This is a genomic window from Brevibacillus sp. HB1.2 (genome assembly GCF_013332495.1).
In the GTDB taxonomy this organism is placed as follows: Bacteria; Bacillota; Bacilli; order Brevibacillales; family Brevibacillaceae; genus Brevibacillus; species Brevibacillus porteri.
Window position 1 is genome coordinate 1 of the sequence record NZ_JABMIU010000018.1, and the last position, 57,671, is coordinate 57,671.

Sequence of the window (57,671 nt, forward strand, 5' to 3'; positions counted from 1 at the left end):
CAACCGGGAGCCTTTGTCGTCTTTTTGATTTTTACATAAACCCAAAGTAAATAACTGCGGCCAGCACCAAACGATAAATCGCAAAAGGTGTCAGCTTGATGCGATTGATCAGCTTCAAGAAGAAACGGATCGACAGAAGCGCAAACACAAACGCACTAATAAAACCGACGACGAAAAATGGAATGCTGTCCATCGTAATCGCATCCCAACGCTTCAACAGCGACAAAAAGCTCGCGCCCGCCATGATCGGCACAGCCATAATAAACGTGAAGTCTGCCGCCGCACGATGGCTCATGCCCAACAGTACGCCCCCCGAGATCGTGGAACCCGAACGGGAAAAACCAGGCCACAGGGAGAAACATTGAATGAGTCCAACCAGCAACGCTTGCTTGTACGTAATTTGGTCAACCGATTCGATCTTGGGACGTCTTGGTCGGAACCAATCCGCAGCCAGCATGAGCAGAGCGCCCAGCACCAGACCAATTACCACGGTCTTAGTCGAGAACAAATACTCATCGATGTAGTCGTCAAACAGAACACCCAGAATCCCCGCAGGAATCAAACCGACAATGACCGTAGCCAAATTCAGTCGAGGTCCTGCCTGAATCTCACTCTTACCCGCCAGCTTTTTCAAGCCGAGCAAGCTCATGAACCGATCCCACATCAAAACGACAACAGCCAAAATCGAACCGAGCTGAATGACAATTTTGAAGGTGTTGGCCACTTCTGGTGAAAACATCTCCTTCGTTTGGAACAAAAAGTCATCCACGATGATCATGTGACCCGTAGAGGAAACCGGGGCAAACTCAGTCAAACCTTCTACTAGCCCCAGCACAATCGCGACAAAAGCTTCCCAGAGACCCAAAAATTCCACGCTCCTATGAATGATGTCCAAAATCAATAGGTAGTAGCCGCCCTGTAAAAGAGCAGACTACCGCTTCTAGCATTATAACGTTCATCTCCGGTACAAAGTTACATTGTGATAGAAAAACATTCTAGTAAATTATTGATGGGATTTCCCACAGTGAAAGCCCTCATGTTTTTCTTTATTCATTTAACTCTACAAGATGTGAATCGAAAAGCTGCGCAGGAAGAAGCGAATTTCCAGTCCAAGCGCCTCTGGAGCCCGCCCCAGCGTAGGAATAAATGGCGGGGAATTTCAGCTTCACTTATGAATGACATCCTCGAAACTTCTACCTTTGAAGCGCTCCCGCCATTTATTCCGAAGCGGACAGTCAATCACCCCTTGCGGGGCGTAGGCCGAAGCGTAGACTGGAAATTCGCTTCTTCCCTCCACGACAGCCCCTCATCGATTCACATATTGCAACGTCCCTTCCCCCATGTCACCTAGTCGCCAGAGCGCCATTTTCTCGATGCCCGCTTTCTTCGCAACTGCGCCCCATTGAGACAGTGTCTCTTCATCCGCATACCAAACCGTGTGCTTTTGTCCGTCTTCACCCATGTAGTCGAAGTACAAACTGCCACTCGCTTTATCCCGCTTTGGCGGCTCGATACTGGAGATAGCAAGGTCTGCTGCCTGTTTTTCCGTCACAGCCGTCACTTTTCCATCAGAAGCCCAATCAAATCCGCCTACAGAGAGGGCCATGACTTTGTCACCCGGTACTTTTTTCATTCGAGTGGCGAGTTGTTCAATAAATGCATGATCGGCTTTGGGACCTGGCTCTGTATTCGTTCCGTACAAATTATAAGCCATCATGACGTAAGTAGGGCCCTTTGGCAATGCCAAGTCTTCAATCGGCGCGCGCGGCTCCAATACGATGCGAAGTGACTTCCCCTCCTGCTCCATATGCTGATACAAGGTATGGATAAAAGTAAGGAAGTTGTCCCAGTCTTTCTCGTCAATTCTCTCATAATCGATTTCTAAACCATGAAAGCCATTCTGGATCACAGCATTCTTGATCTCCATAATGTGCTTGGTACGGCTTGCATCTGTCGCCATGAGCCGGCTGACAATCGACGGGTCCTTTTGAACCTGCGTACCATCACTGTTAAGACGATCATTCACAATGGTCAAATCGAGATCGACATAGCTGCCCTGCTTCGAGGCTTCCTTGATCTCAGGCATCGCCTTGGTCATGCGGTCAGTAAAGTGCAGCTTGTCGTTTTCATCAAAATACGCCGCGAAGACTTGCACACTGGACAGGCCATCCGTCATCCTGCGGAAATCCTCCAAACCGGATTCCCACTGCCAGTCTACCACCCAAGCAGACAATTCCGTCGTGTTGTTGGCTGCATCTACACTCTCCAAGCTTTCCGTATCATTCCATTTCATCATGTACCACACGAGGGTGATACACACTCCTATCAGAAGAACAGTCAAAATGATCGATCGTTTCTTGATGTTTGACACCTTACACTGATCCCCCTTGTTTCGGATTTAAAAGGTGTCGATGACCCAGTCCATTGTAGTAGAAATAGCTTTCTTGATCGAGCTGACGACTCCTGCTAACCCTGTCTGCACATTACTGAACAGCATCTGCTGCTCACTACTCGGTTGCGCCAAGGACTCTATTTTTACGTCCGCAAACACCCCGTCATAAATGTCGTCCTTTTTGTTCTCTTCACTATAGGCCGCTTCCAATGCAACGGCACCGCTGCTCATACTCGGGTCGATCTGTTGCTGATCCAAAAGCGGTATCTTGTCCACGGAAACACTGAGACGGTCGCCTTGAACAGTGATTTCGAGTGGACGCGTATTTTTAATGTTAATTGGGTATTTCTCCAGCTCCGGAGCACCAGACTCGCCTTGCTCCCTCGTATAGACCGAAGCACGGTCGAAGGTCAAATCCTCAGGATTCCAAATCACTTGGCTCAATTCCGTCTTGAAAAGCTCCTGAACTTCGCCTTTTTCCTTCTTCTGCTCGACGCGCAGCTCATTATCATGCAGGACGACCCGTACAAAGCTGTCTTTTTCCCGATCATAACGCAAATAAATGGACTGCTTGCCGATTACATTCCCTTCCAGCTTGGCAGAAAGCTTGATATCCTTCTGGCTGTCGCTGTTTTTTAAATATAACATGCCAGAGCCAGCAGCTGGAGAGGTCAGGACGATCTGATCCTCCATAAATTGCGCGGCACCACCGAGACGATCCCACTCATTGGCCTGCTCTTCATCGCCGCGAACAAAGCGAATCTTCTCGTCGGTGTCTTTTTGGATACGCATCAACAAATGATTCGTGTACCAGTAAGGCTCTGGCTGCACACGGGTCAGGTTGTACAGATCCCCCTCGCTGTCGTTGTAGGCGGTTCCTTCCCGGTTAACGTGCATCGTAAAATACTTTTTGATATTCGCGTCGTTCGCATCCGCTACCAAGCGATTCATGCCACCATACAGGGTGTTTGCATGCATGATCATATAGGCCCCTGGGACAAAGCCCAATTGATCCATATACGTATCATTCATCAGCTTGTAGTCTTCGTTTATTCTTGCTTCCATCTTGCTTCTGTCTTCAATCGGGATCATATTGCTGTCACGGATAAAGTCCATCAAGTAGTGGTTATAGTAACCCACCTTTGTTTTATTCGTTAATTCACCCTCATCCTTCACACCGATGAAATTGCCCTGATCATCAAACACATTGATATACGTCAACCGATAGCCGTTGGAACCAAGCTCCCAGAAGCCAGTTTCCATCATTTTTTTCATGTCTTCCGGTTGCAGGAATTTATTCTCGCTGTTCCCCATCTTGTTGCCGTATGACAATGCTGTTGCTTTGAAGTTGTACTTCTCCAAAAGCGGCTGGGCAAACAAGCTCGAATCGTTGCGGCCATCTTCAAAGGCTAAAAACAGTGCCTTGTCAGGAAGTGGCTTCTTTTTCTTGTAAAAGTCCAAGATATCTTGTTGCGAGATCGTTTGATAGCCCTGGTCATACAACGCTTGAAGCTGTTCATCCAATTGCTTCTTGGCTACCAGCTTCGGTGTACCCGAACGACCCACGCCAAAATAGGAGATGGCGATAAAGCCTTTTTCATTCGTCCAGCTCGCTCTATTCGGTTCCTCGTACTTCTTCCAATCAAATACAGCATTGAATAACATGACGCCCAAGACGACTAAGATAGCGATCTGGATCAGCGTCTTGATGAATTTATTGCGATCTTTTTTCCGATAGTCCAAGACATCGCTCATCGTTTTCCCCATAACTCCTGACACCCTCACTCCCTTTGTCTTTCCCACTTAAAATGGCAGCCCAAAGCCTTTTTTGTTCTTCTTTCGGGCTTCTTTTTTCAATCTCGCTTCGACGTCCTGCGGCGTTTCTCGCGTACCCCAAGTAGATTTCCAGAATGTCACCCATGCCACAGGCATCTGCCATAATAGCACCAGCTCATAAAACACACAAAAGACAATCCCGAAAACCCACAGCTTGCTTCTACGGAAAAACAGATGGGCCAAGCTCATTAAGAGCGCCATCAGCAGCAAGCCCATTAAAAACGTACCTGGGAAAATATGATGAACGAGCGGAACGTATACGAGGTTGTACAGTACGATGACGGGAGCAGCAATAGGAACAATCAGACCAATGTAAAAGAAGATCGCCATAAATGGCTCCTTGCGCCAAATAAAGCCGCTGGCACGCAAAGACTCCCTCAACCACGAACGCTTCCAGCGCATCTGCTGCTTCAAAAATATGTTCATATCTGACGGCACAATCGTCGAGCAAATCGCAGAATCCTGATAGCCTGTCCGATGTGTTCGCAAAATAAAGTTGGTCATGCTTCGGTCATCGCCAAAAGTGGCGGGCTGCCCGAGAAACTTCTGATTCAGCCATGCTTCCGAATGCTGCAAAATCAATTCCTTGCGATAGCAAGACAACGGTCCAGACAAGCAAGTGACACTGTCAAACCACGATTCAGCCGCCTTCATGATGCGAAAAGCAATGTAGTAACGAACCGTTTGCAGCTTGGTGATCGCGTTGGTGAACTTGTTTTCCACATCCGTACGCCCTGCGACACCCCCCATTTTCGGGTCTTGGAAAGGCTGTACGAGGTTGCGAATCGCAGTCGGTTCCAAAAAGCTGTCTGAATCAACGAAGACAACCAAATCGTGCTTGGCCATTTCCACACCTTTTACCAAAGCGACCCGTTTCCCGCCGTTTTCAGGAAGAATGTGCATCTTCACGCGTTCGCGGGTCATATAGCGCTCGGCCTCGTTATGAATCATATCAATGACCTTTTGAATCTCTTCTGCTGATCGGTCCGTCGAGCGGTCGTCTACCACGATGACCTCCAGCTTATCAATCGGGTAGTTCTGATTCACACAACTCAAAATCGTCCGGTGAATCCACTGCTCTTCGTTGAAGCACGGAATAATGATGCTCACGCCCGGTGTATAGTCCGGATTGACGGGAACCTCCCGATAAAGAGCACCGAATAAATACCGTGTCAGCAAAAAGGCAGCGGCAATCAAGCTGTACAAATACAAGTAAATGTTGTATTTGAAATAAATCACGCTCTCCGCGCGCATGAGCACGATAAACGCCGCAGCGAAAAACAGGGAAGCACTTGCGATATAAATAGCGTATCCCCAGCGCTTTTTGCGAAAATACTCGGTCAGCGGTTTGGAAAACTCGAAGGCGAGCATGAACTTCTGACACCCTTCCTCTTCCTCCGTAAACCGGCGAACGACAGTTGCATCCAGCTTCACCGTTGACTCATAGCCTTCTGGCATTGTGCCTGGCGGGATTGTGCAATGGATCATAAACACTTGTCCCACCTGGATGTCTTCTCTCTCCGAATCTAGTTCAACTAATAGGCCCGTCGAAGAAATGTCGACGGCTCTTGCCTTCATTCCATCCTTGACCCGCTGTTTCTTGGTTAATAGCGTCACCGGGAAATCTGCCATATAGCGCAGACTCAGCATCCGAATTCGATTCAGGTATTCCGGGTCCTCCAGCTTTCCTGGCTCATTCGTATCTTTCGTACCGCGGCGATCCACTTGGACACGAATTTTCTCCGGGTCTGGCACATTCGATAGCACGCGCCTCTCCGTTTTGGAAACCGTCAGTACTTCTTCAATTTTCTCTTTCTTTTTAGGCTTTACTTTCTCTATCAACTGTTTCATCACTGTCGCTCTCTCCCCTCCACTGCCTACAAGCTCCAGTAATGAAATCCACTGTTTTCAAAGTCAGCTTTGGAATAAGTCTCTTTTATATCAATCATGATTTTTGCTTCATTCTTGCCGTACATCGCGGCATAATCAGCGACTTCCATCTGGGCAAAGGGAGCATGGGGTACCGCTACAACCACAATGTCCAAGTCGTGGAGAGCCTTCATCTCTGACAGCTCGATGCCGTATTCCTCGTATGCCTCCCGAGGATTCACCATCGGGTCTACGACCAGTGGGTTGATCCCGTACTCCCTCAGTTCCTCAATGATATCCGTCACCTTGGTGTTTCTGATATCCGCACAATCCTCTTTGTAGGACATTCCGAGTATGCCAATCCGCACATCCGTGAGGTCGAGCTTCGAGCGAACAGCCATTTTAATGATTTGTTGGGCGACATATTTCCCCATGCCATCGTTAATGTGTCTGGCCGCCAAAATAATGCGGGAGCGATAGCCGCTGTCTTCTGCTTTGTACGTTAAATAGTAAGGATCGATACCGATGCAATGCCCGCCGACCAAGCCCGGTGAAAAAGGGAGGAAGTTCCACTTGGTTCCTGCCGCTTGCAATACTGCTTTTGTCGGAATATCCATCTGATTGAACAGCATCGCCAGCTCATTCATAAACGCAATATTGACATCCCGTTGCGCATTTTCAATGACTTTTGCGGCTTCTGCTACCTTGATGCTTTCTGCTCGATAAACGCCTGCCTGGATCACGAGCTCGTAGACGCTTGCTACGATTCCCAGTGTTTCTTCATCCATCCCCGATACGATCTTGACGATGTTTTCCAAGCGATTTACCTTGTCTCCCGGGTTGATGCGTTCAGGTGAATAGCCGATCTTGAAGTCTATGCCACAACGCAAGCCGGATTCCGCCTCCAGGATTGGCAAGCAAACATCTTCGGTTGCCCCAGGATAAACCGTCGATTCAAATACGACGATTGCCCCTTTTCTCAACTGTCTGCCCACCATGCGGGATGCGCTTTCTACATATTTCAGGTCGGGGACATTCCCGCTTTTGACCGGGGTAGGCACTGCCACGATAAAAAATCGCGCTTCCTGCAATCTATTTTCATCTAAAGTGAATTCAATAGTAGCGTCACTCGTCAGCTCCTGATCCACGTCAGCATCACGAAAGTTTCCCTTTTGATAGGCTGCTACTTTCTCTTGGTTTACATCGAATCCAATCACAGAAGTACGTTTGGACAGTGCCATCGCAATCGGTAAGCCTACGTACCCAAGACCGACGACAGCAATTTTTTCTTCCCTCTCCACAATCCCTTCGTACAAATTCATAAGCCGGCTCCCTCTCCCTGTTCTATTTTGGCTTTATTGGCCAAACATCTCTGTCATGGGTACAAGCGTGTATCCTTTGCTTCTAAGCTGGTCAATTACGGTTGGTAGCGCCTCAATTGTGTGAATGTCATCGAGCATGTGCAGCAGAATCACGCTTCCGCTCCGCGTCTGCTCCATAATTGCTTTGACGATCTCGTCCGCACTCCGTTTCTTGTCGTAATCGGACGGCGTCACATCATAAATCGTAATGTCCTCGTAGCCCGTCGCTGCAATCGCCTTGAGTGTCTGTTCGTCAAACGCCCCAGTTGGTGGTCTGAAATACATCGTCGGCTTCTGCTGAATCGCTTCGGTAATAATCTGATGGGCTTTGACAATTTCTTTTTGCAATTCTTCCGGCGCAATTTTGGTATTCACCGGATGAGAATAGGTGTGGTTGGCTACATCATGTCCCGCTTCCGCAATCGCTCTCGCCAAGTTTGGATTTCGTTCTACACCATCTGCGCGAAGGAAAAACGAAGCCTTTACTCCTTTTTTGTCCAGGATATCGAGAATCTTCGTAACTGTTTGATCCGTACCCCAATCATCGAAGGACAGGGCGACCATCTTCTTGTCCGTTTCTTTTCGATAGATGAGATTTGGCTTGGACTCATGATAGGCCGCATTCATTTTTGCTGCATCAAAACCCGGTATTTCTTGCAGCGGCTTTCGCTCCCCGCCTTGTGCAATCAACTCGTGCAATGGGACGAATCTGTAACCGACATCAGTCGCTGCCTCTGCCAGTAGCCGGATGTTTTCTACGACAGACTTGTTCTCCTCTGTGTCCATCGCGATGATGCCGCCGCGATTCATGTATTTTCTTAAGTAATGATTTTTTTGCTCCTCCGTCTCTTTTTGCCAATTGTGCAGAAACAAACTGGAGGACACGACCGCTTCTTGTCCATTGTGAGCAGCTACCAATCGAAGATCGTCGGAGTAATCGCCTGACTTCGTTCTGATATATCGCGGTGTCTTGTCGGTCTCTCTTTTGATGACCTCATTAGCCAATTTGATATCTTCGTACATTTTCTCGTAAGATTGACCCTGCAAATCTGACTGGTTCAACGTGTTGTTTTCAATATCGTGACCTCTGGCGACAATTTGTCGCGCAATGTCCGGCTCTTCCGCTACCCTCATGCCTGGCAAGAAAAAAGCTGCTTTGATGTGGTACTTATCCAGTTCATCCAGCAGTCTTTTCATCGTGTCTTTATCTGCCATCCCATTAAAAGTAAGAGCAAGCTGTCTTTGCGTCGTGTAGACCATGGACACGCCCTTGCTCTTCTCCCCTTGGTATCGCTCGATTTTTTCAGGTTTGACTGGCTGTAAGTTGTTATCTGTGCTGCTGTCACTCCCCTGAAACGGTGAACAGCCTGCCAACAATGCCAATATCGCGACAAGGGAGATCCAGTGAAAGAATCGGAACCCACTGACCCCTTTCTTATAACTAATCATGATTGTCCCCTTTTCGTGTAAGAAATGCCCTTTACGCATAAAAAAACGACTATTTCATCTGCGTAACAAGTAAGTGTAATCAAACACTTTTTGCACAGAAATGAACATAGTCTGCCTCTATACGCTAGACTAACATAACTACCTATGCCAAACAACTATATGAAACGGTTTCAATTATGACACTTTATGGAAAAAATTTGAATTTCCTACAGGACGCCATTAACGAAAAAAGACGAGCCTCATCAGGCCCGTCATTCGCTGTTACAGTTTGATCGCAATTAATTTTAGTTCCGTTAATTCCTCGACCGCATACTTGATCCCCTCGCGGCCAAAGCCACTGTCTTTTACCCCGCCATACGGCATGTTGTCCACGCGGAACGTCGGAATGTCGTTGATCATCACGCCCCCGACCTCCAGCTCTTCCGCTGCGCGCATAGCCGCGTGAATGTCACTCGTATAGATGCCAGCCTGCAAGCCGAATCGGGAGTCATTTACCGCCTCAATCGCTTCGTCCATCGTCTCAAACGGTGTAACGACTACGATTGGACCGAATACCTCTTGGCAGGAGACGGCAACATGTGCGCCTACATTGGTCAGAATCGTTGGGGCAAAGAGCTTGTCACTAACAGGTTTCCCACCAGTCACTACATGTGCGCCTGCTTCTACAGCTTCCTGTACCCATGCTCCCATGCGTTCATGATCCTTGGCGGAGATCACAGAGGACATGTCTGTCTCTTCGTTCAGCGGATCACCCAGCACGAGCTTTTCTGTGCCAGCCTTAAACTTCTCCAGGAACTCTTCGTACTTGCTCTGGTGAATATAAACGCGTTGCAGCGAGATACACACTTGACCACTAAAGGAGAAGGCACCCGTCACGCAACGATCAATCAACGCTTGCGTGATTTCCACGTTGTGGTCGATGATTACTGCGGAGTTGGAGCCAAGCTCCAAGGTTACACGCTTGAGTCCCGCTTTGTTTTTCATCGCGATTCCAACCGCAGGACTTCCAGTAAATGTAATCGCGGCAATTCGACTGTCACTGACCAGCCTTTCGCCAACGACCGCGCCTTTTCCAGGCAAAATATTGAGCGCTCCTGCAGGCAAGCCCGCCTCCGCGAAAATATCGGCCAGGATCAGCGAGCTAAGCGGCGTCTGACTTGCTGGCTTCAGTACAACGGTATTTCCTGCGGCAATGGCAGGCCCGACCTTGTGTGCTACGAGATTGAATGGAAAGTTAAAAGGCGTGATCGCGCCGACTACGCCGATCGGCTTGCGTACCGTAAAAGCAAGACGTCCTTCACCACCCGGTGCTGCATCGAGCGGCACCGTCTCTCCGTGGATACGCTTCGCTTCTTCTGCTGCGAACTTGTAGGTCTGAATCGTCCGGGCAATTTCTACACGACCTGTGCGAAGTGGCTTGGCGGCTTCTTGTGCGAGGATGACCGCCAGTTCCTCTTTGCGTGCTTCCATAATCGCAGCGGCCTTCTCCAGTATCAAAGCACGCTGATTGGCTGGCATTTTTGCCATGAATTTGGTTGTTGCTTTGGCCGCCTTAATTGCCTCGTCGACGTCATGATCGTCTGCCTGAGCGATTTCAGCCACCAGCTCCCCAGAATACGGGGAGTAGAGTGGTGCGTATTCTTTTGCTTCTTTCCATTGTCCGTTGATGTAGAGATGCTTTTTCATGAGTATGGAGAACCCCCTCGGGCGTTTTAGTTCGTCACGTATTGGCTTTTCAGAACATCCGTCATAATGTCCAGTGCCTCTTCCAGTTGCTCATCTGTAATAACCAGTGGAGACAGGAAGCGCAGCACGTTGCTGTGGACGCCAGCAGAAAGCACGATGACGCCAGACTCGTAGCAGCCTTTGGTCAAGCCAGCAACGAGCTCTTTCGCTGGTTGTTTGGTTGTTGGATCGATAAATTCTACAGCGCACATCGCACCCAATCCGCGCACCTCTGCGATCACAGGGAACTCTTTTTGCAACGCGTGGAAATGCGCCTTGATTTTGTCCCCGATCACCTGCGCACGACCAGACAGGTCTTCGCGCTCCATTTTCTCAATGACTGCCAATGCCGCTACGCAGCCAAGCGGGCTTCCTCCATAAGTACCGCCGATCTCACCTGGGTTTGGCGCGTCCATGATTTCGGCGCGTCCCGTAACCGCAGAAATAGGTAAGCCTGCCGCGATTGATTTGGACATGGTGATGATATCTGGCTCGATACCGAAATGGGTAGAGGCAAACATGGCGCCAGTGCGACCGAAGCCTGTTTGAATCTCATCAGAAATAAATAGGATTTGATGCTTTTTACAAATGTGATAGACACCTTGAACGAAGGACACAGGCGGGACGATAAAGCCGCCTTCTCCCTGAATCGGTTCCATAATCACGGCAGCTACTTCTTCCGGTGCAACCTCAGTCAAGAGGAAGTCCTCGAACTGACGCACGCAGAATTGCGCGTATTCATCATCTGTCATGGATTCCGGCTTGTTCAGTGGATACGGGAATTGCGCTTTATACGTAGCTGGAGCGAATGGTCCCATCTGGAATTTGTACGGCTTCACCTTGGATGTCAGTGACATGCCCAGAAGCGTACGACCATGGAAACCACGGCTAAAGGAAATGATGCCTGGGCGTCCTGTGTATTTGCGGGCGATTTTCACCGCGTTCTCTACTGCTTCTGCCCCGCTGTTTGCGAGCATCGTCTTCTTTTCAAAGCTGCCTGGCGTGATTTCCGTCAGCTTCTCAGCCAAGGCCACATATGGCTCATACATCCCTACATGGAAGCAAGGATGAATGTATTTGTCCAACTGCGCTTTTAGTACCTCAACTACTTCCGGTGGGCAGTGTCCGGCATTCAATGTACCGATCGCTCCGGCAAAATCGATGTACGTATTGCCATCTACATCCGTAACCAATGCACCTGAAGCTGACTCTACAAAAACAGGGGTATTGTTGCCGACACCTTTTGGAACGAACTGCTTTCTTTTTTCAATCAAGGCCGCTCCCTTTGGACCTGGCACACCAGCAGCTACGTTTACAAATTGACGTTGTTTGGACATATCGTATCCTCTCCTCGTTCGAGATGGTATTAGTTGGATGGCTTGCTTGTAAACTCAACCACGATATGTAGCAATACCTATGCCAACCGCAAGAGCTTGATGAAATCGCGTTTCCGACACTATGGTTACATCAAATTATTCAAAAATGAATCGAAAACACCAGAATGTTCGATTCATTTTTGAATAAACTATTTATTTTTGAATCACCTGGAACGAATCCGATATTTTTTCAGTTTCCGCACGACAGAGGGCTGGCTAATTCCGAGAAACTCCGCGATTTCCCCCGTGGTCCGGCAGTGCTCGGATGCATAGCGTAGCCATTTTTCCTCTACCTGCTCTAGTGCTTCCCGAAGCGACATCTTGGAAGTGGCCAGACTCGGCTCCATGGCTGCCTGCTCTTCCCCTGCCAACCTGATTTCCGCGGGCAGATGCTGGGACGTGATCACATCTTCGTCCGCAGTGACCACCATTCTCTCCAAGACGTTCTCCAGCTCGCGAACATTGCCCGGCCACTCGTACTGCATCAAGGCATGTGTCACCGCAGGGTCCAGACGCTTGTCCATTCCGTATCGTTCATTGAGCGAGCGTACGACGCGCTTCAGGAGAGCCGCGATATCCTCTGGCCGATTTCGTAACGGTGGGACGTGGATCGGGACAACATTCAGGCGAAAATACAGGTCTTGCCGGAACTTCCCTTCCTTCACCATCTTTTCTAAATCGCGATTGGTGGCGGCAATCAAACGAAAATCCACGTCGCGGTACTGTGTACTCCCAACGCGTTGCAGCCGTTTTTCCTGAATCACCTTCAACAGCTTGGCCTGCAAAGTCAGCGGCAGTTCCCCCAGCTCGTCCAAGAGGAGGGTCCCTTGATTCGCCATCTCGATAATCCCTTGCTTGCCCTGCTTGGCGGCCCCTGTAAACGAACCAGCCTCATAACCAAACAGCTCCGATTCCAGCAAGCCCTCCGGGATCGAGCCACAGTTGATCTCCACGAACTGCCCACCCGCACGACGACTATTGCGATGAATTTCTTTCGCGATCACATTTTTCCCGACACCCGATTCCCCGAGTATCAGGACAGTCGAATCAACAGCCGCGACTTTTTTGATGAGACGCTCAATGGCTTGCATCGGCTGACTCACTGCCACGAAGCCCTCCTGGTGCTTTTCGCGCAGCTCCTCAATCTCGGTTTCAAACTGCTTGAGCTGCTCTGTCAGACCCTCGTAGCGCCGTTTCAATTCCATAATTTCAGTCAGGTCATGGGAATAACTGATGATCGAATGCATGCTGCCATCTTCGTTCCAGACGGGAAAAGCCATCACCATCAGCTTTCGACCCCCGGGTATTTCCTGCATGATCGTCTGCGGCGTCTTGGCATCCATGACTTTTCGCGTGACAGATGGAGAAAAAACTTTCTTTTTTTCCAGCTCGATGACGTTTTTGCCCAAGAGCTCATCCTTCCCGATACCGTATATTTCATACGACGAATCGCCAACCAGCCGGATGTAGCCCTCATGATCCGTGATTAACAAATGATCGCGAGACGTTTCAACAATGGCCTCCAAAACGCGGCTCATCCACTTCTGTGTGCTCTCTTCTCTCATCATCTCTTCGCCGCCTCTCACACGCCGTTGTGTCCGATCTATGTTTATTTTTTCATTATAGAAAACAGCAAGAACAACGACAACCTATGAAAAATATGTAAAAATAGCGATAATAACAAGCCCTACGAGATGGAAAGGATGGTAGGAATGACACCCACAGTCGGAGACATCTACTGTGTTTTTGTCGAGAAGCTGCAAAAGTACACAGCTTGCCAGGTCACATCGATAAAAGAGCCTGACACGAGCAAATCCAACCTCATCAGTATCCTCGAGCTGGACTGGAGCAGCGATACACTGCCTGATGAATCAGAGCTGCACCAGATGAAGCCCTTATATTGCGACTACTTCTTCTGGAACAACAAGCTCGATCACATCTATGTTGATCCAGCGGTGCCCAAAGGCTACATAAAAGTAGGGAATGTACCACCTCTCGTGACAGAAGAGACAAGGAGTTACGGCAGTTGGGATGTCGGAGGGAGCTTTTACCGTCAACACAAATGGAATCAAATTACTGAGGAGCGTCGCCGGCAGTTTAAACAGGCCGCAAATGATGACAAAATGATTTCGCTGGGCGGGAAGAGCCTGCGTAGATCTAACAACGTCATTCATGCTGACATCCTGCGAAGCCTGACGGACATCTCTGAATTGGAAAAGCTCCCTTGCCTGACAAGAATCTACGCAGAGGAGCCCACCGATTCCTTACTTGCCTTTGTCAAAAGCAATCCTTTTATTCTGGAGCTTCACCTGGAAAAAGCCAACGGCTCCTCTCTAGATCTGATAGGAAGCCATCTCAGTAAACTCTCTGTCCAAAACGCGGACGGGCTGGAGTCACTGCATCTGAACGATTGTCTAAGAGAGCTCATACTGGGTAAGTCTCTTTCACCGAACCTACTCATAGAAGCCGAACAGGATGGATATTGGCTGACCGCCTCATTCTCAGATTCGCTACCGCTTCACCGCGGACTCGACCAGCTAGGAGGACTCAATCTGCGCGATGTGACGGAGCTGGACTTACAACCACTCGTCCAGCGGTATCCCTCGCTTCAGAACCTCCGTCTGTGGGGCAAGCCTGGTACTCTCAGTAATCTGGGCAGTATCAAGCACTTGAAGGAGCTACTGACGTTTACGACCTACGATCTGTTTGGCTTCACAGGGGACGAGTTCCCTTTGCCAGATCAATGTCCCAAGCTCTCCAGTCTCTGGATGACAAGCCTCCCAGCAGAAGCGGCCAAGACCATTAAAGCCGCCTACAAAAAAGAAGTAAAAAATGGGCTGGATTTGTCCATCACCAAGCCGCGCAAGCCCGAATGGCTGGCCAATAATTTGACCAATCCGTTTCGCGATTGGGATGGCAGGGAGCACATCTCAACAACCAACGCCAACAAGGCCGCCAGTCTCTATAAAAAAATGAACACCGCGATCAGTGCGCTTGAAAAACAAAGCAGTGAAGAAACGACGACTGCGGAAGAAATACAAACTGCTTTGCGTGCATGGGTCAAAGAGTACACAGAGACTTTCAACAAAATGGATCGCCGGACTGGCTTTATCGAAACAGTTGAGCGAGAAGAAATTTTCGTTGTGCTCGATGAACTGCTTCAGTCGGCAAAACAGAATTTAGCTACTACGGGTGTGGAAGTAGATGTGGACGAGCTTTTTGCTATTTTTGATCAGACACGTGATTTTTGAGTGAGAAAAAAGACGCCGCCTCTCCTATAGGAAGGCGGCTTCTCGTGCTTAGGCATTCTTTTTGATGACCCACGTACTCATGCAACGCTGTCCAGCTACATTCACCGTTTTGATTGGCTCCAGGAACACGCCTTGCCGTTTTTCCGTCATGCCCACCATCGTCCGTTCATTTACGAGAAAACGGGTGCTTCCGTCCGGCAACAAATAACGTTCGTTCCCTAGTGGCTGTACAGCATCCTCAATCCCGATCGAGGAAGCAAGACGCATGAATAGAATGCCTCCTGGCTTCAGTACCCGCCACAGCTCCTCTAGCATCTGATGAAAATGCTCTTCGTTATCAGCAAAATGGAGAACGGCATTACTGATGATGAAATCGAAGCTTTCGTTTTCAAAGCTCATGCTCTCAATCGGTTCCACACGAGCACGCTCCGCTGACCAGTTCGGCGCCAGTTGCGATGCCATTTGCTGTACAGCCTCGATAGCTTTTGCCGATTGGTCAACCGCATACACCGTATAGCCATTTCGCAAAAAGTAGACCAAATTCCGTCCCGAGCCGCAGCCAGCATCGAGTATCTGCATTTCCTTCGTAACCCGTCCCTTTAACAACTGATCAAACAAGTAAATATCAATATCGCCAAACAGCTCTGCCAGATTCATGCTTATCACAGCCTTTATCCGCTTTTTCTTCAGTGTACCAATTCGCTTGTCATCTTCCAATCACGGTCATCTGGAACGGATTTACAAAAATGATAGTTGACACCTGTTGACTACATGTGTAATCTTAAAAAAAGGAACAACGACTACAAATGTAATCGACGGAGGTGTCTTACTTGGACGAGCAACCGCGAATCTCGGATGCCGAGTGGGAGATTATGAAGGTCATCTGGGCAAAGTCCCCCGCTACAGCAGCCGATGTCATCCACACTCTGCGAGACAACAAGACGTGGAAAGACAACACAATCAAAACCTTGCTCAGCCGCTTGTTGCAAAAGGGTATTCTCACCTATGAGCAGGTCAATCGCGTCTACTATTACTCTCCTGTGCTCACTGAGGAAGAATGCAAGCGCCAAGAGCGCCAATCCTTTTTGCAGCGCGTGTACGGCGGAGCCTTAAAGCCCATGCTGGTTCACTTTTTAAAAGAAGAAAAGCTCTCCTCCCAAGAGATTGACGAGCTAAAAAAAATCCTTTCCGAAAAGGAGAAATAAGCTGGTGGATTGGCAATGGCTCACACTCACCCTCAATCAAGCATTTACGTGGACACTGTCTAACTCCATCGAAGCCAGTCTACTCGTGCTCTTGATCTTGCTCTGCCAGCAGCTCGGCAAAAAGCATTTCCCCATCCGCTGGCACCATGCCGTATGGTTCCTGCTTCTCTGGAAGCTCGCGGTTCCTTGGTCCATAGACAGCACGATCAGTTTGTATAACTGGCTGCCTACTTCCACGTGGACATCCATACAGGAAACGCACCCGCCTACGGAACCGATTGTTCTCACTACAGAGGCTTTGCATCCGCATGAATTTGCCCTCCAGCCAGATGCCTCTCTAGCAAACGAAGCGAGCTTTTCCTGGATCAGCCTGCTTTCCCTCATCTGGATCGGCGGTGTCGCCATTTTCGCTATCACCATGACTCGCAGTGCATACCGATTGCTCTCTCAGCTAAAAAACGATGTGTTCGTACAGGATGAAGCTATTTTGCGCGTCTTTTCCCAATGCCAAAAACAAATGGGCATCACCAAATCCATTCCCCTGCGCATGAGTCATCAAATGACAAGCCCTGCCTTGATGGGAATCTGGCGACCGCAAATCTGGCTGCCGGAAAATCTTTTGGACAAGCTCAACGAGCATGAGCTGCGCCACATTTTTTTGCATGAGCTGGCGCATTGGAAAAGACGAGATATTCCTGTGAACAGCATCATGAGCGTGCTTCTGATCCTCAACTGGTTCAACCCGCTGTTATGGTATGCTGCTTCCCGCATGCGTCAGGATCAGGAAATGGCTTGTGATGCCTTGGCTTTGACTTATTTGCAGGAGACAGAGGTACCTCGCTACGGATACACCATGATCAAAATGCTCGAGCTGTATGCCTGTCCCAAACAGATTCGCTTCACAGCCGGGTTCTCCAGCTCCAAAAAACAGGTGAAAAGGAGAATAGAAATGATTCGTCACTTTCAAAAACGAGCGTATACGTGGACGCTATCTGGTATCGTCGTCGTCTTGGCTTTAGGCATCTTCACTTTGACCGATGCAAAAACAGTGCTCGGGAACGAGGTCACCTTCTCTGTACCAGCAGAAGGGGAAACGAGAAGCGCACCCGATCAAACCAGCCTCTCCATCATCAACAACCTGAACACTCCAGTAAAAGCAGCAGCGGCCGGTAAGGTACTCAAGGCTGAATACGATTCAAAAACAGGGAAAGGCAACCAGGTCATTCTGGAGCATGATGGCGGGTATCAAACGGTTTACTCTCATTTGGAAAAGCTGGAGGTCACCGCTGGAGCTACTGTGACCCAAGGCCAGCTCATTGGTCTGTTAGGAAGTACGGGACGTAGCACGGGACCGCATCTTGCTTTCCAGATTCTCGAAAATGGTACACCCGTTGATCCGGCGAAGCTGTTGGTAGACATTGAAGCAAAAGAATAAAAACGAGGCCACAGAAAAAATATCTGTGGCCTAACTTGTTACGCTTATTCATTCGTAGACAAATCTCGTTTGTTACCTGAAAGCACCTTGTACAGGATAAGTGCAGTCACCAAAGCAATACAACCGTTCAGATAAAAAGAGGTAGCCGCGCCAAACTCTTGCCATACCCAACCGGTAAGAAGGGATGCGGGCAACAAACCGATTCCTGTAACCATCGAGTACATGCCCAGTGATGTTGCTTTCAAATCTTTCGGTGCGGAGGACGCTACCAATGACTTCTCTATGCCCTTCGTCAACGCGATATAAAAACCATACAGAATGAATAGCAACCATAAGCCTGTTACCGAACTCACCATTCCAAATCCAATATATACGAATCCGTATAGGATATAGCCAACAGTTAGAATGACCTTGTGTCCGAATCGATCGGAAATGGCACCTGATGTGTAGGAAAACAGCGAAGCAACCAAATGAAGGACTAAATACAGCAACAATACACTCGTAGCAGAAATCCCGAGATCAGTTGCTCGCAGCAATAAAAAAGAATTGGACGAATTCGCAACAGTAAACAGCATAATGATCAGAAGCAATTGCTTGGTCTCACGATTTAACTTCTTCCAGCTCGGTTTTGCTTTCGGTTCACGCGAAATCACCTTCGTATTTTCCCGCTTTTCCTTGATGGCAAAGAGCAAGCAGAAGCCAATGCCGACCGGAATCATTGAATACAAGAAAACACTGTGGAAATCTTTATTTCCATCCATCGTTAATAAGAGATACGCTATGCCGATTCCAATCGCCGCCCCGAGCATATCCATCATTTGATGCAAGCCAAATGAGCGTCCTTGCTTTCGTTTTCCTCCTGCTTCCGAGATGATCGCATCGCGCGGAGCCGTTCGTATTCCCTTACCCGTACGATCGATCAGCTTCCAGACAAAAACACCTACCCATGAACTGGCTATTACGAGGAATATCCTACCGATCCCGGATAGTCCATACCCCAGTATGGCTAACGATTTTCGTTTCTTGGAACGATCGGAAACATAACCTGAAACGAACTTGAGCAGACTGGTCAGAGCCTCGGAAACCCCATCGATCACCCCAATAATCATAGGACCCGAAGAGGCAAGAAAGATCGGAATTAACGGGGTAACCATGTATGTACCCATGTCTGTGAAAAAACTGACGAAACTAAGCAGCCATACGTTATTCATGCTGTTACAACCCAAAATGCTGTTTCGCCAGCTCTTTGAATCTCGCGTTGTCGATTTCCTCTTTGGTAACGACTCCATCCACCCACTGTGTAAAGGACGTATTCGTCAACGTAACATTGCCTCTCTCTGTAAGCTGCGTAAGCAAAGGGCTTTTGTTGAAGGGAGACTGTTCATGGTCAGCGATAATCGTCTGAATCTCGTTTAATTCCGTTACATCCGTCACCAGCTTCTGCGAATCAAACGTATAGCCGATCCTCCAGTCCGTATCCTTGTGTCGCAGCTTCATTTCGAGTACATAATCGCCATACTCCGTCTGCTCTTTCTTGATCCGAAACTCACCATTGCGCGAAGAGACGGTCTCCCCGGTTAACGGGACAGGCTTCAACGGCAGGTTCGAACCAAAACCCGTGTCGAGCAAATACGTTTGCCCCTCATAGGTAAGCAAAATCGTGGCATGCGTTCGACCAATCGTGTAATACTCGCCAACGTTCTGTCTGTATACAACTCCACGAATCAGATGGGCGTCAAATCCATTTTCCAGCAAGAAGAAATACAGCATCGGATTGAGTTCGTAGCAAAGACCGCCTTCGTTTCTGACCAATATCTTCTCCATGATGGACTGTCTAGAGATTACCCTTGTTCGCTCATCCACAACGCACAGGTTTTCAAAAGGAATCGCCAATGCTGTCAGATCAAGGAGGCGATCCAATGTATCGAAGGTAATCGTTTCATTTTCTGGCATGCCGATTCTTTTCCGAAATAAGGCATTTAGCTCACTCATGCTTCTTCCCCCTAAATAGGCTCTCCCTCAAGTATACGCCAGGCTCCAGCTCGATTTCCTTATATACCGAGCAGCTTTAGCTTCCGATACAAGGTGCGTAGCCCAATCCCCAGTTCTTCAGCCACCCGCTGCTTTCCTTTCAAATCACTGCCGTGCTTTTGCAACGAAGCGCGAATTGCCTCCGCTTGTGCATCGGCGACCCTTGCTTTGATAGCTGGACCTGAATGTGAAGGAGCCATTAGAGGACGAGCACGAAGGCGCGGAGGCAAGCTGTCGACAGTCAGTACTGTGTCTTGCTCCATGTTCATGGCGTACTCGATGGCGTTTTCCAGCTCCCGCACATTGCCCGGCCAGTGATAGTGCGTGAGCAGGTTGATCGCCTCTCGTGCTATTCCGAAGAAGGTGCGTCCTGCTTGCTCTCCGTACTTCTCCATAAATGAAACGGCCAAGAGCTCGATGTCTTCCTTACGCTCTGCGAGTGAAGGGACGTGAATGGGAATGACGTTCAACCGATAGTACAAATCGGCACGAAACGCTTTTTTCTCCACGAGCTCCTCCAGATTCTGGTTCGTTGCCGCGATGATTCGTACATTGATAGGAAACGATCGCGTGCTGCCGATGCGTTCCACAACCTTTTCCTGCAAGACGCGCAGCAGCTTTGCTTGCAACGAGAGCGGCATATCGCCGATTTCATCCAGAAAAAGCGTACCTCCCTCTGCCATTTCGAACCGCCCTGGCTTTCCTCCCTTTTTGGCTCCGGTAAAAGCACCATCCTCGTAACCAAACAATTCGCTTTCGAACAAATTTTCCGGAATGCTGGCACAATTGATCGCGACAAACGGGTAGTAAGCGCGTGTGCTTGCCTCGTGAATCGCTTTTGCCAGATGTCCTTTGCCTGTCCCTGTTTCGCCGGTAATTAGTACCGTAGAGCTGCTGTTACCGATTTTCATCGCCATTTCTTTGACCTGTTTGATGGCTGCGCTGTTTCCTACGATTTGAGCCAAGCTATCCACTTTGCCAGACGATCGGCTCCCTTGATGATCCAGCAAACGCGGAACGGTAAGCGATCCCCTCTGCACGCGAAGCACGCCGCCAATGAGCTGATTGTTGACGATGATCGGCGTGGCCTCAGTGGGGGCATCCAGCTTGTCAACGAGACAATTGGCGATCGGCAAGGAATGTGCGGCCATCCCGGATAATGACGGCAGCAGCATCCGTGAAACCTCCGCTGGCAGAAGTTCATGCTGGGACAGCAGTCTACGCGCGCTGGCGTTCGTGTGAATGACATTGCCACTCCGGTCAAAGGTGAAATACGCATCGGCAACGGTATCCAGCGCTCCCTCCAACAGTCGCATGGAGTCATCAGACGATTCGATCTGTCTCGTCGCATGAGACTGTACAATCGCCGTAATCATCTCGCTGACTTCTGTCAGGATTTGCTGGTATCTCTCTGCATGCTTGGATAGGCGATTTTGACCTTCCTTCGTAAAGGATGTGAGGGAAACGACCCCGATTGCATGATTGGCAACCTTAATAGAAGAGAGCAGCTCTACTTTGGCGGGACAGCTGTCGAGAAAACGGCATCCTTTGCACATTTCCATAGAGCCGGGTTTGTCTACCACATACTGACCTTTTGCCAACACGAATTCAATCGAGGGCACATGCACATTTTTGCCTTTTTGTTTCAAGTAGCGCTCCGTACTCACGACCAAGAGGCCGCGCTCGTTAATCACCGCGGCATCCACGTTCAATATATCTGAAATGCTAGTAATGACCTTTTCGATGGCTGGTTTGCACAGATCCAACGAAACCATGGATATCCTCCCTGTTGATTGTCCTTGCTCTCTATTTTATGAAATATTTAGATAGTTCACAAACATTTTACCACGGATGTTTGCCAATAATGACAACTCTTTGCCACTTTTGTCATCGCCATGACGGTACAAAACACAGTCAGACCCTCGTAAAATCAGCTGTTTTGGCGATCAAGCAAGGAGCATGTTACTCGACAGAGTTCATTCCATACTTGGCACAGTGATTGCAATATAAACTTTTCATCTAAGGGGAGTGATCAACCATGGTAAACACGAACGAGGTATTCAATCTGCAAGGAAAGGTAGCCTTGGTAACTGGCGCTGCTTCCGGTATCGGACTTGCAACAGCGAAACGACTGGCTCAATTCGGAGTAAACGTCATGCTGCTTGATATCAACGAGGAGCTCGGGGAAAAGGCGGCTCAGGAAATCGTAGCGGCGGGCGGGTCAGCCCGTTATTTTACATGCAATGTCGTTTCCCAACAGGATTGTCGCGAAGTAACGCAAGCGATCGAGGAAGCGTACGGTCGCATCGATATTTTGTTCAACAACGCAGGCGTGATTAGAAGAAAGACGGTCGTCGAGCTGGAAGAAGATGATTGGGATCTGGTCGTCGATGTTTCCTTGAAGGGGGCTTACAACCTCTCGAAATTCGTCATACCGGTCATGGCAAAAACAGGCGGAGGCAGCATCATTAACACTGGCTCTGGCTGGGGCATCAAGGGCGGTGACAAGGCTGCGGCCTACTGCGCGGCAAAAGCTGGCGTCGTCAACCTGACGCGGGCAATGGCGATTGACCACGGTCCGGAAAATATCCGTGTAAATTGCGTGTCACCCGGCGATACCGACACACCTCTGTTGCGTGAAGAAGCGCGCCAGCTGGAAAAGGAAGAAGGAGCATTCCTCGTCTCCTCCGCCCAAGGACGTCCGCTGGAGCGTCTCGGTTCTCCGCAAGATATTGCCAATGCTGTCCTGTTCTTTGCCAGCGACCTGTCATCCTGGGTGACGGGTTCCGTACTGGTCGTCGACGGCGGCGGTTTGGCTTAATTTATCGCTATTGCGACTGAATATTCCAATGAAGAGATGGAGGAACCATGAGATGAGCGTACAACGTTATGCCCACCCGTATATTCCGAATTCTGCACCTGAAGTCAAAGAGAAAATGCTTACCGAAATCGGCTTTTCCAGCATCGAGGATATCTATGCGGACATTCCCAGGGAGCTGCGCCTACAAGAAAAAATGAACATCCCGAAAGCTTTGACCGAGTACGAGCTGGAGCGCCACGTCAACCAGCTGATGAACAAAAACCAAACCACAAAAGAAAATATCAGCTTCCTCGGCGCAGGCTGCTGGCCGCATTTTGTTCCGGCTGTCTGTGATGAAATCAACTCCCGCGCGGAGTTTCTGACGGCGTATGCTGGAGAGCCTTACGAAGACAAGGGGCGCTTTCAGGCGTTGTTCGAATACCAAAGCCTCGTAGCTGAACTGGTCGATATGGATGTCGTAAACGTTCCGACCTTTGACTGGGCACAGGCTGCTTCCACTGCTCTGCGCATGGCAGCACGTATCACCAAACGCACAGAGCTACTGGTCTCGAAAAATATCCATCCCGACAAGCTCTTGATCATCAAAAACTATACGTCTCCTGATCTTACTGTCACCACGATCGATTTTAAGAACGAAACAGGCAGTCTTGACCTGAATGATTTAAAAGCAAAGCTCAGTGTAGATACAGCAGCGGTTTACTTCGAAAACCCGACCTTCCTCGGCTCCGTGGAAGTAAACGGACAAATGATTGCGGACTTGGCTCATGCAGCGGGTGCCATTTGCGTAGTCGGTGTCGATCCCATCTCTCTCGGCGTGATGGAATCTCCGGCGAATTACGGCGCGGACATCGTGTGCGGAGATTTGCAGCCGCTTGGCGTACACATGCATTACGGCGGTGGGCAATCCGGCTTTATCGCGACGCATGATGATCCGACCTACGTCATGGAATATCCGTCCCGCTTGTTCGGAATCGCTCCGACAGAGGTCGAAGGCGAATACGGCTTCGGGGACGTCGCGTACGACCGCACCTCTTTTGCCAAGCGTGAAAAAGGCAAAGAGTCTGTCGGAACACAAACCGCGCTATGGGGCATTACCGCAGGCGTGTACTTAGCGACGATGGGACCTGTAGGCATGGAAGAAGTCGGGCAAGGCATCATGCAGCGCTCCCAATACGCCGCCAAACAGCTCTCTTCCATTCCCGGAGTCGAGGCCAAATTCACCGCTCCCTTCTTCAAGGAGTTCGTGATCGACTTTTCGCAAACAGGCAAAACCGTCAAAGACATCAACGCTGCTCTTCTCGCCAAAGGAATATTCGGCGGAGTTGATTTGACTGAACACTACCCGGAATTGGGTCAATGTGCACTCTACTGCGTCACAGAGGTTCATACCCAGAAGGATATTGATACGCTCGTCGCTGCCATCACAAGCATTTTGTAAAAACGAAAAAGGAGGAAATCGACCATGAAAACATCCGAAGGAACAATCGACAAAATGAAACGGATTCCGAGAGATCATAAGGTACGCCGCTTCCACCAAGCAAAATGGGATGAGCCTGTCATTTTCGAGCTGAGCCAGCCCGGCGAGCGTGGCGTCGAAGTACCACCCGTCGAGCCACACATCGTGGAGACCGTAGGCGATGGCATCTCTTCGCTGCCAGACAGCCTACGTCGGAAAAAACGGCCGAATCTTCCCGAGATTAGTCAGTACCGCGTGATCCGTCATTACTCCCGCATTTCGCAGGAGGTTCTGGGGTCGGATTTCAACGTCGAGATCGGGCAAGGCACCTGCACGATGAAATACTCCCCGAAAATCAATGAACGCTTCGTACGCTCGCCGAAAATGGCGGAGCTGCATCCGCTGCAAGACGAGTCCACTGTCCAAGGGATGCTGGAGATGACGTATCAGCTCGATCTATACTTGCGCGAGATTTCAGGAATGGACAAATTCTCGTTCCAACCGGGCAGCGGCACACAGGCGTTGTTTACCCAAGCCTCTATCGTGCGCAAATATCACGAAGCTCGCGGCGAAGGAGAACAGCGCAACGAGTTTATTACCACCCATTTTTCCCACCCATCCCAAGCAGCGACGGCCGCAGTCAAAGGCTTCAAAATCATATATGTACCAGCCGACGAAAACGGCTACCCTGATCTAGAAGCGCTAAAGGGCCTCGTCTCAGAGCGAACCGCTGCCTTTGCCGTAGCGAATCCAGAGGATACAGGCATTTACAACTCCCGCATCAAGGAGTTCACAGATGTCGTTCACGCCGCAGGGGGGCTGTGCTGCTACGACCAAGCAAACGCCAACGGTTTGCTCGGCATTACCCGCGCGCTGGAAGCAGGCTTTGACATGTGCTTCTTCAACCTGCACAAAACCTTCTCCGTTCCTCACGCTTGCGGCGGACCTGCAACAGGTGCCATCGGGGTCACTGCCGAGCTTGCGCCATTCCTGCCAGGACCGATCGTAGACTTCGACGGAGAGCGTTACTTCTATAAGCGTGATTTGAAAAACAGCATCGGGAAAGTCCGCAGCTTTTACGGCGTACCACCTGCTGTTCTGCGCTCCTACGCTTGGGTCCGTGCACTTGGTGCTGACGGCTTGAGGGAAGTTGCCGAAATCGCTTGCCTCAACAACAACTATCTCTATCACAAAATCACACAAATCCGCGGTGCGAGCGCTCCCTATATACAAGGTCGACGCCTGGAGCAGGTTCGCTATAGCTGGCAGCAGCTAAAAGAAGACACGGGCGTCACGACGTATGATGTTCAGCGCCGCATGATCGACTTTGCCCACCATTACTGGACCAGTCACCACCCGTACGTCGTGCCGGAGCCGTTTACGCTGGAACCGACGGAGTCCTATTCCATGGCAGAGCTCGACGAATACGTTGCGGCACTAACCCATATTTCACAGGAAGCCTATGAGAATCCGGAGATCGTCAAAACAGCGCCGCACAATAGTACAGGTCATCGTGTCCTAGAGTCCGTACTCGATGATCCTGATCAATGGTGCATCACATGGAGAGCTTATTTGAAAAAGACGGCACAAGGATAAAAAGAAAGAAACGCCAGCACAGATACGACAAGTGCTGGCGTTTTTTTCGTTGTGGAAGTTCATTTTAGAACTGATTCGGGAACTGCTTAATGATGCCTGCTGTTAGCACATCCGCCAATGAGATGATGTGATCCTCACCTTTGTCAAAGGTAGCAATGTCTGCTTCCCAGTCCTTTTTCAATCTCGCTTGGAGATTTCCGGTGAGCAGCTCCAAATGTTTGTACAGCAAATCCTTCAATTCCTTTTCGGTCCAATTGGGATTCGCGCTGCTTAAAAACTTGGCGATATCATCTGCGTTCCGGAACCAATCTTTATTTAATTTTGCCACACTCGCCTGATCGCCATTTTTTGCAGCATCAATAATTTTGCCTGCAATGACGATATGCTCAGTGAGAAGCTTGCCAAGCTTGTTGCCTGCTTCCTCTCCATAGTAAGGCTTAATCGCATTTCCGATATCCGTCTGGATTTTCAAAAGTCGCGCCAGTACCTTGTCTTTGTCTTCCAGTCCCGCCAAAGCGCTGACCAGATAGCTCCTCGTCCATAGTATATGGTCGATCCAGAGCTTTCTCATATCGCCCTGCAATTTGACTTCTTTCGGCTTTATGCATTCCTGTTGCTGGCCGTTTCCTTGTGATTCCTTGGCTACAGCCATCACCGGTACGCCTAGTAAAGCAAGGCAAATCATCAACAGTGTTGCTTTCCGGAGTATTGGAGTCATCATTGGGTCTTCTCCTCGTTATCGGTATGTAAAAGGTCCACAACCCAAAAGCTGGTGGTTAAAACTGATTCGGGAACTGCTTAATGATGCCTGCTGTCAGCACATCAGCGAATGAGATGATATGATCCTCACCTTGATCAAATGCAGCAATATCCGCTTGCCAGTCTTTTTTCAATCTCGCCTGGAGATTATTAGTGAGCAGCTTCAGATGCACGTACATCATCTCTTTTAGTTCCTTCTCGGTCCAATTAGGGTTGACGCTGCTTAAGAACTTGGCGATCTCATCCGCATTACGGTGCCACTCCTTATCAAGCTTTGCTACAGTAGCCTGATCGCCTTTTTTGGCTGCGTCAATGATTTTGCCGCCTATCGTAATATGCTCGGTCAGCAATTCGGTAAGCTTTTTACCTGCTTCCTCTCCGTAATACGGCTTCATTGCGTTCCCGATATCTACCTGGTTTTTCAAGAGACGTGCCTGTACGGCGTCTTTGTCTTCCAGCCCTGCCAAGGCGCTTACCATATAGGTGTGGTCCCACAGCAAATGGTCAATCCAGAGCCTGCGCATATCGCCCTGTAGCTTTACTTCTTTCGGCTTTATACACTCTGCCTGCTGTACATTTCCTTTCGATTCCTTGGCTGCTGCCATACTCGGCACACCAAGTAATGCCACGCAAATCATCAGCAATGTTACTTTCCTGAACACTGGAGTCATTTATTCCTTCTCCTTTTTTGATAAGTAGTGAATCCCGCTGTTATTTTGAGCAAAATTGGCTTTTTCATGCGTCTAACACATGCGTCCTGCAAATTGACACTTGTCCGAGGCATCCTTATAGTTGTCATTAGCAACAATTGCACGGACTACCTAACCTAGGAGGTTTCGCAATGAAATTAGATGAGTATATCGGCGTCATCGTGAAACGAACGGATTTAAAACTGAACAACTATTATCAAAAAGTATGCAATCCGTACAACATCACCATCGATCAGTGGATGATTTTTGTCGTGTTATGGGAAGAAGAAGGTTTGACCCAGAACGAGTTGGCAGAACGCACCTACAAGGATAAAACGAATATCGCACGGATGCTCTTTCTCATGGAAGAAAGAGGGTTCATTCATCGCGAAACAGATAAAAAGGATCGCCGCTCCCTTCGTGTCTATCTGACGGAAAAAGGGCGACTTTTAAAAGACGAGGTCCTTCCTCCCTCCATTGAAGCGTACGAGAAAACCATTGCAGGATTGACCGAAGAAGAAGTGAACCAATTTCGAAGAACACTCAATATTATTTATGAGAACGTAAAAAACTTCTAAAAACAAAACATATTGCAGGATGTCATTTTTTGTATATAATTAGTTGTTATAACAACAGTTTTTATAACAACTTTTAGGGCGGAATATATACAAAAAAGGAGTGAAAATGATGAGTACAGAAGGGATTTGGAGCACGCATTACCGAGCGTTGACGATTGGTATTATTCTTGTGGTCACTGCTACAGCATTTGAAGGCTTGGCTGTCACCACAATCGCCCCCGGTCTTTCCCGAGAGCTACAGGGTGAGGATCTGTATGGGTGGGTATTCAGTGCTTATTTGTTGGCTCAGCTGATTGGAACCGTGGTCACAGGTCAATTCGTCGATAGAAAAGGGCCTGCCCAGCCTTTCATTGTCACGATCGTGCTTTTTGCTGTTGGCATTGTAGTTGCTGCAATTGCGCCAGATATGCTTACTTTACTGCTTGGGCGAGTGATGCAAGGATTCGGAGCCGGTGCCTTGGTCAATTGCGTGTATACCATGATTACCTTGCGTTACCCCGATTCCCTTCGCCCTCAGATTCTTGCTGTCTTCTCCAGCGCTTATATTCTTCCTGGCCTGTTCGGACCATATGTAGCCGGGATTATTGCTGAACAGTTGTCGTGGAGATATGTCTTCTGGTTGATCCTTCCCTTTATCTTTCTGTCTGCACTCTTAACCACCCCCTCTTTCCGAGGCTTACAGCCGCAAAAAGCAAGCGCGGCAAACAATCGTAGTCTTCTTCTGCCTTTTTTCTTGGCCCTGGGGACTGGTGCCTTACTTTTGGGGCTGGGCAAAATCCCCTCCATCTACGGTTTCCTGCTATCCATCGCGGGTTTGCTCACCCTCAGTGTCCCGTTGTATAAGCTGATGCCAAAAGGAACGCTCCTCGCACGCTCTGGCTTACCTGCTGTCATCGCATCTCGGGGTCTTTTTGTCGCTGCCTATTACGGCACACAAACGTATCTCGTCCTTGGACTCACCTCGATTTTAGGTTTAACCGCCGACAAAGCTGGTTTAGCTGTTGCCTCCGCAGCAATCAGTTGGTCGCTGGCAGCCAATGTACAAGCAAAGCTGGACAAAAAAGACCAAGGGGCCGGTCGAAAAAAACGAATTATCACAGGTCTTGTCATTATGCTCATCGGAGTCACCTGCACCGTACCGCTGACGTTGATTCAACTAGACCTTTTCGGTATCGTGGTCGCGATTTTTAGCCAGATCATTATGGGCTTCGGAATCGGTTTGGCTCACCCGACAAGCGGTGCTATTGCGTTTTCTCTTGCAAAGCCTGGTGAAGAAGGAAAAGTATCTGCTGAAATATCTATCGCGGATACGTTCACACCTGCGATTGTCATTGGGATGGGGGGTGCCATCGTGTCTGTGATGACTGCCTTTGAGTTTTCACTTTCTGTTGGGATTACTGTTTCCCTGCTCCTTCAGACGTTCATCGTCCTACTGGGGCTGGCATCTGCTGCCCGACTGGCGACAAGTTCCGTATCTGTTCAAGAAAAAAGGACACCTTAAAAAGGTGTCCTTTACTCGTGTAGAAAGGATATGCCGCCTATTCTTATTTTTTAGGTGGCATGTCTTTCTTTTTTTGTCTGGATATGTACTGTTCTCCGACTCCTATCATCTGCTCCAAGATGGGAGCCAAGCTTTTGCAAAAGTCCGTTAACGAGTATTCTACTTTTGGTGGCACGGTCGGGTACACATGTCGCGCAATGATTTCGCTGTTTTCCAGTTCTCGCAACTGCACGGTGAGCACTTGTCGCGATACTTCCGGGATCAGCCGTTGCAATTCTCCAAATCGTCTCTTGTCCTTGAGCAGTTCATAAATAATGCGAGGCTTCCATTTTCCACTCATCAAATGGAGCCCTACCTCGACAGGACATCCAAACTGGTCATCTTGATATGGCATCTCGACCTCCCAATAGTCAGCTTTTTATGACTAGGTCATTTTTTTGTGCGTACTTTTCGCTCTGATTGACTCGAGCTATGCTTAACGCGCAACTACTGCGCCAAAAAGGAGCGCTCCTATGCCATTCTCTCAACGCAGTCAACCTGTCATAAACCCGGAAGATATGAACTCTGCCTTCGCAGAAGCGTTCAATTCCGGGGACATCATGAATCTTCTTGCTCTCTATGAACCGCAGGCTATCCTCATTACACAAGACAACGAGCAGAGCCAAGGAATCGAGCCGATCTGCCAAACACTGGAGAAATTACTCCAAGTGCAAGGTAAGATGGTTTCCACCAATGTATTTTGTGTTCCTTTTGAAAATATTGCTTTATTACGGGCTCACTTTATCATTCATACCACAGATGACGCAGGCAACTCCATGAAAATAGAAGGTCATACATCTGAAATCGTACGAAAGCAGCCAGATGGCAGTTGGCTGTATGTCGTCGATCATCCATTTGGCGCGAATCCGCCTATCTAATAAAAAAAGATGAGGGCACTAGCAGTAGGTGTCCTCTCCCAAAAACATCCCTATTCAGTCTCCTGCTTGTACAGGTTTTGTAATTCCTCGAGGCTTTTGTCTGTCTTGCGCAATCGTCTTTCCAGCCGATCCTGGACTACTCTGGGCAGTTCATTTTTCAAAATGTGTACAATATAAAACAGGGTTCCGATCATGACGAACATACTCAATATCAAGGTGATTTCTGGAGTAATAATAAAAAAGCACACACCGCCTATCAAAATCGTCAGTAGAATGTATCCAAACCATCTCCCCATGGTTCACTCCCCTTTACGATTCACAAAACACCTATATTTTACCAAATCATACAATCACTTGTCCTTGAAAAAAGGGTACCCTCCAGTAGTGATATCTACGTGAGGACACCCTGCTCTATTCCATCATGAAACTTTACCCAATAATCTTGGTCTTCTTCGCATTCTCCATCGACTTTTCAATAAGTCCGCTCAACGGACGCTTCAGCGCGAGGGCCACGAACAGGCTGATCCCGATAAAGCCGAATAATACGAGAATATCCCGAATCGCCGTTTCCCAAAGGATGCCGCCCACACCTTCACGCAACAGGCTGATCGCATACGTGAAAGGCATGTATGGGTTCAGCGCTTGGAAAAACGGTGAAGTCATGCTGATCGGGAACGTACCGCCCGAGCTGGAGAATTGAAATACCATGAAGATGATCGCTATTCCTTTGCCCACGTTGCCGAAAACGGACACCAGCGTGTACGTTATCGTAACGAACACCAGGCTGATCAGCATACCGAATAACACAAACGGAGCTTTATCCGCTACATAGGCCCCGAGGATGTAAATATCACCGAGCGTGACGAACAACGCCTGAAGTAGCCCGATGGTCGCGAACGTTCCCAAGCGTCCCAGGTACAACTGATACGGCTTGTACACTCCGCCCGGATTTTCCGCATTCGGCTTCAGCAGAGAAATCAACAAGGTCGCACCTACCCAAAGAGACAGCACACCGTAAAACGGCGACATGGCCGAACCATAATTCGGAATCGGATATAGGCGGTTTTCCTTGATCTGCACCGGACTTGCGAGGAATTCGCTCTCTTTTTTAATGTCACCACGCAATAGCTTGGCAAGATCAGCGAAGTTGTTGTTCGCCTCGACTTCTCTCAGCTTGTCAGCCGCCTGCCCAATGGCACTCTCCAGCTTAGGCAGATCATCGCGAACCAATGTGGCAACTCTGTGGACTCCTGCCTCCACCTCCGGGAGCTTGTAGCGCACAAAATCAGCCAGCTTGGTCAAATTCGCCTCCGCTTTGGGCAGATCGTTCTGGACGAATGCCGCTGCCTCGTCGAGCTTTTTCCCGATAGTAGGAAGATTCCCCTTCAAGAACGGAGCTGCTACGCGAATGGCATTTGCAAAAGCATCCGACTTGCTTCTGAGCGTTTGCGCGAGCTCGTGGACTTGCGCCCGTATTTGCGGCATATCCTGCTGGATTCGTTTCAGTTCTGCCAATCCCAGCTCCAAGCCCGTCTTTGTCTCTTGAAGAATCGCTTCGATATCCGGTAGTTTTTCTTGGGCCTTATGCAGTAGATCGGCAGATTCTCCTGTGATCACCTTCAGCCTTTCAATGCCCTCGGATATTTTCGGAACGATTTCGCTATCGTAACGGGACAGGATGTCTCCCAATTCCGCGCTGGTATTTTTCGAGAGCTGATTCAAGCTCTCCACCAAATCTTTCGCAGGCTGCTTGCCTTTTTCCAGCGCGCTTGCAATTGTGCCGAGAATCTCGATTTGTCGGTTCATTCTGCTCTCAATCGTGCGCAGCCTCTCTGCGAAATGACTCAATGGCTGTCCAGGAATATAACTGTTTACTTTCTCTACAAGCGATGCGGTATGCCCCAAAACATTGGCGGCTCTGGCTAACCTGTCTTTCACAGCATTTACCTCACTCGCAGTAGGCAGGCGATCCGGATTGATTTGCAACAGTCTGTCCGTAAGTTGTGTGAGTGCATCCGAGGCTTGCTGGGCTAAGATGAGATTTTGCTTGATCAGCGGTGCAATCGTTTCAAAGGCACCGTCATGCTTCGTAAAAAAGTCATTGAGCTGATCGGCAACAGCCGCGCCCTTATCAGTCAGATCAGCGATACGCGGCAACGCATCTTGAGCAGCCGAAACGATCTCAATGGCCTGACTCGCTTTTTCTGTGGCCGTAGTCACTGCGTTTGCGACTTTATCAAAATTTTGATCCAGCTCTTCAATTCGTCCGACGGCTTGCTCAATCACCGGCAGCTTGTCTTCCATCGCGATAATGACAGACGCCGCCTCATTGATTTTCGGCCAGTTTTGCTGAATCTTGAGCACTGCCTGCCCTGCTTGATTGATTTCGGGGATTCTTTTTTCCACTTCCAAAATGATCTGCGCTTTCTCGTGAATCTCGGGAAGTTTCTTTTCAATCTCCAACACTTTTTGCCCAGCGGCACGAATCTCAGGCAGGCTTTTTTCCAGTTGGAAAACGCCACTCTCGATTTTGCGGATGGTCGGCAATTGCTCTTCAATTTTAATGCCGATCTCTGTAAGCTTCGTCAGCAAGGCTTCACTGACGCTTTCCGTAAAACTCTCGTTGATCTGCTTGGCAATCGCTGAAACACCTGATGAAGTGATTTTGGGTGCGACGGCGTTCACTTTTTCGTTGACCGTATAGATCACTTCAGGCTTGTTCAGGTCGCCATGGACAATTCCCGTGATTTTCGTGGAAAAGTCAGCTGGGATCAGGATGCTGGCATAGTAATCGCCCCGCTCTACGCCCCGTCTGGCCTCTTCTTTGTCCACAAAGGTCCACCCTAGCTTCTGGTTGTTGTGCAAGCTCTTTATGAGCTCGTCTCCGATGTTGACCTTTTGGTCGCCAACTGTGGCTCCCTGATCCTCGCTCGTTACCGCCACCTTGACACCTTGCGTATTGGCGTAAGGGTCCCATACTGATTTGATGTTGATCCAATCGTATAAACAAGGAAGGAGAATGATGGCGATGATCAGAAAAATCCCAGTCGGGACCTTGAAAATGTTAATCCAGTCCGTTTTGTAAATCTTCCATATAGACCGCATGTATGTACCACCTAGTAGGAAAGAATGGATGAATCTTTGCACTCACATGACAGTTTACCATGGAAGGAAATGATCGGGAATGAGCTGTCAGTAGTATCATGAGCTGCTGCACGCCAATTTATGAAGGACAATCTTCAACGCGCTGGACTCACCATATCAAAGCTCCAATCCACATTTTCATACCTTTTTACTAGCTGACTGGCCGTGATCGTTACCGGTTGATTTTCCCTTCCTTTCGGGAAATCGCGGATCGTGATCGTTCTTGCTTGGGGACGATCTTTTTCCATAGAAGGATCTTCCAGCTCCATTTTAACGACGCCCAATCCGATTGCATCGACTCCACGGTATTCATAGGTGTCGGGATGATAGGTGAACTCTGCCTTTACGATACCGACGTATCCGGATGTGCCGGGATCTGGATTAGGCTCGGGCGCGATGCGAAACGACTTTAAGACAAACGTATTTCCCTCATTCGTGAAGGTTAGAGGCTGTTTGTTGAGGTCAGCAGGCGTAAAAGTCAGGAGCAGATCGGATGGTTCTGCCTTCTCGATGTAGACAGTACGATACGTCAGTTTTTTGTTTGGTTCAATCGGTCCATAAAACTCGCCATCTGCCCCGTTCGTATCCATCACAACCTTGCCTTTCTCATCGACGATTTCCCACATGACTGTCGCATTCTCCCCAAAGAAATCCCATAGCTCTTGGGCGGTAACCTTATCCCGGTAGAGCGAATTGTAGACTTTTACCCCTGCTTGCACTCTCGACTCCATGCGGGCAAGCTCTTGCTCATTCATTTTGGACGAGAGAATCAGTTTCGATTCCATCGGTGTCAGCACCAGTCGGTCAGCCACTAGGATAAATCCTTGCGGCGAGGTATACGTCTTCTTGAGTGGAATCGTTTGGGTTGCCGACTTGCTTTTTTCCAGTGAGACAGGAACCTTCAAGTGCCAGCTTCCGTAAGTCTGCTTGACCTTCTCTTCTTCCTCTTTTGAAGCTTCATCTTGCAGGTCCACTCTGTTTACTTTCAGGTTGAGAATCAAATCGTTCGGTATATTTTCAGGGAGATACAAGGTCTCAAAGCCGTAGGAATGCTGTACCTGGGTTCCGATGTACTTCCCGTTTTGGTCTGACAGGAAAATCCGGTTATCCTTGTTTTCAAACTCAATCGAAGCTTCCAGCTCTTGATTTTGTTCGGTAAAAAACCGAATCGACACGTACATTTTTACTGGATCGACCAGAATCTCATCTACCAACATAGTAATGCCTTGATCGGTTACCTTTTGATTCACTTTTTGAGAAAAGCCTAGATCGCCTCCGCGCTGCATTTCCGCGATAAACGACTCGGAAAAAATCGATGTGACATAGTGCGCAAGCGTAGGAGATGAGACGACACCCACTGTCAGGGCAAGCAACAGTATGGCGGCAGTAAGACCTGCCCTTTGCCATAGACGACTGCCTGTCCATTTTTTTCGGCGCATCGGTCCTTGTTGTTGCTCTTCTACCTGTAAAATTTCCCCCATGACTTTTTCGGTGAAATGATCCGAGGCAGATACGATCGGCCAAGGTTTACTCAAGTCGGCATCCACTTCGTCGACTTCCTGAAGCAGCATGGACTGACAATGTTCACAACCAGCGATATGGTCCTGAAGCTCTCTTCCTTCTTCATATGAAAGCTCTCGGTCGACTTGATTGATCAGCCTAACACAATCAGCACATTTCATGAAGCTCCCCCCTTTTCCCCATGAGTTCACGTAGCTTTTTCTTTGCGCGGTACAAGTGAACCTGCACGGTTGTCACCGGCACTTGCATCGTCTCAGCAATTTCTTGATAACTCAGCTCTTCAAAATACCGCAGCGTAAGTACGATCCGGTAATGGGAAGCGAGCTCTTCCATGACAGCGAATAGTTCGTTTTGTTTTTCAAGCGCCAGATAAAATGACTCCGGGTTTTCTTCGCAGGTAAGAGCCGTATTGGACTCTTGTAAAGGTACGCTCGGATGCTTCTCGGCCCTCCGCCACGCTTGCAGACAACAATTGATTGCGATTTTGTTTAACCAAGCTGAAAACGGACGGCTCGCATCGTATTGCTGCAAGCATTTATACGCATTAACGAAAGCTGACTGTGCGAAATCTTCTGCATCCTCTGGGGAATTGCCCATCCTCACGAGTAGCGAGCACACCCTGTTTTTGTACTTGTTCACAAGGTGGGCAAAGGCATGCGGGTCGCCTCCCAAGACTTGCTTCACCCACTCTTGATCATCCTCCATGAACTGTCGCTCCCTTCTATTTCTATCACCAGACATTCCGTTCACTTATACTGTCCAGCAATCATTCTACCTTTACTATGAAAAGATCGGTTTTTTTCTTACAAGGGTTGGATAAATATTTTCAGGACAGAAAAAAAAGCCCAACCATCACTGGTCAGGCTCTTCCTAGTAAATCGGTACCTCTATTTTCTCACCTTCAACTTGTACTCGCTCGTATGACCATCGTTCTCAGCAACAATCGTCAGCGTGGTTTTTTCTGGAGCATCCTCATGGACGGTTACCAGACCATCCTCGCTAATCACCGCATATTCTTCCTCCACTACACGGTAAGTAGTTCCTGTGCTTTCCTTGGTCATATCTCGTCCACTGCGGTCTGTCATGTTCGCCCATACGATCATTTGAACAGTATCACCAGGCTTCACTGAACTCTTTTTGGTGGATAGATTGATACTTTTGATTTCCGCAATGGAGAAAGTCACTTTGGTCGATTTTTCTCCGTTTGTCACCTTGACTGTAAATTTCTTGCCAGGTCGTGCATCCTTGGAAACCTCAATCAAGCCGTTTTCATCAACAGTGACGCTATCGTTGTCAGATTCATAAACCGTTCCGCTCTCGCCATCGGTCAGATCCTGTTTGGTGCGGTTCGAGAACGATCCTGTTACTTGAAGCTGGAGATTCTCTCCTGGCAACAGTGTTGCTTTGCTTGGCGTAACTTTCACGCTTTGCAGACCTGCACTCGCTACCATGTAGATGCCCGGTTTTTCGATATCAAAGCTTGCGCGGTCCCCCGTTTTGATAACCTCTACTGTTTTTCCTTTGGAAGTCTTGAGGCTGCTCCATTCTTTCTCCGCTTCATCATAATGATGAGCCGTCAAATATTTATCCTTTTTCTCGTAAGGCAGAATCATGCGGACAGTCTCGCTGTCAAAGCGTTTCCATTCCTTGTTGTCTGCTTTCAGGCGAACTTCGTATATATCGCTGGCATTGCCCGATTTCGAAGGCTTTTTGATGTCGTCCAGCTTCGAGATCTCAGCGTGGATATCCGCACTGTCATGCTCTTCGAGAAGCTCGCTGGACAGCCACACACCTGCGTCTTCCTTGTTCACCAAGGCTACATTGATTTGTTTTTGTGCCAATGCATCGACGATATCACCACTTAGTGTCATCGAAGATTTTTCTTCTTCCTTCGATTTTTTCGCTGCACGCACTTCATGACGAGCGCCGTCCATGCGAATCTCGATTGTCTTCTCCAATCCAAACAGCGATGCTTGCTTGTCCAGTGATGTCTCGATGGACTCTACTGCTTGGGCAAAACGTTCGATCTGAGCGACTACCTTCTCCGTATTTTCGCTATCGTCTGCTTCGATCGTGCTGACTTGTGTCAAAAGTTCAGCGATTGGTTCTTTCAGCTTTTTCACCCATTTTTCAGAGAGATCGTCTTTATCCAGCTTGGCAATCGTCGTCTCTGCTACATGAGCCATGACTTTTACTGCTTGCTCCCATTGTTCTTGATCGTTTTTCTCGATCTCACCTACAACTGGCAAGAAAGCATCCTTCAACAGGGAATAGGTCTGTTCTAACACCTGATCCTCATCGACGATATCCTCTTTCCACTTGGAAACCATCGCGGCCAACACGGTATCCGTTGCATCGGAGACCAAAGCAAGATGCGTAGAATCACTGAGCTTGTCGTCCTTGATCAGCTTGGACAATTGCTTGATCGCATTCTCGGCTTGCTTCTCTACTACATCCTCATCTGTAGCGTTCTTAATGGCATCAGCAGCAGCACGATTGGCTTGGCGCAACTGCTCATCTGGCGTGAGTACAGGTGGATCTACCGGTGGTGTGACTGGCGGTACTTCGGTAAACGCGTCCTTCAGTGCTGTTTGCGCAAAGTCCACTGACTCTGTGTCCTTTTGCTTGGAGAAAGCGAGAATGTTCGTCGCGCCATTCGGGATCGCCGTACCATTCGGCATCGCGTAGATGACCTTATCGCCTGTCTTGGCTACAGATGCGATCGCTGACTGACCGGACAGCTTGCCCTCGTCGTTCCCCCAGTAGAGTACATACTCGTCAATGTTCGCTTCATTTGCCGCAGGAGTGATCGTGACGTCCCCGCCAATCACACCCTTATTTGTGTCGGCATCGGTAAAGGATACTGCCTGTGGTGCCTGTGCCTGCGTTTCATCGACAATCGTAAAGGTCACGCGGCCAAGCTCCAAATTATCGTTATCTGTGCGATACTCTGCTTCCCCGACATAAATCGCATCGTATTTGCCCGGAGCGAGCTTCAAATCCTTGAATGAGACCGTTCCATTGGGTTGCTTCACGCCGCTCGTTTTTTGCTGAGCGATTGCTTTTACATTTTTGCCCAACTTCGTGCCTGTAGGGAAAATACCGATCCAGTCTTCTCTTACCGAACTCGTGTAGGCCACTTCAATCGCTTCTGACGACAGGTACTTCTCCTTCACCATCTGAACCGTAGGATTGCTCAAGGTCAGATCTGGATCGGTAGAAGGGTCTACCACTGGAATTTTCTTGGATAGATCAATTTCATATTGTGCATTGGCGATCCACGTGTCGTTTTTAAAATCTCTGCCTTTTACCAGGACTTTATCCTTGTAAACTTCCACGAAAAAGCCTTGGCTTCCGTCCTTGCCTGTATTCGCGTCTGTCCACAGATAAGAGGTAGCACCCGCATTAAACATCGTGGCGTATTTGGCGTTGTACATCGTATCTTTCGCACCCAACTCCCAGTGTGTATGTCCACTGAACAGGAAAGCTCCAGGATGCTTCGCCAGGATCGTTTTCAATTCTGTATCTTGTCTGACACCGTACCAGTAATTGCTTTTGAGATAGCCATCATTGGCACCGGCTACCGTGTTCTTCAACGGTTGGTGATGGAAAATGAACGTCGGCTTGCCCCCAGACTCAGCCAGCTTCTCATCCAGCCATTTCAACTGCGTTTCAGACAGGTAGGAATAGTCTTTCAGCCCTTTTTCCGTGCCAAGGAAAATGAACTGGTAGCCGTTGATCCACTCACTGTAGTAGCTGGACTTCATGTTGGTGTACTTGTGGAACAGCTCGGAAAACTGCGTCCAGTCCCCCCAGCGAACGTCGTGGTTCCCTTGCACAAAATAGGTTTCCGGGAGTTGGTCCTTGTACATGTTAAAAATCCGGGCCAGCTCCATGTATTGCGCTTCGGTTCCGTTCTCGGTATTGTCCCCGATAGTCATGAGTCCGTCACTGTCCGGATTCAGCGCAACCATATCTTTGAAAGCATCTTCGAGGTTTTTATTATGAACGTGATCCTTGCTGGTTTGCACATGCATGTCGGTGATGACTTCAAAGCTGACCAATGGCTTCTCTTTCACCATTCCTGGGATCGTAAACTCTGCGCTCGCAGTCGTTTCACCCGCAGCTGAATCCGAGTAAGCGAGGAGCTTCGTCGCACCTTTTGGAATGACCGTGTTAGCTGGGATTGTATAGGTCGCATACGTTTCACCTGGCGTAGTTGGAGGCTGCACTTGTGCGATGATCGGCTCTCCTGGCAGCTTTCCGACATCATTTCCCCAGTACAGATTGTAATGAGCCACATTCGCAGGATCGGCAGGGATTTTGATTTTCACATCGCCTGCGATCTGATCTGCATCGTCATCCGTATCGACAAAAGTAATACCCGCAGGAGGATTCAAGGTAATGATCGAAAAAGGAGCTCGCTGAAAAATGTTGTAGCCGTCATTTTGCATGTACAGCGCCTCGTACTCACCTGCTGGCAATGACTTTGTAAAGCTCATCGCACCATTCGGCTGACCGTTTGCACTCGTATATTGCCAAGCGAGAGAAGGATTGCTGCCCTGTGGAATGGCACCTGCTTTATACAGTCCGATCCAATCCTTCAAGGAAGCTCCTGTATACGACAAGGAAACCGGTTGACCATACAAATAGGTTTGCTTGTCCATCGTGACAGTTTGCGCTCCTGCTGCCTGAACACCTTGGATCATAAAAGGTTGAGTCATTCCCATGAAGGCAACCGTAACACCCAGTACCATCGACATCGTTTTGTTTATCACTTTCATAATAAACGCGCACCTCATTTCGATCAGATTGATAGAGTCCGACTGATGATTTTTACACGACCTTGCTGCTGACTTTCAGACCAATGACACCAATCACAATGAGTGACATCCAGAGCATTTGCTGTAGATTGATCATTTCTTTGAATAAGAAAATACCAACGAATGTAATGAGAACAATCCCGACACCAGACCAGATCGCATAAGCGACACCGACCTGTATATAGCTGAGTGCGAAATTAAGCAGAGTAAAGCTGGCACCGTACAACAGAAACATCAGAATGGATGGCCACAGCTTGGTAAAGCCCGCAGATAGTTTCATCGAAGTCGTACCTGCTAGCTCCAACAGAATAGCGAATGCGAGGAGAACCCACCCCCACCCGATCCCCTCATTCATGCCGTGATGCCTCCACCTTCAGCTGTGCGTAGGAGGAAATCACTGCTTCTGCTTTCTCCAGGATTTGAATCCGGTCAGACGAGTCTTCCTTGCTCACAATGCCAATCGTCACGGAAACCCCTGCACTTTTCCCCATGCGTATGTCGCCGCTCGTATCGCCGATGACAGCGACTTCTCTCGGCTTCAAGCCCAATTGGGTACAAGCTTTTACCACCATGTCGGGATAAGGCTTGCCACGCTCTACCTGATCATTCCCGATAATGACTGGAAAATAAGAGCGAATGCCCATCCATTCCATATGCTTGATCGCTTCCTCTGTTTCGTCTGCGGTTACAATCCCCATAAACATTCCGTGGTCGCGACATTGTTCGAGGAACGGGATCAGCCCCGGAATGGGATAGGCAGGACGAGTCTGCTCCATATCCTGATAAGCTCGCTCCTTGCACTCTCTAGCGAGTCTCATTGATTCTCCCCACGATAGTCCCTGACGATAACCTTGCCATGCCAGGATCGCAAGCAAATCACCAGTCGAACCCATCGCTAACGGACCATTGATGCTGTAGTCGCATACGTGCCCGTCTTCGTCGTGAACAGTCCCCCACAGCTCTGCGAGAGGAGCGATCTGGGCCGGCTGTGGAAGCTGGCTGGCAAAATGACGATGGACGGATTCGCTCCAGTACCCCCAGAGCCGCACAAACTCCAGCAAAGTACCATCCTTATCGAACAAAATCGCTTTGACCGTATATCTCTTGTTGTTAACAAGTAAGTCGGGCATCTTTTTCCCACCTGCATTCCATTTTGAATCGGATTTGACTTTACTCTTTCGTCCTGACGAGAAGCGCATCCGTTCTTTTCTGAATCTTGCCTGCCATCCACATGATCGCGGTACGTACCAACAGATTCGCCACAATGATTAACGTAGACATCGCAGCAGCTTGCGCGATATCACCTGAGTCCTCCTTATTCACAATCGCAACCGCAGCCGGTTTCAGGTCCGGTGCATACAAGAAAATAATGGCCGAGACCGTCACCATGCTATTGATGAAATAGTAGAGGAACACTTCCAAAATCGTCGGCAATGACAACGGAACTGTCACCCGCAGCAATGTCCGATACCAGGGCACATTCATCGATTCCGATGCAGCCTCGAACTCACTATCCAGCTTCTTCAGACCGGACGTCATCGTCAGGAAAGAAACCGAGTAGAAGTGAACGATGTTACACAAAATGACGATCCAAATCGTGCCGTAAATGCCATGCAGCGGTTGATTCGGATTGTTGAAAAAGAATACGTAGATCAAACCGAGCACGAGTCCTGGCAATGCAAGCGGCAGCATGGACAGAAAATACGCTGACTGACGCAGCAGACGATGCCCGCGTGACTTCTCGATGAGATATGCGAACAAAAAAGTAGCGACTGTACCAATCAATGCCGTCGCAAACGCGATAAGCAAGCTCGTCACAAACGGTCCTTCCCCATCCAAAAAGTCTTCGTAGTGTGTAAAGGAAATGGACAGATTGTACGGCCACACTTTTACAAGAGAGCCGTAAATCGCAACCAGGATGATGCTAATAATCACAGCGGACACGGCGGAGCAAAACACGTAGAACAACCCATCTCGCAGTTTGTTGCGTTCAATTCGGTAAGGGGTGGACTTCGCACTCAACCAACCGCTCTGTTTACGTTGGGAGATGCGATCGATCACAAATGAAATGACGGCTGGTATCAACAGCAACACCCCAACGGCCGCACCCATTTGCATGTTTTGTTGCCCAATAACCTGCTTGTACAAATCTGTCGCCAGCACGTTGTACTGCCCGCCGACCACTTTGGGAGCACCGAAGTCGGTAAAGGTCAAGACGAAGCAGACAAAAATGGCACTGATCAGCGCAAACCTCGTACCTGGTACCGTGACTGTCCAAAATGTGCGCCACTTGGACGCCCCGAGCGTTTCTGCCGCTTCATACATCCGGTAATCTGCACTTGCGAGTGCCACCGACAGCATCAGAAACGCCTGCGGAAACGTATAGAGTACTTCCGCCATCACAATCCCGATAGGCCCGTAGAGCTCCATACGGAATTCCGGCAACAGCCCAAAAAATCCGGTAGAAATCAGCCCTTGATTGCCAAACAGGTAGGTCAGCGCCAAGCCGTGCAGCATAGAGGGGGCGAATAGCGGCAAGAGCGCAACAGACCGATAAAACCATTTGCCACGAATCGCGCTTCTCTCCAGTGCGTAAGCAAATCCGAAGCCCAGCGTAACGGCAATGATCGTCGTGACCGTCGACACCTTAATGGAGTTCCACAATGACATCACGAGAGCCGGCGTCGAGAAGTAATTGGCAAAGTGCATGAGCCCAATAAAGTTCCCGTCCTGATCCGTAACTGCCTTGATCACCAGCTCACCAAGCGGCAGCAGGATGGCAAACAACAGCGCGATGGTCATGCAGAAGATGATCGCGTTTTGGCTCCATTGGTTGGCATCAGGGCGTATTCGTTTTAACCAGGTGTCCATATCGTATGCGCTCCTTAGCCAACAGCCAGGTCTGCCGTATCATCAAAACGGATGACATGCTCTGGCGGCAGAGTGAAGGCAATTTTTTGATCCGGCCAAACATGATGAGACACCATAGCATGTGCCGGGACATCAATCGTGACAAACTGTTGCAACAAAGTACCTTGTGGACCGATTAACTCTGCGACAATCCGATAATGCGTACCGCGATATTCCAGCTCGCGCACGATTCCTTGTCTGCCTTTTTCATGCCCGTCACGCAGCAACTGAACATGCTCCGGACGGATGGCGAGCATAGCCTGTTCCGAGTGCTTATCCGACTGGATAAAGCTGATGGCTCCGATAAAATCAGCGACAAATGGCGTTTTGGGACGCTCGTACACTTCTTTTGGCGTACCGACCTGAATGATGCGCGACTGGTTCATAACCACGATGCGGTCCGCCATCGTCAACGCTTCCTCCTGATCGTGCGTTACCATAATCGTCGTCATCCCGAATTGATGATGGAGCCGACGAATTTCGTTTCGGAGTTTGGCGCGAACCTTGGCGTCCAGCGCAGATAATGGCTCGTCCAAGAGCAAGCAGTCCGGCGAAAACGCCAAGGCCCTCGCCAGTGCTACCCGCTGCTGCTGCCCTCCTGATAATTGGGCCGGGACTTTGTTGCGGTGTTCTCCCAGCTCAACCAGATGAAGCATTTCCTCTACCCGATCAGCAATTTGTGCCTTGGAGAAGCGATTACGCAATCCGTAAGCAATGTTTTCACTGACCGTCAAATTCGGAAACAAAGCGTACGATTGAAACATCATGCCAAAATTCCGTTTCCCTGCTGGCAGCGAGGTAATGTCTTTCCCGGCAATGACGACGCTCCCTTGATCCGCTTTTTCCAGTCCTGCGAGGATGCGCAACAACGTTGTTTTACCGCAGCCGCTCGGTCCGAGCAGACAGATGAATTCATTCTTGGCAATGTCCAGTTGAATGTCCTGAAGCGCTGTGTGCTTCCCAAATCGCTTGGCGAGATTGCGTAATGACAAATAGCCTTGCCCCATCACAAATGCTCCTTTATTCTTTACTTTTTCGGTTCAGCCTTGGAGCCGTACTTCTGCTCCCACTCTTTCAGAATGCCTTCGCGGTCTCTTGCTGCTTGATACAAGTCCAGCTTGGTCAGCTGCGATACCGGATCTTGTTTGTAGCCTTCCGGAATTTGACTTCCTTCTTGCTTGATGCTCAAAATCGCGTAGTTTTTGTTGTATTCCTTCATCGGCTCATCACTGATCGCCCAGTCGAGGAACAATTTTGCTTCTGGCTTGATGTCTTTTTTCTTTACGAGCGCGCTCGCTTCCATATCCCAACCCGAGCCTTCTTTCGGGAACACGACTTCGACTGGAGCTCCTTTTTTCTGTTCCTGGATGCCGCTGTATCCATAAGAGATACCGATTGGCGCTTCACCAGCGGACGCCATCTTCGCCGGCTTGGAGCCAGAGTGCGTGTAGACCATCATGTTTTCATGCAGCTTGTCCATATATGCCCAAGCCTTGTCTTTGCCGTACAACTGATGCAGGGCGTTGACGGTCAAGTAGCCTGTTCCAGAAGAAGCAGGGTGAGGCATCGCGATTAAGCCCTTGTATTCTGGTTTGACCAAATCTTCGTACGACTGTGGGATGGGTAGATTGCGCTTTTCCATCTCTGCTTTGTTAACAATAATGGCTGTCTCCCAAATATCCATGCCTACCCATTTCGGCGGGTTGGCCTTGTCCTTGAATTCAGCCAGTACACGATCTACGCCCTTGGGAGCATATGACTCCAACATTTCCATATCGTCCATCACCAAAAGACTGGTGGCAGCCAGACCCCAGATTACGTCGGCTTGCGGATTGTCCTTCTCGGCAATCAGCTTGGCTGTCATGATACCAGTGGAGTCACGAACGATGTTTACTTTGATATCCGGATACTGCTCTTTGAAAGAAGTCAGATACGTCTTGATCTGTTCATCTTCAATTGCCGTGTACACATTGATCTCTCCAGATGCGTTAGACACAGCAGTCTCTGAACCGGTTTGCCCACTGCTTGATGCTGTTCCCTCTGTCTTCGGTGCTCCGCAGCCTGCCAACAAACTCGTAACGACCAACGTTGCTGCCATCACATTCCACTTGATTTTCACTGTGATTCTCCTTTTCTGAAAGAAAGTATCGGATAAAAACCATATGTGTTCAAAAATTATTGTACATTCGCATTGTGTTTCGCCCATGAAACCACTGTTAATTGAGCATTAAGATTACGTAAATGCTCATAACAATAGCTTTATCACCGTGTTGAAAGAATTTTTGCTATAATGGAAGTATCATACAAAAAGAATTGAACGAAATAATGATGACGGTGGCACGAGAGGGAAGTGAATATTCGCATGTCTTTGAACGAGGAAAATGTACGAGAAGAAAAACGCCTCCATATTCGTAAACAAATGATTGAAGCCATAGCGGAAACAATGGACTTGTATGGCGCTACTCATTCCTCGGGTCAGCTTTACGGTGTTATGTTCTTCGAGAATCGCCCAATGACGCTCGACGAGATGAAAACACAGATGAACATGAGCAAAAGCAACATGAGCTATGCAGTGAGATCCTTAATGGAATCCCGCATGGTCAAAAAACTCGAGGAAAAGCAGGAACGAAAAGAGCTGTATGCGGCGGAGACCAACTTCTTCACAGCGTTTCAAAACTTCTTCACATACAAGCTGCAGCGTGAAGTCGATGTGATGACCGGTGCCATCGACCAGGCAATGCCTGAATTAACCGAGCTGATCCTTCAGGAAAGTACCTCTGATGAGGAACGAAAGCTCGCCCTCCAAGATTTGCACAAGCTCCGACATGCAAAAAAGTATTACGAATGGTTACAAAATTTTGTGTATACCTTGGAACAAGGTGATTTTTTCGAAGAAGAGCCCGAATAGAAAAAAGCCATCTTTCTCTCCAAAGCTAGAGGAAAAGATGGCTTTACTTTTTACTTTTTCTTCTCTTGACGCACCAAATACAAGAAGTACGGAACACCGATGACCGCCGTCACAATACCCGCGGGAATCTCGATCGGAGGATTCAGCCCTCTCCCCAATGCATCTGCAATCACGAGAATCAACGCTCCCAAAACCGCCGCACCTGGCAACAGATAACGATGCTGATGACCAAATAGCTTTCTCGCCATATGTGGCGCAATCAATCCCACAAAGCCGATCGAGCCAATCGCCGCTACACATGCGCCTGCCAATGCAACCGCGAGCAGCAAAAGCATATAGCGTGTTCGCACGACATTCAGTCCCAGCCCGGTAGAGCTACCTTCATCTAGACTGATAATGTCCAGCTTTCGGTGCAGGGCAAGGCTAATGGGAATGAATACGAGCAGCCACGGCAGCAAAGCGTAAATTTCATCCCAGCCTTTCCCCCACAAGCTCCCTGCCAGCCAGACAAGTGAATCATTGGCTTGCATCGGATACTTCACCATGATGAATTCCGTCAACGCTTGGCAGATCGCCCCTACTCCCATGCCGACCAAGGCAAATGTAGTTGGCTGTGCACCGCTTTTCCGAGTGAAATAAATGAGGGCAATCGCTACCGCCAGTGCTCCCAAAAACGCGACAATCGGGAGAAGAAGTGGTGAAGCGGTCGGAAACAGAATGATGACAACTACCGCGAACAAGCCCGCGCCTTTGGTTACACCTATGACATCCGGTGATGCCAGAGGGTTACGGATCATTCCTTGCAAAATCACACCAGCGATCGCGAAGCCCGCTCCAGCAAGAATCGCGAGCAACGCCCGCGGCAATCGATAGTTTTCAATCATAAACGTAAGCGACGAAGATTCGCCCATGATCACCCGAATGATTTGATCAGGGCCGATAAAGATAGGGCCGATCCCCATGCTAAGCAATGCTGCCACTAAGACTAAAGCAACGAGGCCAATCAGGAGTAGGGTGTTTTTTCGCGACGTCATACCATTTCCCTCCCCTTTTTTCTCGCCAAGTAAAGAAAGAACGGGGTTCCCAGGAGAGCCGTTACAATTCCTACAGGAGACTCAAACGGATAGGAAATCAAGCGAGCCAGTACATCGGAGATTGTCACCAGGACAGCACCACCAAGCGCAGACACAGGGATAACGACCCGATAGTCCGTACCCACGAGCCTCCTTGCGATATGTGGAACCATCAGTCCGACGAATCCGACAGCTCCGGCGACAGCAACAGAGGCGCCTGCCAAAATAACGACCACAACATAAGATAGCAGTCGGACGCGGGCGATTTTTTGTCCCAACCCCATCGCGACTTCCTCCCCCAGTCGAAACACAGACAAAGAGCCGGACAGCCAGATCGCCAGCAGGAGTCCCGCCATCGACCACGGCAAAATCAATTGCACATCCGTCCAAGCCGCTCCGCTAATGGAGCCAGACAACCAGTACAATACATTCGATATGTGTTCGTTAAAGATGATAATTCCCTTCGTAATGGAGGTGAGCAGCAGGTGGATGGCCATTCCTACCAAAGCGATCTTGAGATTGGTCATCCCACGGGAAGCTGCGAATCCAAAGACAACAAGTCCCCCGACAATCGCTCCAGCAAATGCAAAATAGATGAGATTGGCTTTCCCGATATCCGGTAAAAACACAATCGCGAGTACGACCACCAAACAAGCCCCCGCATTCACGCCAAATACTTGCGGAGATGCGAGCGGATTGCGGGTAACGGCCTGCATCACCGCTCCTGCCACAGCCAAATTCGCCCCGATGATGGCTCCCAGTATGGCTCTCGGAACCCGGATGGTTTGGAATATCAAGAGCTCCTTGGAGTATTCACCCGATAGCCAATGCGTCACTAACGATCGAATTTGCAGCGAAGCTACTCCGGTAAACAAGCTCAGCAAAAAACCAATGAGCAAGAGGATTGCCAAGCCGATCGCAATGAGGACAAAGGTACCTTTTCGTTGTCGTGTCGTTGTTTTCTGCAATACAAGCCACCTCGATCAATTACCACGTGCAAGAACACCGAAAAGACCAGATCAGCGATCGGTCTTTCCAGATTTTGCATCGTATGTGTTCTTATTTATCCTTACTGTACAAAAGGTTCACTGCCTCTTCGACAATGCGTTCCGCAGATTTCAGTCCGCGATAGCGCGTCCAGAGGTCACGATTTACTTTGTGTACTTCCTGATTTTTGACTGCGGTGATATTGTTCCAGAGCGGATTTTGCTTCCACTCGTTCAACAACGCGTCGTCTGCTTCCGCCAGGAAAATCACATCTGGGTCCCACTGTACCATTTGCTCCAGACTGATTTTTACCGTTGGTTCTGGCGCATCCTGAATCGCATTTTTGATTCCAATCATTTCGAGCAATTCACCATCAAACGATTTCGAACCATGTGCAGACAGCGAATCCGCGCGGAATACACCCAGCATGACATTGCGGGAATCCCCAGCAGGTATCTTCTTCTTAAACTCTGCGATGATCTCCTTGTGCTTGATCAGGCGTTGTTCTGCTTCTTTTTGCTTGTTCAGCGCTTCCCCAATCGTGGCAAACGAGCTCAAGTTTTCCTGATACGTCGAGTTGCGGCTTTTCAAAATGATCGTCGGTGCGATTTTTTGCAAATCCTTGTAAATGTCCTTGTGGCGATTCAAATCACCGATAATCAGATCTGGCTGCAACGAGCTAATGACTTCCAGACTCGGCTGCTGGCGAGTCCCCACAGGAGTATACTCGATTTTTTTGCCGATCAGTCCTTCTACGTCCTTATCCTTCTCTTGCGCGATTCCTACAGGCGTCACTCCCAGCTCCCATAGTCCGTCTACAAAGGAGTACTCCAACGCGACGACTCTTTTCGGGTCCCCGGTAATTTCTGTTTCGCCCAACTCATGTTTCACGATGCGCTTTTGTGCGGTTTGCGCACTATCTGTACCTGCTGCTGGCTGTTTTTGCTCTGCGCTGCCGCACCCGGTCAGTAATACCGTACCTGCCAGTGCAAGCGTCCAAAGCATATGACCGAGACGTTTCATTCCGTTTGTTCGCTTCATCTTTTGTCCCTCACTTGATGTGATTGATAATGATTATTATTACCGTTGAAATGCGTTTTTTATTGTAACAATCTGCTGTCGCAAATGAAACATTGTGCTTATTAAACCTTTTACCGTAATAAAGATGATTAACGTCATTTTATTCATGCTCTGCCATTACGAAAAAAGCCGTTACGTCTCAACCATCGACGTAAACGGCTTTTCGCTACGATGCTATTTGTTGTATGGCGAATGACTTACTTCAGACGTCAGGCTCAGCTTCTCTAATGCTTCCTTGGCAGGCGCATAATTCCCCGCCATCGCCAACGACGTCTGATAAGCTGCCACAGCCTCCTCCACTTGACCCAATCCTTCGTAGCATAACCCTTTGTAATACCAGGCGTGAAAACTTCCCGATCCCTTCAAGGTCAGATGACGAATGTTGCTCTCACCTAGCTCCAAGCAGTGATCGAACGTCATCAAGGCTCGTTTATAGTCCTTTTTCAAATACTGAATGATCCCTTTGTACAAATGCAAATCAACGTAGTCAGGATAAATCTCGATTGCCTTTTCAATTCCTGGCCACGCTCCCTCAGCACTGCCGATTGAGATCAACGTAGAGTATTTGAGCTTATAAAGAAGCGAAGGAGGCATCATATGGTTTTCGAGAAACCCGATAATAGACAGATTCACGAACTTGAACGTTTTCTCATGCTCCTGGATACGTGAGAATTCACTGGCAAGATGATACTCAATCCACGGAGAGTGGCCCTCTTTTTCCAATTCCTTCATGAGTAGCCCAATATTACGCTCGAATTTGTTCTTTCTGCCAGTAAATTCATTCATGTAGCCGTAATGGTATATCCGTACAGGCAAGATTTGAATATGGAGATCTTCGGTCAGATTGGGAAGAACCTCTTCTACGTTGAGCGTTTCATGAATGGGAAAATGGAAGCGAAAACCGATGCCATTGCGAAACAAACGTGAGTGAGCGATATGAAAAGCATCGTCTTCATTTATTTCATCTCCAATGTAATTTATTAGATGGATATAAAAAAGAGAATCCTCTTGACCGCGAAGCAGCTCTTTCAATTTCTTGCTGTCTTCCTGATTCATTTCCTCATCGGCATCCATCCACAAAATCCAGTCGCCCGTTGCTTTTTCCAGTCCAAAGTTTCGCGCTTCTGCGAAGTTATCCTGCCACTCATAAGAGTGTACGACCGCTCCGAATGACTTGCCTATCTCTACCGTTTTGTCGGTACTTCCCGTGTCTATGATAATCATTTCATCCACAAGGTCTTTCACGCTTTCCAAGCACTTGTGAAGGCACTCTTCTTCGTTTTTTACAATCATACATAAGGAAATTTTGGGCGCCTCCGACATGCTGCTCATCTCCTTTTACACACATCACTGAGATCGTAGTCTATCCCCCCTTTACTCTATGAACGGACTGCTCCTTTCAGAACGGCGCCATTTCCTTGGTTTTCGAACCTTTTGCTAAAGCAGCGCATAGGTAGTGGTAGGCAGATATCACAAAGAAAGCAGGGATCGTATCCATGCATGACTCATGTCCCTTGTGCAACAGCGCTCAGGTTGCGCTTTTCTACCAGTACGCTACCTTTTCGCTCCTAACGTGCACAGATTGTGATCTCGTTTTTCAACCTCACCTCGATCAAGTCAACGTGCCACAGCTGGTTGCAGACATTTATGATGCAAGTTGGGTTTCCATGCGGGATCAATATGCCAAAAATACATTTACGGAACATGCGATCTTCCATACATTGCTGCTCGATATGTGGTTTTCGGAAAAAGGAAAGCTGCTCGAAATTGGTCCAGGAACAGGAGAGTTGTTATTCCTTGCTCGTGAGGCTGGGTGGGAGGTTGTTGGGGTAGAGCCGTCGCACCAATCATGCGCATACGCCCAAGACCGGTATGGGCTACAACTGGTTCATTCGTTATGGAACTCCTCCGTTCTCGCCCCCGAACACATTGGTACTTTTGATGCCATCGTTTTTTGTCACGTCTTTGAGCATATTTCGCATCCGAAGCAATACCTTGAAGAATTGAAGGGGTTTCTTAAACCAGGAGGAAAAATCATTTTTAGCGTGCCGAACAAAAACTCGTTCACCAATAAACTGTTTGGGGTGTATTCCCCGTTGTATACCGAGAATGACCACCTCTTTCATTACTCCCGTGACAATCTGATCTCACTGCTCCATCAAGGTGGCTGGGAGGTCCTCTCTATCTTTTCTCGAGAAGAAACAAACCGCTTGGAAAACCATCTGCGCAAGACCACGCAAACACCTTTACCGATCCATGACATCATGAAGCTAGCTGTGAACCTCCAGTCGACCTTCCAAGGCCATGAAATCTTCTGCATTGCAACACGACAAGCGCAGGAGGTGCAGCACATAGATGACCAGAGCCAAGCTGACTCTTTCCATGATTGTGAAAAATGAAGGCAATCGGTATTTGAGACAAGCGTTGGAAGCACATAAAGACTTTATTGACGCAGCCGTCATCGTCGACGATGGCAGTACCGATCATACCGTGGATCTCTGTAGAGAGGTTCTCAAGGGCATTCCTCTTCATCTGGTTCAAAACGCTACCTCTCAGTTTTCCAACGAGGTCGCCTTGCGCAAACAACAATGGCAAGAAACAATCCAGACTGAGCCGGAATGGATTTTGAATCTGGACGCCGATGAAATCATGGATAGCGCCTTCCCCTCAAACGTTTCCGATATTTTGGAACAGCAGACATACGAGGCGATCTACTTTCGTTTGTACGATATGTGGAGCGAGACGCATTATCGCGAAGATGTGTATTGGAAAGCCCATCATTACTACCGTCCTTTTATGATCAAATATCGCCCTGACTTCCCATATATATGGAGAGAAACCCCTCAGCATTGCGGCAGATTCCCTCTCTCGATCAACCAATTCCCTTACCTGTGCCATCCATCACGCGTGAAACATTTTGGCTGGGCACGACTCGAAGATAGACAAAGCAAATACAACCGCTATCAGCTCCTCGACCCCGACGCCAGATATGGCTGGAAGGAACAGTATGAATCCATCTTGGATCAACATCCCAATCTGTTGGAATGGGTGGAATGAAGATGATCATTCGCGATATCGAAAAGGCTTTGCAGCAGTCCAATTGTAATCACTGGCGATACAACTCACTCACGCTGAGCAAACAGGCACTCGTACATGCATGCCGTCATATCAACAAAGAAAAGGAGGAGTGCCAGGTGCTTCAGTTGGGTGGAGGTGACTCCGCTCTGTTTTGGAAATCACTTGGCGATCTTGAGCTGCTCCCGGTCCAAGCAACCATCGTGGAGCATCATCCGGTTCGTGCAAAGGAAATTAAGGAAAGCTTAGGGGATGTACCGCATGTCGCTTTGGTGACCAGCTCTTTGAAGCAACTATCCGAAGAGGAATGGAACAAGGTCTTCGACAATCCAGCAGAGAGCAGGAGCTTGTGGCCTGCCATCGGACAGCATGTTCCCGAGAATCAATTTGATCATTTTTCTATTCAAAAAGCATTTTACGCCGATTTGGACCAACTATCGCTTTCCAGTCATTCAGTAGATGTCATGGTTGTGGACGGTCCGCATGGCAACGGCCGCTCTCTTGCCTATCCACTATTTATTGACACACTCAAACCAGATGCACTTATTCTCGTAGATGATTTTGATCACTATCCCTTTCTGGCTCACCTCGGAAAAATCTATCACTACGAAGAACTTTTTCGAGAGATAGCCGGAAATCGTCGCTGGGTATTGGTAAGGCTCCGGGGCTTACATACGCATAAATCTATGAGGTGATGATCATGTCCCAAGCATCGATCCCTAATATTACGCCTGTTATCTCGATTACTCTTGGCCAAACCACTTCGCTCTTGCTTGCATCCATCGCGTTAGAAGAACTGGCTTTGGCTCACATTCTGAACGCAGAGGCTGAAAAGCTCCAATTTGTTTTAGGCACCCTTGTTCCAGGGCTTGAACCACCCGCTACACTCTCCGACATCCTGCTCGTCCATTCAAGCGTTCGTCAAACGATACAAGATGTCATCAAAAAAGAAATACTTCTCCAATTCAAATTGGAAAATATCGTGGATAATCTTCTTCCCCAGATTCCTTCGAGTTAATAGGCCTCATTCGTATGGAAACTACCACAATACCACTGGTCCGGGTCAATCGATCCGGGCTTTTCCTTTTCCTTGTTTCTTTGCGCATGGTGTACAAATTAACAGTTCAGTGGGACACACACCTATGCATACACTTACCGTAGTGAAAACGAAGGGGGAATTTGCTATCGATCACGCGTTTAGAAGTAAGCGATAGGCTTAAATGAGTAAAATAGTTACCCATTACTTCAAAGAGGTGATCTCATGTCTCAATCTACCATCCCTAACATTACCCCAACGATTTCCGTTACGATTGAGCAATCCGTATCTTTACTGCTGGCATCCATTGCTCTGGAAGAATTGTCTTTGGTGCATATTATGAATGCAGAGGCAGAAAAACTCCAGTTTGTGGTAGGTACATTGGGGGTTACGCCTGAGGTCGTCCCCACCATCTCTGACATTCTCGCCGTTAACAACAGTGTTCGCAAAACGCTACAAGATGTCATCAAAAAAGAAATGCTCTTGCAATTCAAGCTGGAAAATGTGGTTAGCATTATCCCGGGCGCCTCTACTTCCTTATCGAATGAATACGATTAAGTTGTCATATTAAGATCGCGGTTACATAACATGTACTGCGAGGAAGTTTCCATTTATTCACTATCAATTACGCGATCCTATGACGATCCTATCGTTTTTAAGTACGTTGTAAGAAACTTGCCCGAAGGAGTTCTGTGCAAATAAAGGGAAGCAGATCTCCTTCTATTTCGGGCAAGTCTTATTTTGTATACAAAATCATACAAACAAAGGATGTAGATAACGATGTCAATGCCCACGGTCCCCAATATAACACCGGAAATCATATTGAAACGCAACGAAGTATTAAATCTGCTTCTCACCTCCATTGCGCTGGAGGAAATCGGACTTTCTCACATTATTAATGCAGAGGGGCAAAAGATCCAAAAAATCGTGAAGGAGCAATCCCTCTCGCTCAATGATGCACTTGCCCTAAACAATAGCGTGGAACGAATGCTGCGCAATGTCATCAAGACAGAGATGCTCTTGCAATTCAAGCTGGAGGACATTATTAAGCTGGAGCAGATGCATGATCATCATAACCACGATGACTTACCTGACTTGCCCGACCTGACTTGCTTCAAAGAATAACCCTCACTACTCACACTGCTTCTCATGGGATCATAATTTTATTGAAGAGGGATGATGATGACCTTACAAGATAAAGTTCAATCAAATGATTTGCCGACGCGCGAAGAAGCTTTGAGTCATTTGCTGCAATCGATTGCTCTAGAGGAAGAAGCCTTGTCCAGATTGCTAAATGCTGAAGCTGACAAAGCCCTTGCTTTCGTTGGCAAAAATCTGGACTTCCCCAACAACCCGTCCAATGATGAGATCATCACCTTTAATCGTACAGTCATTTCGATTCTGGATTCGGTGCTGATGGCTGAGTGGCTTTTGTTAAAAAAACTGGATGCAGCCATTCACATGTACCCTGTGGCGCTTAAATCAAATTTTGAGATGGAAGAATCCGATTTCGGGGATGAATTGGATGACATCACCATCGACTATTAAGGATTGTTCATTTCAGGAATTCGAGGTCAATTGCCATGAAGAACAGAGGTATCGATGACACCGTTCTAAAACTGACCTATTCCATCGTCCAGTTGGTCAAAGGATTGGAATCCCGCTTTCATCATGCCAAAGATTACGAGCTTATGCTGTTTGGCTACCAACTATCAAAGATGATCAATCTGCTCGTCAGACTGCATACCCACACACATAATAAGCAGATTACTCACAGCTTCCTTTTTGAATCGCGTAACCCTCTCCATCCCACAAGCGAAACATACACACATGTCCTTGCTGCGATTGCCCAGTTATCGGAGTTGGTAAAGTCGTGGAGCTTTCCACATAAACAAATCGCGACATTCATTGAAGATCATTTGCGGCAATTACAAGCTTTTTACTTGATAGAAGACCATCCCCATCATCAAGCAAAGTCTATGGAGCCGGAAGAGGATTCCCCCTACGAAGAACCGATGCAATTAGAGCTGGAAGGAGTTTTTCCAGATGACGAACCGATACAGTTGGATCTGGGTGAGCAAACGAAAGCCACTGACGTTCCACCTATGCCTCCCCCAACCCCTCCATTGCTCGCAAATGACGCACGCATCGATACAGCCAACAACCGGAAATCACTACGTCCAAAACCCCCATTATTAGCACAAACTGCGTCTATCCCTACTCCCAATAAAAACAGAAACAAATCCGTGCGTTCCAAGCCTGTAGCGAACGTGGAAAAAGTGCGTGGCAAGAAAAAAATGCAAGCGAAGCGAGTGTCTGCACCTGCACGGCCTCCCTATGTACCGAACTCCGTAAAGGTACGTATCGGCAATGTCACCAAGATCATCCACATATGAACCTGAATCTAATGAAGGAGTAAGGTATATGGATCGTTTGGAATTGATCGAAGTGGCCGGCAACAGTTATGTGGTCTCCGGTAAATACGGGATCGGGGTCTATTTGGATAGGTCCAGCAAAACCGCTGTTTGCATTGATAGCGGCCCAAATGCCGCTGTCATCGAGAAAGTATGCAGTAGAATCAGCGATCGAGGGTATCAAATCCTTGCCGTTGTTCATACACATGGTCACGCTGTTAACCACGGTGGCAATCTCTATTTGAAAAAAAGGTTCCCCAACCTTCGCATCTATGCGACACATTTAGCATCCTATATCATCGAAAATCCACATCTCGAGCCTTTGGTTTTCGACGCAGGTGGAGGGTCTGATGCGAAGCCTGATCAAAACAAAAGGAATGAACGTGCGCTCGTAACGGATTACCTGCCATCCACCGATGGTATCTTTCACGTCGATACCATTCCATTCAAAATCGTCTCCTTACCTGGACATTCGCCGGGAATGGTCGGCATTATTACCCCTGATCATGTTCTTTACTGCGGCGATGCCTTGTTTGGCCCCAAAACGTTGAACAAGCAGGATCTCCTTTTTTTTAACGATCTGAAGGCTGCCAAAAGAAGCTTCAAGAAGCTCTCGATGATGAAATTGAACGCTTATGTGCTGTACCATGGTGGACCCTTTAATACAGTAACGGGTTTAATTAACAAGCATCTCAGCCTTATGAAAGACACCTCTGCTTTTCTTGAAGCATGGATTCATGAGCAGCCAAGCACTCTCGAACAAGTAGTTCAAAAAGTCATGAAAAAATATGAGTTTGAAGATGACTTGCACCGCTACGGTTTGACTACTTCAATTATCCGCTCTTATGTAAAAGAGCTACAGCAAGAGAACCGAATTGTCGCAAAAGTGGACAATGGCTTACTGCTATTCAGTAAATCTGCGGAAACCGTTTGAACAAAGGCTACATATGGGGGTGTACCATGGGTAAAAAACGTATTTTAATCGGTAGTCCCGTTCAACAATTCCCGATCATTTTGGAGGAATTCCTTCAATCCCTCACGGAGCTGACTACCAAAAACGAACTGATTCATTACATGTTCATTGACGATAACAAAGACCCACTATCCAGTACACTCTTGGCTGATTTCGAGCAGGAGAACAAACGAACCGTCATCCTCAAAAACACAGACGATGACACGTATGTCCGAAATGAAATGACTCATTATTGGACGGAACGAAATATTTGGAAAGTAGCGCAAATGAAAGATACGATTATCTCCTATGCGCTCAAAGAGGGTTTCGATTACTTGTTTTTGATCGATTCCGATCTCGTTTTACACCCTCACACCCTGCAACAATTGCTTCGAGCCAATAAAGATATTATTTCCAACATTTACTGGACACGTTGGCAGCCTGATTCGATTGAGCTTCCTCAAGTTTGGCTGATGGATCAATACACATTGACTCGCGAAGGGGCGTCCGAATCAGCGGAGAACCAAAACTTTTTAGAGATGCTGCGTAAACCGGGTGTGTATGAGGTAGGAGGTCTCGGTGCATGCACGTTCATCCATCGAAAGGTCTTGGAGGCAGGCGTCAGCTTTAAACGAATAGCTAACTTGTCGTTCTGGGGAGAAGATCGGCATTTTTGCATTCGGGCTGTAGCTATGGGCTTTTCTTTGCATGTGGATACGCATCTTCCTGGGTACCACATCTACCGTCAGTCGGATCTGGCAGGAGTGAGCGAGTATCGTAAAAAAAATGGCATGACAGCGGGAAAAGCGAATCAGATTTCAATTAGTTTATGCATGATCGTCAAAAATGAAGAAGACGCTCTGGAGTGTTGCCTCTCCACCGTTGCGGATCTCGTAGATGAAATCATTATCGTCGACACGGGATCAACAGACCGCACGAAAGAAATTGCGTCCAACTATGGCTGCGCCATTTATGATTTCGAGTGGGTTGATGATTTTTCCGCTGCCCGCAACTATGCATTCAGTAAGGCAACATGCCCCTATATTTTGTGGCTGGATGCAGACGATACCCTTCTGGAGAAAGACCGTCAGCTCTTCCGCGAGTTGAAGCTTACGTTGAATTACAGCATCGACAGTGTCACGATGAACTACAACCTCTCTGTGGACAGCAATGGGAATGTGGCGTACAGCATTCGCCGCAATCGCCTCGTAAAACGCGACCGTGGTTTTCGCTGGATCGGACCCGTCCATGAATATTTGGAAGTCAGCGGAAACGTCATCAACAGTGACATATCCATCACGCATAACAAGCAGAAGGAATACACGGACCGCAATCTGCAAATCTACCGACGCAGGGATGCTAAAGGGGAAGAATTCTCTCCACGGGACTTGTACTATTATGCGAATGAATTGCGTGACAATCAGTATCATGAAGAGGCCATTATTTTTTACACGAAGTTCCTGAACACCCAGCAAGGCTGGGTAGAAGACAACATTAACGC

At 48.4% G+C, this 57,671-nt stretch carries 50 protein-coding genes (1 of these 50 running past the window's edge); 20 read left to right on the plus strand and 30 right to left on the minus strand.

The window, feature by feature from the left end:
• Positions 1-31 precede the first annotated feature (31 nt).
• The 9 genes from HPY28_RS26550 to HPY28_RS26590 all read right to left on the minus strand — a co-directional run bounded on the left by HPY28_RS26550 (position 32) and on the right by HPY28_RS26590 (position 13,576).
• Positions 32-865: an undecaprenyl-diphosphate phosphatase gene (locus tag HPY28_RS26550; RefSeq protein ID WP_174231733.1), complete on the minus strand. Its 834-nt coding sequence runs from the start codon at positions 863-865 to the stop codon at positions 32-34.
• A 441-nt stretch (positions 866-1,306) separates the two neighbouring features.
• Positions 1,307-2,371, minus strand: coding sequence for a glycosyl hydrolase family 18 protein (locus HPY28_RS26555; RefSeq protein WP_174231734.1), 1,065 nt, complete (start codon positions 2,369-2,371; stop codon positions 1,307-1,309).
• A 27-nt stretch (positions 2,372-2,398) separates the two neighbouring features.
• Entirely contained in the window at positions 2,399-4,159 is a 1,761-nt protein-coding gene (locus HPY28_RS26560; RefSeq protein ID WP_174231735.1) for a polysaccharide deacetylase family protein, read from the minus strand.
• 36 nt (positions 4,160-4,195) lie between these two features.
• On the minus strand, positions 4,196-6,079 hold the full coding sequence (locus HPY28_RS26565; protein WP_017246675.1) for a glycosyltransferase: 1,884 nt from the start codon (positions 6,077-6,079) through the stop codon (positions 4,196-4,198).
• Positions 6,080-6,105: 26 nt separating this feature from the next.
• Positions 6,106-7,419: a nucleotide sugar dehydrogenase gene (locus tag HPY28_RS26570; protein WP_174231736.1), complete on the minus strand. Its 1,314-nt coding sequence runs from the start codon at positions 7,417-7,419 to the stop codon at positions 6,106-6,108.
• Between the two features lie 33 nt (positions 7,420-7,452).
• Positions 7,453-8,907 (minus strand): polysaccharide deacetylase family protein, encoded by a 1,455-nt coding sequence (locus HPY28_RS26575; protein WP_174231737.1) that lies wholly within the window; start codon positions 8,905-8,907, stop codon positions 7,453-7,455.
• A 261-nt stretch (positions 8,908-9,168) separates the two neighbouring features.
• A complete protein-coding gene (locus HPY28_RS26580; RefSeq protein WP_174231738.1) occupies positions 9,169-10,593 on the minus strand; it encodes an aldehyde dehydrogenase family protein in 1,425 nt (474 codons plus the stop codon).
• Positions 10,594-10,619: 26 nt separating this feature from the next.
• Positions 10,620-11,969 (minus strand): 4-aminobutyrate--2-oxoglutarate transaminase, encoded by a 1,350-nt coding sequence (gene gabT / locus HPY28_RS26585; protein ID WP_174231739.1) that lies wholly within the window; start codon positions 11,967-11,969, stop codon positions 10,620-10,622.
• Between the two features lie 203 nt (positions 11,970-12,172).
• Positions 12,173-13,576: a sigma-54 interaction domain-containing protein gene (locus HPY28_RS26590; protein WP_174231740.1), complete on the minus strand. Its 1,404-nt coding sequence runs from the start codon at positions 13,574-13,576 to the stop codon at positions 12,173-12,175.
• A gap of 144 nt (positions 13,577-13,720) precedes the next feature.
• Here HPY28_RS26590 and HPY28_RS26595 point away from each other — a divergent pair, with 144 nt between their 5' ends.
• Positions 13,721-15,259 carry a hypothetical protein gene (locus HPY28_RS26595; protein WP_173623521.1) on the plus strand — a complete coding sequence of 513 codons (1,539 nt, stop codon included), beginning with the start codon at positions 13,721-13,723 and terminating at the stop codon, positions 15,257-15,259.
• A gap of 48 nt (positions 15,260-15,307) precedes the next feature.
• Here the strand turns inward: HPY28_RS26595 and HPY28_RS26600 are convergent, their stop codons facing one another.
• Positions 15,308-15,976: a class I SAM-dependent methyltransferase gene (locus HPY28_RS26600; protein WP_217444907.1), complete on the minus strand. Its 669-nt coding sequence runs from the start codon at positions 15,974-15,976 to the stop codon at positions 15,308-15,310.
• 113 nt (positions 15,977-16,089) lie between these two features.
• Between HPY28_RS26600 and HPY28_RS26605 the strand changes: the two genes are divergently transcribed.
• Both HPY28_RS26605 and HPY28_RS26610 read left to right on the plus strand, forming a co-directional pair.
• Positions 16,090-16,464 (plus strand): BlaI/MecI/CopY family transcriptional regulator, encoded by a 375-nt coding sequence (locus tag HPY28_RS26605; protein WP_017246683.1) that lies wholly within the window; start codon positions 16,090-16,092, stop codon positions 16,462-16,464.
• Positions 16,465-16,468: 4 nt separating this feature from the next.
• On the plus strand, positions 16,469-17,899 hold the full coding sequence (locus HPY28_RS26610) for a M56 family metallopeptidase (RefSeq protein WP_174226411.1): 1,431 nt from the start codon (positions 16,469-16,471) through the stop codon (positions 17,897-17,899).
• A 44-nt stretch (positions 17,900-17,943) separates the two neighbouring features.
• Here HPY28_RS26610 and HPY28_RS26615 read toward each other — a convergent pair whose 3' ends face one another.
• From HPY28_RS26615 to HPY28_RS26625, 3 genes are read right to left on the minus strand one after another with little or no spacing between them, the layout of a single operon-like run.
• Positions 17,944-19,110, minus strand: a complete 1,167-nt coding sequence (locus tag HPY28_RS26615; RefSeq protein WP_174226410.1) for an MFS transporter — start codon at positions 19,108-19,110, stop codon at positions 17,944-17,946.
• Between the two features lie 4 nt (positions 19,111-19,114).
• A complete protein-coding gene (locus HPY28_RS26620; protein WP_173623449.1) occupies positions 19,115-19,891 on the minus strand; it encodes an arylamine N-acetyltransferase family protein in 777 nt (258 codons plus the stop codon).
• A gap of 59 nt (positions 19,892-19,950) precedes the next feature.
• The gene (locus tag HPY28_RS26625) at positions 19,951-21,705 is read right to left on the minus strand and encodes a sigma-54 interaction domain-containing protein (RefSeq protein WP_174231741.1); all 1,755 of its coding nucleotides are present in this window, start codon (positions 21,703-21,705) and stop codon (positions 19,951-19,953) included.
• A gap of 263 nt (positions 21,706-21,968) precedes the next feature.
• On the opposite strand from HPY28_RS26625, the gene HPY28_RS26630 reads away from it, so the two are divergent.
• The 3 genes from HPY28_RS26630 to gcvPB are packed head-to-tail and all read left to right on the plus strand — an operon-like array spanning position 21,969 to position 25,803.
• On the plus strand, positions 21,969-22,751 hold the full coding sequence (locus HPY28_RS26630; protein ID WP_047070161.1) for an SDR family NAD(P)-dependent oxidoreductase: 783 nt from the start codon (positions 21,969-21,971) through the stop codon (positions 22,749-22,751).
• 52 nt (positions 22,752-22,803) lie between these two features.
• Positions 22,804-24,189 (plus strand): aminomethyl-transferring glycine dehydrogenase subunit GcvPA, encoded by a 1,386-nt coding sequence (gene gcvPA, locus HPY28_RS26635; RefSeq protein WP_174231742.1) that lies wholly within the window; start codon positions 22,804-22,806, stop codon positions 24,187-24,189.
• 24 nt (positions 24,190-24,213) lie between these two features.
• Positions 24,214-25,803 carry an aminomethyl-transferring glycine dehydrogenase subunit GcvPB gene (gene gcvPB, locus HPY28_RS26640; protein ID WP_174231743.1) on the plus strand — a complete coding sequence of 530 codons (1,590 nt, stop codon included), beginning with the start codon at positions 24,214-24,216 and terminating at the stop codon, positions 25,801-25,803.
• A gap of 64 nt (positions 25,804-25,867) precedes the next feature.
• On the opposite strand, the gene HPY28_RS26645 is transcribed toward gcvPB, so the two are convergent.
• Positions 25,868-26,521: a glycosyltransferase gene (locus HPY28_RS26645; protein WP_173623522.1), complete on the minus strand. Its 654-nt coding sequence runs from the start codon at positions 26,519-26,521 to the stop codon at positions 25,868-25,870.
• Positions 26,522-26,579: 58 nt separating this feature from the next.
• Entirely contained in the window at positions 26,580-27,233 is a 654-nt protein-coding gene (locus tag HPY28_RS26650) for a glycosyltransferase (protein ID WP_173623453.1), read from the minus strand.
• A gap of 170 nt (positions 27,234-27,403) precedes the next feature.
• Between HPY28_RS26650 and HPY28_RS26655 the strand changes: the two genes are divergently transcribed.
• Positions 27,404-27,829, plus strand: a complete 426-nt coding sequence (locus tag HPY28_RS26655) for a MarR family winged helix-turn-helix transcriptional regulator (RefSeq protein WP_088910000.1) — start codon at positions 27,404-27,406, stop codon at positions 27,827-27,829.
• Positions 27,830-27,938: 109 nt separating this feature from the next.
• Positions 27,939-29,330, plus strand: coding sequence for an MFS transporter (locus tag HPY28_RS26660; protein ID WP_174231760.1), 1,392 nt, complete (start codon positions 27,939-27,941; stop codon positions 29,328-29,330).
• 43 nt (positions 29,331-29,373) lie between these two features.
• Here the strand turns inward: HPY28_RS26660 and HPY28_RS26665 are convergent, their stop codons facing one another.
• On the minus strand, positions 29,374-29,724 hold the full coding sequence (locus HPY28_RS26665; protein WP_174231744.1) for a winged helix-turn-helix transcriptional regulator: 351 nt from the start codon (positions 29,722-29,724) through the stop codon (positions 29,374-29,376).
• A gap of 118 nt (positions 29,725-29,842) precedes the next feature.
• Between HPY28_RS26665 and HPY28_RS26670 the strand changes: the two genes are divergently transcribed.
• The gene (locus HPY28_RS26670) at positions 29,843-30,247 is read left to right on the plus strand and encodes a YybH family protein (protein ID WP_174231745.1); all 405 of its coding nucleotides are present in this window, start codon (positions 29,843-29,845) and stop codon (positions 30,245-30,247) included.
• A gap of 50 nt (positions 30,248-30,297) precedes the next feature.
• Here HPY28_RS26670 and HPY28_RS26675 read toward each other — a convergent pair whose 3' ends face one another.
• From HPY28_RS26675 to HPY28_RS26720, 10 genes are all read right to left on the minus strand, one after another.
• Entirely contained in the window at positions 30,298-30,543 is a 246-nt protein-coding gene (locus HPY28_RS26675; RefSeq protein ID WP_174231746.1) for a hypothetical protein, read from the minus strand.
• Between the two features lie 133 nt (positions 30,544-30,676).
• Complete coding sequence (locus tag HPY28_RS26680; protein ID WP_174231747.1) at positions 30,677-33,352, minus strand: YhgE/Pip domain-containing protein; 2,676 nt, start codon at positions 33,350-33,352, stop codon at positions 30,677-30,679.
• 134 nt (positions 33,353-33,486) lie between these two features.
• Positions 33,487-35,073, minus strand: a complete 1,587-nt coding sequence (locus tag HPY28_RS26685) for a DUF4179 domain-containing protein (RefSeq protein ID WP_174231748.1) — start codon at positions 35,071-35,073, stop codon at positions 33,487-33,489.
• The gene (locus tag HPY28_RS26690) at positions 35,060-35,617 is read right to left on the minus strand and encodes an RNA polymerase sigma factor (RefSeq protein ID WP_017246698.1); all 558 of its coding nucleotides are present in this window, start codon (positions 35,615-35,617) and stop codon (positions 35,060-35,062) included. The genes HPY28_RS26685 and HPY28_RS26690 overlap by 14 nt, the downstream gene beginning before the upstream one ends.
• 182 nt (positions 35,618-35,799) lie before the next feature.
• Positions 35,800-39,696, minus strand: coding sequence for a metallophosphoesterase (locus tag HPY28_RS26695; RefSeq protein WP_174231749.1), 3,897 nt, complete (start codon positions 39,694-39,696; stop codon positions 35,800-35,802).
• 52 nt (positions 39,697-39,748) lie between these two features.
• Positions 39,749-40,090 (minus strand): DMT family transporter, encoded by a 342-nt coding sequence (locus HPY28_RS26700; RefSeq protein ID WP_017246700.1) that lies wholly within the window; start codon positions 40,088-40,090, stop codon positions 39,749-39,751.
• On the minus strand, positions 40,083-40,865 hold the full coding sequence (locus HPY28_RS26705) for an HAD family hydrolase (protein WP_174226404.1): 783 nt from the start codon (positions 40,863-40,865) through the stop codon (positions 40,083-40,085). Before HPY28_RS26705 ends, HPY28_RS26700 begins: the two co-directional genes overlap by 8 nt.
• Before the next feature lie 40 nt (positions 40,866-40,905).
• Positions 40,906-42,606, minus strand: a complete 1,701-nt coding sequence (locus HPY28_RS26710) for a putative 2-aminoethylphosphonate ABC transporter permease subunit (RefSeq protein ID WP_174231750.1) — start codon at positions 42,604-42,606, stop codon at positions 40,906-40,908.
• A 14-nt stretch (positions 42,607-42,620) separates the two neighbouring features.
• Complete coding sequence (locus HPY28_RS26715) at positions 42,621-43,652, minus strand: ABC transporter ATP-binding protein (RefSeq protein ID WP_017246703.1); 1,032 nt, start codon at positions 43,650-43,652, stop codon at positions 42,621-42,623.
• Between the two features lie 20 nt (positions 43,653-43,672).
• Positions 43,673-44,764 (minus strand): putative 2-aminoethylphosphonate ABC transporter substrate-binding protein, encoded by a 1,092-nt coding sequence (locus HPY28_RS26720; RefSeq protein ID WP_017246704.1) that lies wholly within the window; start codon positions 44,762-44,764, stop codon positions 43,673-43,675.
• A gap of 243 nt (positions 44,765-45,007) precedes the next feature.
• Between HPY28_RS26720 and HPY28_RS26725 the strand changes: the two genes are divergently transcribed.
• Complete coding sequence (locus tag HPY28_RS26725) at positions 45,008-45,553, plus strand: GbsR/MarR family transcriptional regulator (protein WP_017246705.1); 546 nt, start codon at positions 45,008-45,010, stop codon at positions 45,551-45,553.
• A gap of 50 nt (positions 45,554-45,603) precedes the next feature.
• Here the strand turns inward: HPY28_RS26725 and HPY28_RS26730 are convergent, their stop codons facing one another.
• The 4 genes from HPY28_RS26730 to HPY28_RS26745 all read right to left on the minus strand — a co-directional run bounded on the left by HPY28_RS26730 (position 45,604) and on the right by HPY28_RS26745 (position 50,016).
• Complete coding sequence (locus HPY28_RS26730; protein WP_017246706.1) at positions 45,604-46,587, minus strand: FecCD family ABC transporter permease; 984 nt, start codon at positions 46,585-46,587, stop codon at positions 45,604-45,606.
• Positions 46,584-47,594 carry a FecCD family ABC transporter permease gene (locus HPY28_RS26735; protein WP_174231751.1) on the minus strand — a complete coding sequence of 337 codons (1,011 nt, stop codon included), beginning with the start codon at positions 47,592-47,594 and terminating at the stop codon, positions 46,584-46,586. Before HPY28_RS26735 ends, HPY28_RS26730 begins: the two co-directional genes overlap by 4 nt.
• A gap of 91 nt (positions 47,595-47,685) precedes the next feature.
• On the minus strand, positions 47,686-48,654 hold the full coding sequence (locus HPY28_RS26740) for an ABC transporter substrate-binding protein (protein ID WP_017246708.1): 969 nt from the start codon (positions 48,652-48,654) through the stop codon (positions 47,686-47,688).
• A 213-nt stretch (positions 48,655-48,867) separates the two neighbouring features.
• Positions 48,868-50,016, minus strand: a complete 1,149-nt coding sequence (locus HPY28_RS26745) for a glycosyltransferase (protein WP_017246709.1) — start codon at positions 50,014-50,016, stop codon at positions 48,868-48,870.
• 173 nt (positions 50,017-50,189) lie between these two features.
• Here HPY28_RS26745 and HPY28_RS26750 point away from each other — a divergent pair, with 173 nt between their 5' ends.
• The 10 genes from HPY28_RS26750 to HPY28_RS26795 form a co-directional block, all read left to right on the plus strand.
• Positions 50,190-51,092 carry a class I SAM-dependent methyltransferase gene (locus HPY28_RS26750; RefSeq protein ID WP_017246710.1) on the plus strand — a complete coding sequence of 301 codons (903 nt, stop codon included), beginning with the start codon at positions 50,190-50,192 and terminating at the stop codon, positions 51,090-51,092.
• A complete protein-coding gene (locus HPY28_RS26755) occupies positions 51,049-51,750 on the plus strand; it encodes a glycosyltransferase family 2 protein (protein WP_174231752.1) in 702 nt (233 codons plus the stop codon). The genes HPY28_RS26750 and HPY28_RS26755 overlap by 44 nt, the downstream gene beginning before the upstream one ends.
• Before the next feature lie 2 nt (positions 51,751-51,752).
• Positions 51,753-52,463, plus strand: a complete 711-nt coding sequence (locus HPY28_RS26760; protein ID WP_174231753.1) for a hypothetical protein — start codon at positions 51,753-51,755, stop codon at positions 52,461-52,463.
• A 5-nt stretch (positions 52,464-52,468) separates the two neighbouring features.
• Entirely contained in the window at positions 52,469-52,786 is a 318-nt protein-coding gene (locus HPY28_RS26765; protein WP_017246713.1) for an alpha-helical endospore appendage domain-containing protein, read from the plus strand.
• Between the two features lie 243 nt (positions 52,787-53,029).
• On the plus strand, positions 53,030-53,362 hold the full coding sequence (locus tag HPY28_RS26770) for an alpha-helical endospore appendage domain-containing protein (RefSeq protein ID WP_017246714.1): 333 nt from the start codon (positions 53,030-53,032) through the stop codon (positions 53,360-53,362).
• Between the two features lie 222 nt (positions 53,363-53,584).
• A complete protein-coding gene (locus HPY28_RS26775) occupies positions 53,585-53,929 on the plus strand; it encodes an alpha-helical endospore appendage domain-containing protein (protein WP_017246715.1) in 345 nt (114 codons plus the stop codon).
• A gap of 51 nt (positions 53,930-53,980) precedes the next feature.
• Entirely contained in the window at positions 53,981-54,352 is a 372-nt protein-coding gene (locus tag HPY28_RS26780; protein ID WP_238144574.1) for an alpha-helical endospore appendage domain-containing protein, read from the plus strand.
• Between the two features lie 35 nt (positions 54,353-54,387).
• Complete coding sequence (locus HPY28_RS26785; RefSeq protein ID WP_174231754.1) at positions 54,388-55,200, plus strand: hypothetical protein; 813 nt, start codon at positions 54,388-54,390, stop codon at positions 55,198-55,200.
• A gap of 28 nt (positions 55,201-55,228) precedes the next feature.
• A complete protein-coding gene (locus tag HPY28_RS26790) occupies positions 55,229-56,152 on the plus strand; it encodes an MBL fold metallo-hydrolase (protein WP_174231755.1) in 924 nt (307 codons plus the stop codon).
• Positions 56,153-56,178: 26 nt separating this feature from the next.
• A protein-coding gene (locus HPY28_RS26795; protein ID WP_017246719.1) for a glycosyltransferase crosses the window boundary here: on the plus strand, positions 56,179-57,671 show its 5' portion. The gene runs 379 nt beyond the window's last position; only the first 1,493 of its 1,872 coding nucleotides appear in the window; its start codon is at positions 56,179-56,181; its stop codon lies off the right edge, out of view.

Coding starts and splice junctions, on each gene's coding strand:
- HPY28_RS26620 (WP_173623449.1), bottom strand. CDS start 19,891: ATGAGTGAGCTAAATGCCTTATTTCGGAAAAGAATCGGCATGCCAGAA.
- HPY28_RS26725 (WP_017246705.1), top strand. CDS start 45,008: ATGTCTTTGAACGAGGAAAATGTACGAGAAGAAAAACGCCTCCATATT.
- HPY28_RS26615 (WP_174226410.1), bottom strand. CDS start 19,110: ATGAATAACGTATGGCTGCTTAGTTTCGTCAGTTTTTTCACAGACATG.
- HPY28_RS26595 (WP_173623521.1), top strand. CDS start 13,721: ATGACACCCACAGTCGGAGACATCTACTGTGTTTTTGTCGAGAAGCTG.
- HPY28_RS26665 (WP_174231744.1), bottom strand. CDS start 29,724: ATGCCATATCAAGATGACCAGTTTGGATGTCCTGTCGAGGTAGGGCTC.
- HPY28_RS26695 (WP_174231749.1), bottom strand. CDS start 39,696: ATGAAAGTGATAAACAAAACGATGTCGATGGTACTGGGTGTTACGGTT.
- HPY28_RS26560 (WP_174231735.1), bottom strand. CDS start 4,159: ATGGGGAAAACGATGAGCGATGTCTTGGACTATCGGAAAAAAGATCGC.
- HPY28_RS26775 (WP_017246715.1), top strand. CDS start 53,585: ATGTCAATGCCCACGGTCCCCAATATAACACCGGAAATCATATTGAAA.
- HPY28_RS26650 (WP_173623453.1), bottom strand. CDS start 27,233: ATGACTCCAGTGTTCAGGAAAGTAACATTGCTGATGATTTGCGTGGCA.
- HPY28_RS26680 (WP_174231747.1), bottom strand. CDS start 33,352: ATGCGGTCTATATGGAAGATTTACAAAACGGACTGGATTAACATTTTC.
- HPY28_RS26705 (WP_174226404.1), bottom strand. CDS start 40,865: ATGCCCGACTTACTTGTTAACAACAAGAGATATACGGTCAAAGCGATT.
- HPY28_RS26750 (WP_017246710.1), top strand. CDS start 50,190: ATGCATGACTCATGTCCCTTGTGCAACAGCGCTCAGGTTGCGCTTTTC.
- HPY28_RS26755 (WP_174231752.1), top strand. CDS start 51,049: ATGACCAGAGCCAAGCTGACTCTTTCCATGATTGTGAAAAATGAAGGC.
- HPY28_RS26790 (WP_174231755.1), top strand. CDS start 55,229: ATGGATCGTTTGGAATTGATCGAAGTGGCCGGCAACAGTTATGTGGTC.
- HPY28_RS26745 (WP_017246709.1), bottom strand. CDS start 50,016: ATGTCGGAGGCGCCCAAAATTTCCTTATGTATGATTGTAAAAAACGAA.
- HPY28_RS26570 (WP_174231736.1), bottom strand. CDS start 7,419: ATGAATTTGTACGAAGGGATTGTGGAGAGGGAAGAAAAAATTGCTGTC.
- gcvPB (WP_174231743.1), top strand. CDS start 24,214: ATGAAAACATCCGAAGGAACAATCGACAAAATGAAACGGATTCCGAGA.
- gcvPA (WP_174231742.1), top strand. CDS start 22,804: ATGAGCGTACAACGTTATGCCCACCCGTATATTCCGAATTCTGCACCT.
- HPY28_RS26715 (WP_017246703.1), bottom strand. CDS start 43,652: ATGGGGCAAGGCTATTTGTCATTACGCAATCTCGCCAAGCGATTTGGG.
- gabT (WP_174231739.1), bottom strand. CDS start 11,969: ATGTCCAAACAACGTCAATTTGTAAACGTAGCTGCTGGTGTGCCAGGT.
- HPY28_RS26770 (WP_017246714.1), top strand. CDS start 53,030: ATGTCTCAATCTACCATCCCTAACATTACCCCAACGATTTCCGTTACG.
- HPY28_RS26625 (WP_174231741.1), bottom strand. CDS start 21,705: ATGGTTTCGTTGGATCTGTGCAAACCAGCCATCGAAAAGGTCATTACT.
- HPY28_RS26590 (WP_174231740.1), bottom strand. CDS start 13,576: ATGATGAGAGAAGAGAGCACACAGAAGTGGATGAGCCGCGTTTTGGAG.
- HPY28_RS26690 (WP_017246698.1), bottom strand. CDS start 35,617: ATGGAGGATGATCAAGAGTGGGTGAAGCAAGTCTTGGGAGGCGACCCG.
- HPY28_RS26675 (WP_174231746.1), bottom strand. CDS start 30,543: ATGGGGAGATGGTTTGGATACATTCTACTGACGATTTTGATAGGCGGT.
- HPY28_RS26740 (WP_017246708.1), bottom strand. CDS start 48,654: ATGAAGCGAACAAACGGAATGAAACGTCTCGGTCATATGCTTTGGACG.
- HPY28_RS26765 (WP_017246713.1), top strand. CDS start 52,469: ATGTCCCAAGCATCGATCCCTAATATTACGCCTGTTATCTCGATTACT.
- HPY28_RS26660 (WP_174231760.1), top strand. CDS start 27,939: ATGAGTACAGAAGGGATTTGGAGCACGCATTACCGAGCGTTGACGATT.
- HPY28_RS26655 (WP_088910000.1), top strand. CDS start 27,404: ATGAAATTAGATGAGTATATCGGCGTCATCGTGAAACGAACGGATTTA.
- HPY28_RS26575 (WP_174231737.1), bottom strand. CDS start 8,907: ATGATTAGTTATAAGAAAGGGGTCAGTGGGTTCCGATTCTTTCACTGG.
- HPY28_RS26785 (WP_174231754.1), top strand. CDS start 54,388: ATGAAGAACAGAGGTATCGATGACACCGTTCTAAAACTGACCTATTCC.
- HPY28_RS26685 (WP_174231748.1), bottom strand. CDS start 35,073: ATGAAATGTGCTGATTGTGTTAGGCTGATCAATCAAGTCGACCGAGAG.
- HPY28_RS26565 (WP_017246675.1), bottom strand. CDS start 6,079: ATGAAACAGTTGATAGAGAAAGTAAAGCCTAAAAAGAAAGAGAAAATT.
- HPY28_RS26710 (WP_174231750.1), bottom strand. CDS start 42,606: ATGGACACCTGGTTAAAACGAATACGCCCTGATGCCAACCAATGGAGC.
- HPY28_RS26670 (WP_174231745.1), top strand. CDS start 29,843: ATGCCATTCTCTCAACGCAGTCAACCTGTCATAAACCCGGAAGATATG.
- HPY28_RS26760 (WP_174231753.1), top strand. CDS start 51,753: ATGATCATTCGCGATATCGAAAAGGCTTTGCAGCAGTCCAATTGTAAT.
- HPY28_RS26730 (WP_017246706.1), bottom strand. CDS start 46,587: ATGACGTCGCGAAAAAACACCCTACTCCTGATTGGCCTCGTTGCTTTA.
- HPY28_RS26780 (WP_238144574.1), top strand. CDS start 53,981: ATGATGATGACCTTACAAGATAAAGTTCAATCAAATGATTTGCCGACG.
- HPY28_RS26700 (WP_017246700.1), bottom strand. CDS start 40,090: ATGAATGAGGGGATCGGGTGGGGGTGGGTTCTCCTCGCATTCGCTATT.
- HPY28_RS26630 (WP_047070161.1), top strand. CDS start 21,969: ATGGTAAACACGAACGAGGTATTCAATCTGCAAGGAAAGGTAGCCTTG.
- HPY28_RS26580 (WP_174231738.1), bottom strand. CDS start 10,593: ATGAAAAAGCATCTCTACATCAACGGACAATGGAAAGAAGCAAAAGAA.
- HPY28_RS26645 (WP_173623522.1), bottom strand. CDS start 26,521: ATGACTCCAATACTCCGGAAAGCAACACTGTTGATGATTTGCCTTGCT.